This window comes from Pseudomonas sp. UBA3153 (genome assembly GCF_002364635.1).
Lineage (GTDB): Bacteria > Pseudomonadota > Gammaproteobacteria > Pseudomonadales > Pseudomonadaceae > Pseudomonas_O > Pseudomonas_O kuykendallii.
Map to the genome: position 1 here is coordinate 1 of NZ_DEYR01000030.1, position 56,959 is coordinate 56,959.

General features: G+C 64.7%; 48 protein-coding genes and 1 pseudogene. 19 read left to right on the forward strand and 30 right to left on the reverse strand.

Annotation, left to right across the window (positions count from 1 at the left end; translation table 11 throughout):
• Positions 1–203 (reverse strand): annotated as a pseudogene (locus tag B2X67_RS06170) (aldehyde dehydrogenase); the annotation flags it as partial.
• A gap of 254 nt (positions 204–457) precedes the next feature.
• Between B2X67_RS06170 and B2X67_RS06175 the strand changes: the two are divergent.
• The gene (locus B2X67_RS06175; protein WP_286784953.1) at positions 458–2,347 is read left to right on the forward strand and encodes a sigma-54-dependent Fis family transcriptional regulator; all 1,890 of its coding nucleotides are present in this window, start codon (positions 458–460) and stop codon (positions 2,345–2,347) included.
• Between the two features lie 2 nt (positions 2,348–2,349).
• Here B2X67_RS06175 and B2X67_RS06180 read toward each other — a convergent pair whose 3' ends face one another.
• The gene (locus tag B2X67_RS06180; RefSeq protein WP_286784954.1) at positions 2,350–3,453 is read right to left on the reverse strand and encodes an AI-2E family transporter; all 1,104 of its coding nucleotides are present in this window, start codon (positions 3,451–3,453) and stop codon (positions 2,350–2,352) included.
• Positions 3,454–3,620: 167 nt separating this feature from the next.
• Between B2X67_RS06180 and B2X67_RS06185 the strand changes: the two genes are divergently transcribed.
• A complete protein-coding gene (locus tag B2X67_RS06185) occupies positions 3,621–4,409 on the forward strand; it encodes a TSUP family transporter (protein WP_286785019.1) in 789 nt (262 codons plus the stop codon).
• Here B2X67_RS06185 and nudC read toward each other — a convergent pair.
• The 7 genes from nudC to B2X67_RS06220 form a co-directional block, all read right to left on the reverse strand.
• Positions 4,377–5,207: an NAD(+) diphosphatase gene (nudC, locus tag B2X67_RS06190; RefSeq protein ID WP_286784955.1), complete on the reverse strand. Its 831-nt coding sequence runs from the start codon at positions 5,205–5,207 to the stop codon at positions 4,377–4,379. The two genes, B2X67_RS06185 and nudC, sit on opposite strands and share 33 nt — an antisense overlap.
• On the reverse strand, positions 5,207–6,877 hold the full coding sequence (locus tag B2X67_RS06195; RefSeq protein WP_286784956.1) for a ferrous iron transporter B: 1,671 nt from the start codon (positions 6,875–6,877) through the stop codon (positions 5,207–5,209). Before B2X67_RS06195 ends, nudC begins: the two co-directional genes overlap by 1 nt.
• A gap of 37 nt (positions 6,878–6,914) precedes the next feature.
• On the reverse strand, positions 6,915–7,727 hold the full coding sequence (locus B2X67_RS06200) for a crotonase/enoyl-CoA hydratase family protein (protein WP_286784957.1): 813 nt from the start codon (positions 7,725–7,727) through the stop codon (positions 6,915–6,917).
• Positions 7,728–7,861: 134 nt separating this feature from the next.
• The gene (locus B2X67_RS06205) at positions 7,862–10,117 is read right to left on the reverse strand and encodes an arginine/lysine/ornithine decarboxylase (protein WP_286784958.1); all 2,256 of its coding nucleotides are present in this window, start codon (positions 10,115–10,117) and stop codon (positions 7,862–7,864) included.
• 130 nt (positions 10,118–10,247) lie between these two features.
• Entirely contained in the window at positions 10,248–11,003 is a 756-nt protein-coding gene (dnaQ, locus tag B2X67_RS06210) for a DNA polymerase III subunit epsilon (protein ID WP_286784959.1), read from the reverse strand.
• A gap of 11 nt (positions 11,004–11,014) precedes the next feature.
• Positions 11,015–11,467: a ribonuclease HI gene (gene rnhA / locus B2X67_RS06215; protein ID WP_090230967.1), complete on the reverse strand. Its 453-nt coding sequence runs from the start codon at positions 11,465–11,467 to the stop codon at positions 11,015–11,017.
• A 1-nt stretch (position 11,468) separates the two neighbouring features.
• Entirely contained in the window at positions 11,469–12,227 is a 759-nt protein-coding gene (locus B2X67_RS06220; RefSeq protein ID WP_286784960.1) for a class I SAM-dependent methyltransferase, read from the reverse strand.
• Positions 12,228–12,297: 70 nt separating this feature from the next.
• Here B2X67_RS06220 and gloB point away from each other — a divergent pair, with 70 nt between their 5' ends.
• The 8 genes from gloB to fabI all read left to right on the forward strand — a co-directional run bounded on the left by gloB (position 12,298) and on the right by fabI (position 23,073).
• A complete protein-coding gene (gene gloB, locus B2X67_RS06225; RefSeq protein ID WP_286784961.1) occupies positions 12,298–13,074 on the forward strand; it encodes a hydroxyacylglutathione hydrolase in 777 nt (258 codons plus the stop codon).
• Positions 13,075–13,173: 99 nt separating this feature from the next.
• On the forward strand, positions 13,174–14,742 hold the full coding sequence (locus tag B2X67_RS06230; RefSeq protein WP_286784962.1) for a lytic transglycosylase domain-containing protein: 1,569 nt from the start codon (positions 13,174–13,176) through the stop codon (positions 14,740–14,742).
• 104 nt (positions 14,743–14,846) lie between these two features.
• Positions 14,847–16,676: an extracellular solute-binding protein gene (locus B2X67_RS06235; RefSeq protein WP_286784963.1), complete on the forward strand. Its 1,830-nt coding sequence runs from the start codon at positions 14,847–14,849 to the stop codon at positions 16,674–16,676.
• A complete protein-coding gene (locus tag B2X67_RS06240; RefSeq protein WP_273231524.1) occupies positions 16,673–18,523 on the forward strand; it encodes an extracellular solute-binding protein in 1,851 nt (616 codons plus the stop codon). The genes B2X67_RS06235 and B2X67_RS06240 overlap by 4 nt, the downstream gene beginning before the upstream one ends.
• Positions 18,524–19,609 (forward strand): microcin C ABC transporter permease YejB, encoded by a 1,086-nt coding sequence (locus B2X67_RS06245; protein ID WP_286784964.1) that lies wholly within the window; start codon positions 18,524–18,526, stop codon positions 19,607–19,609.
• A 1-nt stretch (position 19,610) separates the two neighbouring features.
• Positions 19,611–20,630 (forward strand): ABC transporter permease, encoded by a 1,020-nt coding sequence (locus tag B2X67_RS06250; RefSeq protein ID WP_286784965.1) that lies wholly within the window; start codon positions 19,611–19,613, stop codon positions 20,628–20,630.
• A gap of 6 nt (positions 20,631–20,636) precedes the next feature.
• Positions 20,637–22,274, forward strand: a complete 1,638-nt coding sequence (locus tag B2X67_RS06255) for an ABC transporter ATP-binding protein (protein ID WP_286784966.1) — start codon at positions 20,637–20,639, stop codon at positions 22,272–22,274.
• Positions 22,275–22,278: 4 nt separating this feature from the next.
• Complete coding sequence (gene fabI, locus B2X67_RS06260) at positions 22,279–23,073, forward strand: enoyl-ACP reductase FabI (RefSeq protein WP_273231531.1); 795 nt, start codon at positions 22,279–22,281, stop codon at positions 23,071–23,073.
• A gap of 181 nt (positions 23,074–23,254) precedes the next feature.
• On the opposite strand, the gene B2X67_RS06265 is transcribed toward fabI, so the two are convergent.
• The 8 genes from B2X67_RS06265 to ppsA all read right to left on the reverse strand — a co-directional run bounded on the left by B2X67_RS06265 (position 23,255) and on the right by ppsA (position 31,241).
• A complete protein-coding gene (locus B2X67_RS06265; protein ID WP_286784967.1) occupies positions 23,255–24,229 on the reverse strand; it encodes an OmpA family protein in 975 nt (324 codons plus the stop codon).
• A 108-nt stretch (positions 24,230–24,337) separates the two neighbouring features.
• Complete coding sequence (gene sigX, locus B2X67_RS06270) at positions 24,338–24,928, reverse strand: RNA polymerase sigma factor SigX (protein WP_273231533.1); 591 nt, start codon at positions 24,926–24,928, stop codon at positions 24,338–24,340.
• Between the two features lie 91 nt (positions 24,929–25,019).
• Positions 25,020–25,844 carry a mechanosensitive ion channel family protein gene (locus B2X67_RS06275; RefSeq protein WP_090230978.1) on the reverse strand — a complete coding sequence of 275 codons (825 nt, stop codon included), beginning with the start codon at positions 25,842–25,844 and terminating at the stop codon, positions 25,020–25,022.
• A 2-nt stretch (positions 25,845–25,846) separates the two neighbouring features.
• The gene (locus B2X67_RS06280; RefSeq protein ID WP_286784968.1) at positions 25,847–26,089 is read right to left on the reverse strand and encodes a CrfX protein; all 243 of its coding nucleotides are present in this window, start codon (positions 26,087–26,089) and stop codon (positions 25,847–25,849) included.
• A gap of 53 nt (positions 26,090–26,142) precedes the next feature.
• Positions 26,143–27,141, reverse strand: a complete 999-nt coding sequence (locus B2X67_RS06285; RefSeq protein ID WP_286785020.1) for a zinc transporter ZntB — start codon at positions 27,139–27,141, stop codon at positions 26,143–26,145.
• A 27-nt stretch (positions 27,142–27,168) separates the two neighbouring features.
• Positions 27,169–27,657 carry a ribonuclease E activity regulator RraA gene (gene rraA, locus B2X67_RS06290; protein WP_090230980.1) on the reverse strand — a complete coding sequence of 163 codons (489 nt, stop codon included), beginning with the start codon at positions 27,655–27,657 and terminating at the stop codon, positions 27,169–27,171.
• A 132-nt stretch (positions 27,658–27,789) separates the two neighbouring features.
• Positions 27,790–28,800: an alpha/beta fold hydrolase gene (locus B2X67_RS06295; RefSeq protein ID WP_273231534.1), complete on the reverse strand. Its 1,011-nt coding sequence runs from the start codon at positions 28,798–28,800 to the stop codon at positions 27,790–27,792.
• Positions 28,801–28,868: 68 nt separating this feature from the next.
• On the reverse strand, positions 28,869–31,241 hold the full coding sequence (gene ppsA, locus B2X67_RS06300) for a phosphoenolpyruvate synthase (RefSeq protein ID WP_286784969.1): 2,373 nt from the start codon (positions 31,239–31,241) through the stop codon (positions 28,869–28,871).
• A 163-nt stretch (positions 31,242–31,404) separates the two neighbouring features.
• On the opposite strand from ppsA, the gene ppsR reads away from it, so the two are divergent.
• Entirely contained in the window at positions 31,405–32,223 is an 819-nt protein-coding gene (gene ppsR / locus B2X67_RS06305) for a posphoenolpyruvate synthetase regulatory kinase/phosphorylase PpsR (RefSeq protein WP_090230983.1), read from the forward strand.
• A gap of 29 nt (positions 32,224–32,252) precedes the next feature.
• Entirely contained in the window at positions 32,253–32,891 is a 639-nt protein-coding gene (locus B2X67_RS06310; protein WP_286784970.1) for a LysE family translocator, read from the forward strand.
• Between the two features lie 35 nt (positions 32,892–32,926).
• Here the strand turns inward: B2X67_RS06310 and prpF are convergent, their stop codons facing one another.
• The 5 genes from prpF to B2X67_RS06335 all read right to left on the reverse strand — a co-directional run bounded on the left by prpF (position 32,927) and on the right by B2X67_RS06335 (position 39,691).
• A complete protein-coding gene (prpF, locus tag B2X67_RS06315; RefSeq protein WP_286784971.1) occupies positions 32,927–34,114 on the reverse strand; it encodes a 2-methylaconitate cis-trans isomerase PrpF in 1,188 nt (395 codons plus the stop codon).
• A gap of 103 nt (positions 34,115–34,217) precedes the next feature.
• Positions 34,218–36,830, reverse strand: a complete 2,613-nt coding sequence (gene acnD, locus B2X67_RS06320; RefSeq protein ID WP_273231661.1) for a Fe/S-dependent 2-methylisocitrate dehydratase AcnD — start codon at positions 36,828–36,830, stop codon at positions 34,218–34,220.
• 5 nt (positions 36,831–36,835) lie between these two features.
• Positions 36,836–37,999, reverse strand: a complete 1,164-nt coding sequence (gene prpC / locus B2X67_RS06325; RefSeq protein ID WP_273231541.1) for a bifunctional 2-methylcitrate synthase/citrate synthase — start codon at positions 37,997–37,999, stop codon at positions 36,836–36,838.
• 79 nt (positions 38,000–38,078) lie between these two features.
• Positions 38,079–38,963 (reverse strand): methylisocitrate lyase, encoded by an 885-nt coding sequence (gene prpB / locus B2X67_RS06330; protein WP_273231542.1) that lies wholly within the window; start codon positions 38,961–38,963, stop codon positions 38,079–38,081.
• A complete protein-coding gene (locus B2X67_RS06335) occupies positions 38,960–39,691 on the reverse strand; it encodes a GntR family transcriptional regulator (RefSeq protein ID WP_273231543.1) in 732 nt (243 codons plus the stop codon). Before B2X67_RS06335 ends, prpB begins: the two co-directional genes overlap by 4 nt.
• 292 nt (positions 39,692–39,983) lie before the next feature.
• Here B2X67_RS06335 and B2X67_RS06340 point away from each other — a divergent pair, with 292 nt between their 5' ends.
• From B2X67_RS06340 to B2X67_RS06350, 3 genes are read left to right on the forward strand one after another with little or no spacing between them, the layout of a single operon-like run.
• Complete coding sequence (locus B2X67_RS06340; RefSeq protein ID WP_090231088.1) at positions 39,984–40,520, forward strand: ATP-dependent zinc protease; 537 nt, start codon at positions 39,984–39,986, stop codon at positions 40,518–40,520.
• Between the two features lie 5 nt (positions 40,521–40,525).
• Complete coding sequence (locus B2X67_RS06345) at positions 40,526–42,055, forward strand: inactive transglutaminase family protein (RefSeq protein ID WP_273231545.1); 1,530 nt, start codon at positions 40,526–40,528, stop codon at positions 42,053–42,055.
• Between the two features lie 6 nt (positions 42,056–42,061).
• The gene (locus B2X67_RS06350; RefSeq protein WP_286785021.1) at positions 42,062–43,042 is read left to right on the forward strand and encodes an alpha-L-glutamate ligase-like protein; all 981 of its coding nucleotides are present in this window, start codon (positions 42,062–42,064) and stop codon (positions 43,040–43,042) included.
• Between the two features lie 30 nt (positions 43,043–43,072).
• Here the strand turns inward: B2X67_RS06350 and B2X67_RS06355 are convergent, their stop codons facing one another.
• Both B2X67_RS06355 and B2X67_RS06360 read right to left on the reverse strand, forming a co-directional pair.
• A complete protein-coding gene (locus tag B2X67_RS06355) occupies positions 43,073–45,793 on the reverse strand; it encodes a helix-turn-helix transcriptional regulator (protein WP_376747762.1) in 2,721 nt (906 codons plus the stop codon).
• Positions 45,790–48,489, reverse strand: a complete 2,700-nt coding sequence (locus tag B2X67_RS06360; protein WP_286784972.1) for a LuxR C-terminal-related transcriptional regulator — start codon at positions 48,487–48,489, stop codon at positions 45,790–45,792. Before B2X67_RS06360 ends, B2X67_RS06355 begins: the two co-directional genes overlap by 4 nt.
• Before the next feature lie 208 nt (positions 48,490–48,697).
• Between B2X67_RS06360 and pabB the strand changes: the two genes are divergently transcribed.
• Complete coding sequence (gene pabB / locus B2X67_RS06365; RefSeq protein ID WP_286784973.1) at positions 48,698–50,041, forward strand: aminodeoxychorismate synthase component I; 1,344 nt, start codon at positions 48,698–48,700, stop codon at positions 50,039–50,041.
• Positions 50,042–50,068: 27 nt separating this feature from the next.
• On the opposite strand, the gene thrH is transcribed toward pabB, so the two are convergent.
• Positions 50,069–50,686 carry a bifunctional phosphoserine phosphatase/homoserine phosphotransferase ThrH gene (gene thrH, locus B2X67_RS06370; RefSeq protein WP_273231548.1) on the reverse strand — a complete coding sequence of 206 codons (618 nt, stop codon included), beginning with the start codon at positions 50,684–50,686 and terminating at the stop codon, positions 50,069–50,071.
• Between the two features lie 150 nt (positions 50,687–50,836).
• Here thrH and B2X67_RS06375 point away from each other — a divergent pair, with 150 nt between their 5' ends.
• Positions 50,837–51,457 carry a phosphoadenosine phosphosulfate reductase family protein gene (locus tag B2X67_RS06375; protein ID WP_282343043.1) on the forward strand — a complete coding sequence of 207 codons (621 nt, stop codon included), beginning with the start codon at positions 50,837–50,839 and terminating at the stop codon, positions 51,455–51,457.
• Positions 51,458–51,514: 57 nt separating this feature from the next.
• Here B2X67_RS06375 and cysB read toward each other — a convergent pair whose 3' ends face one another.
• The 4 genes from cysB to B2X67_RS06395 form a co-directional block, all read right to left on the reverse strand.
• Positions 51,515–52,489, reverse strand: coding sequence for an HTH-type transcriptional regulator CysB (gene cysB / locus B2X67_RS06380; RefSeq protein ID WP_090230995.1), 975 nt, complete (start codon positions 52,487–52,489; stop codon positions 51,515–51,517).
• Positions 52,490–52,608: 119 nt separating this feature from the next.
• Positions 52,609–53,109 carry a universal stress protein gene (locus B2X67_RS06385; RefSeq protein WP_286784974.1) on the reverse strand — a complete coding sequence of 167 codons (501 nt, stop codon included), beginning with the start codon at positions 53,107–53,109 and terminating at the stop codon, positions 52,609–52,611.
• Positions 53,110–53,223: 114 nt separating this feature from the next.
• Positions 53,224–54,177 (reverse strand): putative 2-dehydropantoate 2-reductase, encoded by a 954-nt coding sequence (locus tag B2X67_RS06390; protein ID WP_286784975.1) that lies wholly within the window; start codon positions 54,175–54,177, stop codon positions 53,224–53,226.
• Positions 54,177–54,560, reverse strand: a complete 384-nt coding sequence (locus tag B2X67_RS06395) for a thioredoxin family protein (protein WP_286784976.1) — start codon at positions 54,558–54,560, stop codon at positions 54,177–54,179. The genes B2X67_RS06390 and B2X67_RS06395 overlap by 1 nt, the downstream gene beginning before the upstream one ends.
• Here B2X67_RS06395 and B2X67_RS06400 point away from each other — a divergent pair.
• A complete protein-coding gene (locus B2X67_RS06400) occupies positions 54,559–54,984 on the forward strand; it encodes a PilZ domain-containing protein (protein WP_273231556.1) in 426 nt (141 codons plus the stop codon). The genes B2X67_RS06395 and B2X67_RS06400 overlap by 2 nt on opposite strands.
• A 155-nt stretch (positions 54,985–55,139) precedes the next feature.
• The gene (locus B2X67_RS06405; protein ID WP_273231558.1) at positions 55,140–56,216 is read left to right on the forward strand and encodes a 3-deoxy-7-phosphoheptulonate synthase; all 1,077 of its coding nucleotides are present in this window, start codon (positions 55,140–55,142) and stop codon (positions 56,214–56,216) included.
• Between the two features lie 58 nt (positions 56,217–56,274).
• On the opposite strand, the gene B2X67_RS06410 is transcribed toward B2X67_RS06405, so the two are convergent.
• Positions 56,275–56,556 carry a GNAT family N-acetyltransferase gene (locus tag B2X67_RS06410; protein ID WP_090231001.1) on the reverse strand — a complete coding sequence of 94 codons (282 nt, stop codon included), beginning with the start codon at positions 56,554–56,556 and terminating at the stop codon, positions 56,275–56,277.
• Positions 56,557–56,959 lie beyond the last annotated feature (403 nt).

Sequence of the window (56,959 nt, forward strand, 5' to 3'; positions counted from 1 at the left end):
GCGGCGTGCGCGGCGTCCAGCCCCTTGTCGATGTCGGCGGCCGAGGAACGAGGGAACTCGCCGATCACCGAGCCGTTCACCGGCGAGGTGTTGGTGAAGTACTGGCCCTCCACCGGCGGCACGAACTCGCCACCGATGTAGTTGCCGTAGCGCGGTTTGAGGGTAACGACGGCGCCAGGGGTGTTGGGGACTGCGTAACGCATGGGTGTTCTCCTGATCTTGTTGTTGTCATGGGCGGAACCCGCAAGAACATGAGCAAGAGCGAGGCCAGAAGAGGCAAGGCCCCGGCTGGCGCGGCCTGCAGCCTAACGCATTGGAGCCTGGGCACCCTCGATGTACCAGATACGAGACACCCCCAGTGACACCTCGTACCGCCGATGACCTGTATGCCTGGAGCGACATTTTGTCCTATGCTGGGCCGGCACCCGCTGCGGCACCGCTTCGGAGAACAACAAGAATGAACACGATCCATCAGCACGCGCAGCAGGTCCTGCGCTTTGGTGAAGGCCTGCCACCCATCCAGGGGCCAGCCAGCGACCCGGCCATCGCGCGTTCCTGGCGGCGCTGCCTGGAGCAGCACCACCTCGATCCTTCCCGCCTGCACGCGCCTTACGTGATGGAACGTCCGCGGCTGAACGAATGCCGCGAACGTCTGCAGCGGATCATTGCCATCGCCCGCTGGCAGATGAACAGCCTGCATCAGCAACTGGGCGGCAGCGACCACGCGATCCTTCTGACCGACACCCAGGGCGTGGTCATAGATAGCCTGGCCCGGGACGCCGAGCGCGACGACTTCCAACGCGCAGGCCTATGGCTGGGCGCGGTGTGGGACGAGGCGACCGAAGGCACCAACGGTGTCGGCACCTGCCTGGTGGAGCGCCAGCCGCTGACGATCCGTCGCGAAGCACACTTCCACGGACGCCATACCGGTCTCACCTGCTCCGCTAGCCTGATCCTCGACCCATATGGCGAGCCGCTTGCGGTGCTCAACGTTTCCACCTGCCGCGACGAGCCGACCAGGCGCAACAACTATCAGACCATGGCGCTGACCAGCCTGTCCGCCAAGCTGATCGAAGGCGCCTACTTCGTGCAGACCTGCAACGGCCGACGCCTGCTGCGCCTGCATGCGCGGCCCGAGTATCTGGGCATGCTCAGTGAGGGCCTGCTGGCCTTCGACGAACGTGGCCACATCGAGGCGCTCAACGAAGCGGCGCTGAGCCTGTTGGGCGAAACGCGGGAAGCGCTGCTCGGCCGTCCCCTGGAACATCTCTTCGAGCTGTCCGTCGAGCGCCTGCTTGACCCATTACCCGGCGACGCCGGTGGCTGCCTGGCGTTGCGCACGCGCGATGGACGTTTGCTGCATGGCCAGCTCGCCCGCCCCGCACCGACGACGAGGCCGTCCAGAGGAAGCAGCCAGGCTCCATCAGGCGCGGCTGCCCCCTGCCTGGCCGATCCGCGCCTGCGTGAAGCCTTCGGACGTGCCAGCCGCGTGCTGGAGCGCGACGTACCGGTGCTGCTGCACGGTGAAACCGGCACCGGCAAGGATGCCTTCGCCGCCGCGTTGCATCGCAACGGTTCGCGCGCCGGCAAGCCGTTCGTGGCAATTAATTGCGCGGCGATTCCGGAAAGCCTGATCGAGAGCGAGCTGTTCGGCTACCGCGGCGGCAGCTTCACCGGTGCGCACAAGGACGGCATGACCGGCAAGCTCCTGCAGGCCAACGGGGGCATCCTCTTTCTCGACGAAATCGGCGACATGCCGCTGGCCATGCAGACCCGCCTGCTGCGCGTGCTCGAGTCCCGCCAGGTCCAGCCGCTCGGCGCATCGCAGGCATTGCCGCTGGACGTGAGGCTGGTCAGTGCGAGCCACCGCGATTTGCCGGCGATGATCGCCGAGGGGAAGTTTCGCGAAGACCTCTACTACCGGCTCGCCGGCCTGCAGATCAGCTTGCCACCGCTGCGTGAGCGCAGCGACAAGGCCGAACTGATCGAACAGTTGCTGAGCGAAGAAACCGCCGGCGAACCACTACAGCTGGCTCCGGACGCCCTCCAGGCGCTGCTCGTACAGCCCTGGCCGGGCAATGTGCGCCAATTGCGCACCCTGCTGCGTGCGCTGGTGGCGCTATCCGAGAACGGACGCATCGAACTGGAGGATCTGCGCGCGGTGCAACCGGAAATGTCCGTCGCACCGCTGCCCAGCACCGCCCCGCTGGCCGAAGCCGAGCGTGAAGTACTGCTCGCCACCCTCGACGGAGAGCACTGGCACATGACTCGCAGCGCCCAGGCCCTGGGCATCAGCCGTAACACGCTGTATCGCAAACTGCTACGCCACGGCATCGCCCGGAACTGACACTAGCCGGGTCGCTCCGTGGGTGGCACTACGGGCATTTCGGCGCTCAGCGGCGACGGCGCGCTGGCTGGCCCGGTGAACAGCCCCCATGCCGACATGAACAGCGCCGCGATCAGCGGGCCTACGACGAAACCGTTGAGCCCGAACAGCGACAGTCCGCCCAGCGTCGACACCAGCACCACGTAGTCCGGCATCTTGGTGTCCTTGCCGACCAGGATCGGGCGCAGGATGTTGTCCACCAGGCCGATGACGAAGATGCCGTAGAGGGTCAGCAGCACGCCCTGGGTCACCTGATCGTTGAGCAGGTAATAGATCGCCACCGGTGTCCAGATGATGCCCGCCCCTACCGCCGGCAACAGCGATAGGAACGCCATCAGCACGCCCCACAGCAGCGGGCTGGGAATGTCGAGGAACCAGAAGATCAATCCGCCCAGCGCACCCTGGGTGGCCGCCACGACGATATTGCCCTTCACCGTCGCACGCGCCACCCGGGTGAATTTGCTGAACAGCTTGCGCTTCTGGTTCTGGCTCAGCGGAATCGCCTGGCGGATGCGGGCAACCAGCTCCGGGCCATCGCGCAGGAAGAAGTACAGCAGGTAGAGCATCACGAAGAAGCCCACGACGAACTCGAATGTGCCCTGGCCGAAACTGAAGGCCTTGGTCGCGAGGAACTGGCTGCCGGCGAGTGCCCCGCTGGAAAGACGATCACGCAGGCTGCCGAGGTCGTTGAGGCCGAAGCGGTCCAGCTGGTTCTGAACGAAATGCGGCAGCATCGCGCGGAATTGTTCCACATAGGCACCGACGTTCAGGTCGCCGCTTTCGATCCGCTGGTAGAGCGTGGCGCCCTCCTGCACCAGCAGCGCGGTGATGATGATCACCGGCAGCACCGCCACCAGCAGGCTCACCAGCAACGTGGTCAGCGTCGTCAGGTTGCGTCGCCCGCCGAAGCGCTTGAGCAGGCGCCGCTGCAACGGGCCGAAGAGGATGGCGAGAATCACCGCCCAGAACACGGCGCCGTAGAACGGCAGCAGGATCCAGGCGAATGCCAGCGAAACCACCAAAAGCAGCGCCAGGAAGACCTTCTGTTCCAGGTTCGGTTTGTTCATGAGTTTCCCTAGTAAACGACATTCGACTCCTGCGTTAGTCAACGCCGGCGGAAGCAAAGTGCCGGCGTGGGAGCCGGACGCGGGCGATACGCCGCGGCCGATTCCTTCTCCTGTCGAATAGCGGCATCATGCGCGCCTGTTTTCGCCACTCGGCCGACCTCGACGCCATGCCATTTCCCTTCGAACTCGCCGTAGATCCCGGCACCCTGGTCATCCTTGCCCTGGTCGCCTTCCTCGCCGGATTCATCGATGCGATCGCCGGCGGCGGTGGGCTGCTGACGATGCCGGCGCTGCTCACCGTCGGCCTGCCGCCCCATTTGGTCCTGGGCACCAACAAGCTGTGCGCCACCTTCGGTTCGGGAATGGCCGGTTTCACCTTCTACCGGCGCAAGCTATTCGATCCGGGGGAATGGCGAATTGCGCTGCTTGCAACGGCAATCGGCGCGCTGATCGGCGCGATCGTCGCCCATTGGGTGCCGGCACGCTGGCTCAATCAACTGCTTCCGCTGATCGTGTTCGGCTGCGGGCTGTACCTGTTGTTCGGCAAGGTGCCGGAGGGTGCCCTTGAGGGCAGCGCAGCGCCCATCGCCAAGGGACGGCAATGGCCGCAAGGCCTTGGGCTGGGGTTCTACGATGGCGTGGCCGGCCCGGGGACCGGGGCATTCTGGACGGTCAGCAGCCTGCTGATGTACCCGCTCGACCTGCTGCGTGCCAGCGGCGTGGCGCGCAGCATGAACTTCGTGAGCAACGCCACGGCGCTCGCGGTGTTCATCTGTTCCGGTCAGGTGGCCTGGGCGCTCGGGCTCGGCATGGGCCTGGCGTTGATGCTCGGCGCGTTCATCGGGGCGCGCACCGCTATCAAGGGCGGCGCCCGATTCATCCGCCCGGTGTTCATCCTTGTGGTGCTGGCGTTGACGGCGCGGCTAGTCTGGCAGCACTGGATCGGCGCCGCCTGAGCGGCGAGCCGCATAGAGATCGATCAGATACCGCGCGATGGACTTCGCGTTGGGCAGCGGTGGCAGGTCGTTCAGGTTGAACCACTGCGCATCCTCGATCTCGCCAGGTTGCGGGACGATGTCGCCACCGGCGTACTCGGCATGAAAGCCGAGCATCAGCGAATGCGGGAACGGCCAGCTCTGGCTGCCGAGGTACTGCAGGTTACGTACCTCCACCGCAACTTCCTCGCGCACTTCGCGCACCACGCACTGCTCCACCGTCTCGCCCGGCTCGACGAAACCTGCCAGCGTGCTGTAGACACCACTGACGAAGCGTGGCGAGCGTGCCAGCAGGACCTCATCCCCTCGGGTGACCAGCACGATCATGCTGGGCGAAATCCGTGGGTACTGGTGCAACCCGCACTCCACGCAATGCATCGCGCGCTCGCCGGCGTGCCGCTGCATCCGCGCACCACACCGACCGCAGAAACGGTGCTGGCTGGCCCAGGTGCCGATCTGGCTGGCGTAGGCAAGCATCTGGAACTGCTCGGCATCGCTTTGCATCATGAGCTGGCGCAAGCCCTGCCAGTGCGCGCCAGGCAGCTCGAACGGCTGGTCCGCCTGCAGCAGGAACACGGGTTGCCCGTCGAACTGACCGATCCCGTGCTCATCGAACCTGGCCAGCTCCTGGCGCTTCAGCCATTCACGGGGGAACAGCACGCCGTTGGCGTCCGAGAGAAAGCCATCGGGCGATGCGGCCAGCGCCCATCCACCGGGGACTCCGGCATCCACCAACCCGGCACACCAGCGGCTACCCATCAGGCAGCCACCGGCATGCCGAGGGCGCGAACGCTATCGGCGGCGAGGTCGAGCACCCCTGAATGCTCATCGGGCAGCAGCGTGCCCGCTTCCAGGTAGTACTCGAGACTGGCGAGGGCATCCGCGAGGGTTTCCAGCATCTGTTCCGACGGTCGCGCGGGTGCTTCGAGCATCTGCCGCTGGATGTAGTCGGCGCAGGCGCCGATCATCGCCGCCGCTCGCGGCTGATCGAGGAACCACAATCCACCGCGGGCGGTTTGCAGCGTTCCAGGGACGTTGAGCAGATGCATCTTGTCTCCTTCGGATTCCAGGTAGGCGGTGATCGCCCGCTTGGCCAGCGCGAGGCACACCTGCGCTTCGTCGATCACCAGGATGCGCGCTTCCGCGAGCTGGTGAATGGCGAAGGACTGCGCGTCGGCCCCGGGAACGGCTCGTGGCCGGGCTTCGCGCCGCTCGCCGCGGTCGAGACTGGCAACCATGCCTTCCACGTACAACACCGCATCGGCCAGACCATGCAGCGCATTGGCCGGAACGGGATTCTGGTCGACCCAGGAAGAAACCTCGGCCAGTTGCGTCTGCAGCGCGTTGCCCGCGGAGGTCAGGCCAACCATCGCCAGGGTCTTGGACAACTTGCCGAGCAGCGCGTGCAGGTTGCCCAGGCTCTCTTCGTCGGCGGCGCCCCGCTCGATGAGGTCGAGCAGGTCCTTGACGCTGGCGAGCTCCTCGCCGATCGCCGAAGACAGCGATCGCATCACCGCCTGGCCGGGGCCGGTGAGGCGCTGGTATTCCTCTTCGAGAAGGTGGTCGGTGAACGGCAGCGCGGTGAGGCTGAAGATCTCGCGCAGCGGTTCGGCCAGCGGACCATGGGTGTCGGCCAGCGCGACCAGGTAGAGCATCTCCTTGAGCAACAGGCGCGGCGCCTCGTAATCGGGCGCGGCGAGCAACTGGCGCAGTTCGCGATCGATGCGGGCGAACAGCTGTTTGCGGGATTTGCGCGGCAACAGCTGGCCGTCAATCTGGGCTTCGATCGCGGCCGCAGCGATCCAGCAAAGTCGCGAACGCGGATCGTCGCCGAGCAGCCCGTCGAGTCGCGTCAGCGCGCGCAGCATCAGGCGCAGGCTGGAGGCCGAACTCTGCTCGCGGATGAAACCAAGCAACCCGACCTGATACATCTGCCGCAGCCGGCGACCCTCGGCCGCCAGGTCGACCGTTTCGCCGGTTGTCCCATCGCGCAGCGGACGCGGCTGGTCGAGGCGGACACTGAAAAAGAAACTCTCCGGCAGCGGCGGCTGGTTGCCGGCCTTGCGCAGATCGTTGATCGCCGGCAGCAGGACTTCCGGCATTTCCTCGCGGTGCGCATCCAGGTTCTCCAGGTAGCGGCGCAGCACGAAGAGTGCGGTGCTGAGCGCAGCCAACTGGATGTCGCGCACCTCGCTGGCGCCCGCGGGAATGTCGGTCGCCTGCTGCTGAATCTCCTGGGCGAGCATTTCAGCGCCGGTGAGCTCGATCAGCTTGAGCGTCCCGCGAACCTGCTGCAGGCTTTCGATCGCCTGTTGCAGCAGGCTGACGTTCTCGCGCTCGGTGATGAACTGCTCGAGGCTCTGCTCGGCCTCCTCCATGGTGGCGAACAGCTCGTCGCGCACCAAGCCGAGGGATGTGGCTCCAGCCATGCCTATCGCGCCTCCGGCGCTCTGTCCGAAACCGAATTCAATCGGCGAAGTCCGCTTTCTGCTTGGTCATCTGCGCGGCCATGGCCACGCGTAGATCGGCCGACTGCAACATGGCGGCATTCCAGGTCGCGATGTACTCCAGGCCGTCGTCGACCCGGTGATCGCGCATGTAGCGGATCATTTCCTTGGTGCCGCGAATGGCCACCGGGGATTTCGCGGCGATCTCGCGGGCGATGGCGAAAACCCCGTCGAGCAACGCCTGCTGGTCGCCGTAGGTCCGGTTGACCAGGCCCAACTGGCGCGCTTCCTCGCCATCGATGCTGCGCCCGGTAAAGGCGAGTTCGCGCATCATGCCGTCGCCGATGATCCGCGGCAGGCGCTGCAGGGTGCCGACATCGGCGGCCATCCCCATGTCGATCTCCTTGATGGAGAACTGCGCATCGGTGGTCGAGTAGCGCATGTCGCAAGCGCTGATCAGGTCGATGGCGCCTCCCAGGCAGTAACCCTGGATCGCCGCGAGCACCGGCTTGCTGCACTGGTCCACGGCGTTGAAGGAGGCTTGCAGCTGCAGGATCTTGCGCCGCAGCACCTGCGCGTTGCGGCCGACGTCCTTGCCCAGCTCGCTGCCGACCGACGCCAGCATCGCCAGGTCGATGCCCGATGAGAAGTGCTTGCCGGCACCGGATACGACCACCACGCGGACGTCGTCGGTCTCGTCGATCCAGCGGAAGATGTCGATGATTTCCGTCCAGAAATCGGCGTTCATCGCGTTAACTTTTTCCGCGCGGTTGATCGTCACGTGGGCGATCTTGTCCTGGGTTTCGACGCGGAAGGCTTTGTAGTCGGACACGGCTGTCATCCTCGACAACGGACAGTTGGGCGCGGCGAGGCGCGCGGCGGCGTAGCCGGCCAACTATAACAACAAGCGCCTCGCAAAAGTCGATCCCGCCGCGCCTGCCAGGTCGGCACCGCCGGCCCGATACGTCATTCCTTGATGCAGTCGACGGTGTAGACCCGCCCCGCCTCGCCATCCTCGTGCTGCAAACCGTGCACATCCGAATCGAAGCCGGGGAAGCTGCGGTCGAAGGTGCCGGCGAACTCGAGGTAGTCGATGATCGCGCGGGTCGCGGGGGTGAAGCGCTCGCCCGGCATGATCAGCGGAATGCCCGGCGGATACGGCACCAGCATCACCGCGGCGATACGGCCTTCGAGCCGATCGATCGGCACCACTTCGACGTCGCCGCGCACCAGCTTGTCGTAGGCATCCGCGGGCTTGATCGCCAGTTCCGGCAGCACCGTGTACATGCGCTTCTGCGCCTTGGCGGTACGGTTTTCCCGGTAGCAGCCATGCAACTCGTCGCAGAGATCGCGCAGGCCCAGCCCGGCGTAGCGCGTGCCGCCCTGGCGCGCGACCGAAGGCAAGGCTTCGCTGAGCGGCACGTTGGCATCGTAATGGCGCTTGAACTCCAGCAGCTCGGTGACCAGCGTGCTCCACTTGCCCTTGGTGATGCCCATCGAGAACAGCACCAGCATCGAATAGAGGCCGGTCTTCTCCACCACCAGTCCGCGCTCCCAGAGGAACTTGCTGACCACCGCGGCCGGAATCCCGCGCTCATCCAGGCGCCCGCCGGCGGTGAGGCCCGGCGTGGTCAGGGTGACCTTGATCGGATCGAGCAGTACGTAATCCTCGGCAACCTCGCCGAAGCCATGCCAGTCGGCGTCCGGCGCCAGCAGCCAGTCGGCCGTGGTGGCGCTGTCGGCGCCCTCCGCCAGGGGCGGCTGCCAGATGCTGAACCACCAATCGTCTTCGCCCAGGCTTTGCTGCAGATTGGCCAGGGCGCGGCGAAAGCTCAGCGCTTCGTCGAAGGTTTCCTGGATCAGCGAACGCCCGGCCGGCCCTTCCATCATCGCCGAGGCCACGTCCAGCGAGGCGATGATGCTGTACTGGGGCGAGGTGGAGATGTGCATCATGAAGGCTTCGTTGAAGCGGTCGCGGTCCAGCTGGCGCACGCCGCCGTCCTGCACATGGATCATCGACGCTTGGCTGAAAGCCGCCAGCAGCTTGTGCGTGGAATGTGTGGTGAACACCAGCGGCGCCTGTTCATGGCGCCGCGTGCCCATGCCATAGCGGCAGGCGTAGAACTCGTGGAACGCGGCGTAGGCGTACCAGGCTTCGTCGAAATGCAGCACTTCGACGCTGTCGCCGAGGGTCTGCTTGATCAGTTCGGCGTTGTAGCAGAGGCCGTCGTAGGTGGAGTTGGTGACCACCGCGAGCTTGACCTTCGGCGGCCGGCCGCGAGTGAGCGGGTTGGCGTCGATCTTCGCCTGGATCGACTCGCGGCTGAATTCGGACAGCGGGATCGGCCCGATGATGCCCAGCTCGTTGCGCTCCGGCACCAGGTAAAGCGGCACCGCGCCGGTCATGATGATGGAGTGCAGGATCGACTTGTGGCAGTTGCGGTCGACCAGCACCAGGTCGTCACGGCCGACCATGCTGTGCCAGACGATCTTGTTCGCCGTCGAGGTACCGTTGATCACGAAGAAGGTGTGGTCGGCGCCGAAATTGCGCGCGGCGCGGGCCTCGGCCTCGGCCAGCGGGCCGGTGTGGTCGAGCAGCGAGCCGAGCTCGGGCACCGACACGGACAGGTCCGAACGCAACGTGTTCTCGCCGAAGAACTGGTGGAACGCCTGGCCCACGGGGCTCTTGCGATAGGCCACGCCACCGCCATGGCCGGGCGTGTGCCAGGAGTAGTTGGACTGCGCGGTGTGCTCGACCAACGCCTTGAAGAACGGCGGCAGCAACCCCGAGAGGTAGTTGCGCGCGGCCCGCGCGACCTGCCGGGCGAGAAACGGCACGGTGTCCTCGAACAGGTAGAGCAGCCCGCGCAGGTGATTCAGGTCCGCCATTGCCTCGGCGGGCGCGTTCTCGATGGTGACCTGCTCGCCGAGGGCGAAGATCGGCAGTTGCGAGGCGCGCACGCGGGCCAGGCGGATCAGTTCGATGACGTCCTGCAGCAGGCGCTGGTTCTCCCCGGCACCCTCGGCGGCGACCAGGATGCAGGCCAGGCCGTGGTGGGTCGACGCGACGATGCGCCCTTCGGCCGAGCTGGCGGTGGAAAGGATGCTGAACCCGTCCTGCGCCAGTTCCTGGGCAATACCGCGCACGCGTTCACCGGCGACCGTGTCGGCCTTGATGTCGCGATGCACGATGAGCACGGGGAATTTCAGATCTTTGTACATGTCACCGCCCTGAGGTCGGCAGGTCCGCCCTGCCCGTCGCCTCAGGGTAGAGGCTCGCCCCGGCGGGAGGAACCCCCGGCCGCGACCGCTGTACGAAAAGGTCGCGCGGCGATAACTCGCCGCGGCCGTTTCAGGCTTCGCTCAGCGCCTCGGCCGGCGCCTGCTCCAGCTGCGTCCAGAGCGCCGGGGCGCCGGCGGACTTCTCGATGACCGCGAGCCGCGCCGCATGGGCGGCGAGTTCGGCCTCGCTGGCACGAATCACCCGGGTGAGCGCGCGATCGGCACCCAGACGTCGGATCGGCATGGGATGGGCGCGGCCACCGGTTTCGCTTTCGCTGCCGTCACCGGCGAGGGACAGGTTGGTCTGCCCGCCGGTCATGGTCAGGTAGACGTCGGCGAGAATCTCGGCATCGAGCAAGGCGCCGTGCAGGTCGCGACCGGAGTTGTCCACGCCATAGCGCTTGCACAGGGCATCGAGGTTGTTGCGCTGGCCGGGATGCCGTTCCCGCGCCATGGCCAGGGTGTCGAGCACCGAGCAGTGTTCGCTGATGTCGGCGCGCTCACGCTGCCCGAGCAGGGCGAATTCGTTGTTGATGAAGCCGATGTCGAACGCCGCGTTGTGGATGATCAACTGCGCGTCTTTGATGAACTCGAAGAAGTCGTCGGCGACATCCTTGAAGCGCGGTTTGTCGGCGAGGAAATCCAGGGTGATGCCGTGGACCGCGATGGCGCCTTCGTCGATCTCGCGATCGGGGTGGAGATACACGTGGAAATGCCGCCCGGTCAGGCGGCGTCCGATCACTTCGACGCAACCGATCTCGATGATGCGGTGGCCGTCGGTGACCGGCATGCCGGTGGTTTCGGTATCGAGTACAACTGAACGCATGGCGCTTCCTGTCAGACGGAGGTTCTGTGTTTCGCCGAGACGACGCCGCGGTTGGCCAGCATGTCGGCATGCTCGTTGCCGGGATGGCCGTTGTGGCCGCGCACCCACTGCCAACTCACGTTGTGCCGGGCGACCTGCTCGTCCAGCTGCTGCCACAGATCGGCGTTCTTCACCGGCTGCTTGGCGGCGGTCTTCCAGCCGCGTTTCTTCCAGTTCGGCAACCATTCCTGGATGCCGCGCATGACGTATTCGGAGTCGGTCACCAGCAACACGTCGCACGGACGCTTGAGCTCGGCCAGGCCGCGGATCGCCGCGGTGAGTTCCATGCGATTGTTGGTGGTATCGGGCTCGCCGCCCCAGAGCTCGCGCTCGACGCCCTTGTACACCAGCAACGCGCCCCAGCCGCCGGGGCCGGGATTGCCCTTGCAGGCGCCATCGGTATAGATCGTGGTCTGTTCAGTCATTTCATTGCTCGGAATCGCGCCGGCTGACCTTCGCCACCGGCATCGGCAGCAGCTTGCCCATGGGTTCGCGGCGGGTCTGCGGCAGGGGGCGCAAACCGACGACCAGCTTGCGCGCCACCAATAGATAGAAGCCGGGGCCCGGCATGTGCCCGCGGTCGCCCCAGCGTTCCAGACGAACCAGGCGGTTCTGCCAGGCGCTGGAAGCGAGCGGCGGACGATAGCACCCGAAGCGGCGTTTCTCCAGCGCGAATCCGAGCAGGTTCATCCAGTCGCCGACCCGTGTCGGGGCGATGCAGCGGGCCTGGCGAAAGGCGTCCTGGGCGAACAGGTGACGCATCCCCCAGCTGCTCCACGGGTTGATTCCGACGATCAGCAGGTGGCCGCCGGGGCGCACGCTGCGCGCGGCTTCGCGCAGCAGGCCGTGGGGCGAAAGCGAGAAGTCCAGACCGTGCTGCAGCACCACGATGTCGGCCGCGTGCTCGCCCAGCGGCCAGGCCTGCTCCTCGCAGACGATCTCCACGCCGGGAAACGGTGCACCCAGGCTGACGCTGCGCTGGATCTGCTTCGCCGCCGGCAGCGGTCCGGCCTGCGGACCGTAATGCACCAGGTAACCGCCGAAGTAGCGCGCCAGTTCCTCCTCCAGCACCCGGCGCTCTTCCACCAGCAGTTGCTGCCCGAACGGGCCCTCGAACCACTCGCGGGCGGCGCCAATCAGCGCCTGCCACTGCGGATCGGCCTGGGCGATGGTGTTTTCGGTCATGCGATTCTCCTGCAAGGAGGCCTGGGCCTGCTTAAGATGCAACTTTGTAATCCGCATAGCGAGCCAAGCCATGTTGCGTATCGATGCCCTGCCCGCCTTCGCCGACAACTATATATGGCTGTTGCAGGACGACCAAAGCCGCCGCTGCGCGGTGGTCGATCCGGGCGACGCCGCCCCCGTGCAAGCCTGGCTGGATGCTCACGCCGGCTGGACCCTGGAAGCGATTCTGACCACTCATCACCACGCCGACCATGTCGGCGGGGTCGCCGCCCTCAAGGCGAAGACCGGCGCGCGGGTCTTCGGCCCGTCGCAGGAGAGCATTCCGGCCCTCGATCAGGCGCTGGGCGACGGCCAGCGTATCCAAGTGCTTGGCTTGGACTTCGAGGTGATCGACGTCCCCGGTCATACCCTCGGCCACATCGCCTACTTCCATGATGATGCCCTGCCCTGGCTGTTCTGCGGCGACACCCTGTTCGCCGCCGGTTGCGGTCGACTGTTCGAGGGAACGCCCCGGCAGATGTTCGATTCGCTGAACAGGCTCGCCGCGCTGCCGGACGCCACCCAGGTCTACTGCGCCCACGAGTACACCCTGAGCAACCTGCGTTTCGCCGCAGCCGTGGAACCGGAGAACCCGCAGATCGCCGCTCGCGTGGCGCAGGTCACGCAATGGCGCGCGGAGGGACGCATCAGTCTGCCGTCGCAGATCGGTCTGGAGCGGCAGACCAATCCTTTTCTGCGTTGCGGCGAGGCCAGCGTCGAAAAGACGCTGGACCAGCGCTGCGGCCCTCAAGCACGCACTTCGTGTGAATCCTTCGCCGCACTGCGCAGTTGGAAAAACAGTTTCTGAGGTCTGGAATGCGGACGGAGGGGTTGGTGAAAACTTGACCACCCGGAGGGCGGTTCCTAGAATCGCCCGACCTTTTCGCCTGGACAAGCACCCCGCCCGATGCCGCCAACCGACCGCAAGACCTCAGCCCCGGACACCTTGGCGCGCCTTTCGAGACTGTCCCCGCTGGTCTTCGCTCTGATTCTCGGCGGTTGCCAGAACCTCGCACAGCAGACTCCTGAACAGCTTGGGCGGAGCACCGACACCGCCGTCGGAATGCCTCAGCAGCGCACCGAGTGGTTGAACCAAACGCCGGCGCCTCAGCCGCCGCAGGACATCTGGGAGCGGATGCGTAGCGGTTATGCGCTGCAGGGCGAGATCGGCCTGAACCCGCGCATCGAACGCCAGCGCCTGTGGTTCGTCAGCAATCCCTCATTCTTGGAAAGCAGCTGCGAGCGCGGCAGCCTCTACATCCACTACGTCGTCGAACGCCTGGAAGAGCGCAACATGCCGCTCGAACTGGCGCTGTTGCCGATGATCGAGAGCGCCTACAACCCGCTGGCGCTGTCGCGTTCCAACGCCGTGGGCATCTGGCAGTTCATCCCCGCCACCGGTCGCTACTACAACCTGCGCCAAACCAGCTGGTACGACGGCCGCCGCGACATCACCGCCTCGACCAACGCCGCACTGGATTACCTGAGCAAGCTGCAGGACATGTTCAACGGCGACTGGCTGCTTGCCCTCGCCGCCTACAACGCGGGCGAAGGCACCGTCAGCCGGGCCATCGAGCGCAACCAGAAACTCGGCCTGCCGACCGACTACTGGAACCTGCCGCTGCCCAAGGAAACCCAGGAGTACGTGCCCAAGCTGCTGGCGCTGTCGCAGATCGTCCTGGCACCGGAAGCCTACGGGATGGACCTCAGCCCGATTGCCAACGAGCCCTATTTCGAGACGGTCGAGATCAAGCAGAACATGGACCTGTCGCGGGTCGCCGCCATGGCCGACCTGGACGCGGACGAGCTGATGCTGCTCAACCCGGCGTTCAAGCGCGGCATCACCCGCGACGGTCCGAAGCAGCTGCTGGTGCCGACCGAGAAAGCCGAGCTGCTGGCCGCCAACCTGTCGATGATGAAGGCCCAGGAACCGGTGGACTGGCAGGATTACAAGGTTCGTCCGGGCGACAGCCTGCACAGCATCGCCAACCGCTACCGGCTGACGGTGGCGACGATCAAGGACATCAACCGGCTGAGCAGCAATCACCTGAGCGTCGGCCAGGTGCTGAGCATTCCCGCGGAGCCCGGCCAGACCGGCGACGTACCGCTGTTCGGCAACGTCGCGGCCAGCGCGCCTGCTGCCAGCGCGCGCAGCTACCAGGTCAAGGACGGTGACAACCTCTGGCAGATCGCTCGCGACAACAAGGTCGAGGTGAAGGACCTGCAACGCTGGAACAAGCTCGCCGGCAAGGACCTCAAGGTGGGCCAGACGCTCGCCCTGCAAGGCGGCGGCTTGCAACTGGCGTCCGCCGGCGGCCCGGTGAAGGCAACCTATTACAAGGTGAAGAAAGGCGACTCGCTGCACCAGATCGCCAAGCGCTTCAATGTCGGAGTCGACAGCCTGAAGCGCTGGAACCCGCAAAGTGGCCAGTCGCTCAAACCCGGCCAGACGCTGACCCTGCGCCTCTCGAACTGATTGGCGAGCGCCGGGTCTCCGCGCCTTCCGGCCGAGGGAGGCAAGCTGCTACTGTACCGATCCCCATTCCACGTGCCGTCGTCCTGGATCGGATTTCCCGCCTGATGCGTTTTCTTCTCTCTCTGCTCTTCGGCCTCATGACCTGCACGCCGGCCTTCGCCGCGATCAGCGTCAGCCACGGCTATGCGCAGTTCGGAACGCTCAAGTATCCGGCCGACTTCAGCCACTTCGACTGGGTGAATCCGCACGCGCACAAGGGCGGCACCTTGCGGGTGATGGCATCCGGCACCTTCGACACCCTCAATCCCTACACCCTCAAGGGCAGCCCGCCGTCGAGCACCGCGGACTTTCTCGATTACGGGGTCAGCGAGCTGAACGAAACGCTACTTGCCGGCACGGGCGACTATGACCCGTCAGGCGACGAGCCGGCGTCCAGCTACGGACTGATCGCCTCTAGCGTGGAGTACAACGAGGACCGCAGCTGGGTGGTGTTCAACCTGCGCCCGGAGGCGCGCTTCCACGACGGGGTGCCGATAACCGCCTACGATGTGGCGTTTTCCTACCGCTTGCTGCGCAAGAAGGGCCATCCGCAGTACCGCACCAGCCTGCAGGAAGTGGAGCGCGTCGACATTCTCGGACGCCAGCGCATCCGTTTCGTCTTCAAGCGCGCGGGCAACCCGCTGCTGATCCTGCGCCTGGGCGAGTTGCCGGTGCTGCCGCAGCACTACTGGAAGGACCGAGACTTCACCGCCACCACCTACGAAGCGCCGCTGGGCAGCGGGCCATATCGCATCACCCGGGTTTCTCCGGGGCGCCGGCTGGTGTTCGAGCGGGTCGCCAACTGGTGGGGCGAGAACCTACCGGTGAACCGCGGCAAGTACAGCTTCGATCGCGTCGAGGTGGAGTTCTACCGCGACAGCCATATCGCCTTCGAGGCGTTCAAGGCCGGTGAATTCGATATCTACATCGAGCATCAGGCGAAGAACTGGGCCAACGGTTATCGCTTTCCGGCCGTGGAACAGGGCGCGGTGGTGCGCGCGGAAATCCCGCACAAGATCCCGACCCAGACCCAGGCGCTGTTCATGAACAGTCGCCGTGCGCCGTTCGCCGACATCGCCGTGCGCGAGGCCGTGGGCCTGATGTTCGACTTCGAGTGGGCCAATCGCACCCAGTTCAACGACGCCTACCGGCGCGCGGAGAGCTACTACCCCAACAGCGCCTTCTCGGCCACCGGCGTGCCCACCGACGCCGAGCTCCAGCTGCTGGAGCGTTACCGCGCGCAGTTGCCGGAGAAGCTCTTCGAGGAGCCGTTCGATGTTCCGCACACCGACGGGCGTGGCATCCCGCGGGAAACCCTGCGCCGTGCGCTCGGTCTATTGGCCGGAGCCGGTTACCGGCTATCCGGGCAACGCCTGCTGGATGCCGACGGCAGGCCCCTTCGATTCGAGATCCTGCTGGTCAATCCCAATCTGGAGCGCATTCTGCAGCCGTACGCCGAAAACCTCGCCCGCATCGGTATCGACGTCAGTCTGCGCACGGTGGACCGCGCGCAGTACAAGCAGCGCCTGGACCAGTACGACTACGACATGATCCTGCTGACCCTGCCACAGACCCTCAGCCTCGGCCTGGAGCAGTGGCAGTACTTCCACTCCAGCCAGGTGGCGCTCAAGGGTGGCCGCAATTACGCCGGCGTCGCCAATACGGTGGTCGACGGGCTGCTCGAGAGCCTGCTCGCCGCCGGCACCGAATCCCAGCAGCAGGCCGCCGCCCGCGCCCTTGACCGGGTCCTGCTCTGGCAGCACTACAGCATTCCGAACTGGTACATCGATTATCATCGCATCGCGTACCGCAATCGCTTCGCCTTCGTCACCACGCCGCCCTACACCCTCGGGTTGCGCGCCTGGTGGCTGAAGCCCACGGAGAATTCCCGATGAGCAATACCCTGAGCGCGCTTCGCCGATTCGGCTGCGGAGCGCTGCTGCTGGCGCTGGCCGGCACCGTCTGCGCCGGCCCCCAGCACGCGATCACGCTGTACGACGAAGCGCCGAAGTACCCGGCGAACTTCAAGCACTTCGCCTGGGTGAACCCAGACGCGCCCAAGGGCGGCATCCTCCGCCTCTCCGGATTGAACGGTTTCGACAGCCTCAACCCGTTCATTCCCAAGGGCAACTCGGCGGATCAGCTCGGTCTGATCTACGACACGCTCACCTACCACTCCCCGGACGAGCCCTTCACCGAGTACGGGTTGCTGGCGGAGAAGATCGAAAAGGCGCCGGACAACAGCTTCGTGCGCTTCTACCTGAACCCCAAGGCACGCTTCAACGACGGCACGCCGGTCACCGCCGAGGACGTCGAGTTCACCTTCCAGACGCTGGTGGACAAGGGCGACCCGATGTATCGCCACTATTACGCGGACGTCGACAAGGTGGTCGTCGAGGACAAGCAGCGCGTGCGTTTCGACTTCAAGCACCCCGGCAACCGCGAGCTGCCCCTGATCCTCGGCCAGCTTCAGGTGCTGCCGAAGCACTGGTGGGCGACCCGCGATTTCGCCAAGAGCAGCCTGGAACCGCCACTGGGCAGCGGCCCGTACCGCATCGCCAAGGTCGATCCGGGGCGTTCGATCCGTTACGAGCGGGTCAAGGACTGGTGGGGCAAGGACCTGCCGGTGAACCGCGGCTACTACAACTTCGACGCGATCAACGTCGACTATTACCGCGACTCCTCGGTGGCGCTGGAGGCCTTCAAGGCCGGCCAGTTCGATTTCAACCTGGAGTACTCGGCGAAGGACTGGGCCACGGGCTACGACAGCCCGGCCCTGCGCGCAGGCAAGATCGTCCAGGAAAACCTGGTCAACCATAACCCGGCGGGCATGCAGTCGTTCGCCTTCAACATCCGCCGGCCGGTGTTCCAGGACCGCCGCGTGCGCGAGGCGATCGCCCAGCTGTTCGACTTCGAGTGGACCAACAAGCAGTTGTTCTTCGGCTCCTACAAGCGCACCCGGAGCTACTTCGAGAACTCGGAGATGGCCGCCACGGCGCTGCCGGACGCCGACGAACTGAAAATCCTCGAGCCCCTGCGCGGCAAGATTCCCGACGAGGTGTTCACCCAGGTCTTCGCCCCCCCGGTCAGCGACGGCAGCGGAATCATTCGCGACCAGAAGCGCCGTGCCTACCAGTTGCTCACCGAGGCCGGCTTCAAGATCGAGAACGACAAGATGGTCGGCCCGGACGGCAAGCCGCTGGCGTTCGAGTTCCTCACCGCGCAGGCGAACCTGGAGCGGATCATCCTGCCGTTCAAGCGCAACCTCGCCGAACTGGGCATCGACCTGCAGATCCGCCGGGTCGACGTCTCGCAGTACATCAACCGGCTGCGTTCGCGTGACTTCGACATGGTCCCGGCCACCTGGGGCCAGTCCAATTCGCCGGGCAACGAGCAGATGGAGTTCTGGCATTCGCGCAGCGCCGACAGCCCCGGCAGCCGCAACTTCATCGGCCTGCGCGACCCGGCCATCGACACGCTGGTGGAGGGGCTGATCCGCGCCGACTCGCGCAAGAGCCTGATCCTCCACTGCCGTGCGCTGGACCGCGTGCTGCAATGGGGCAATTACGTGGTGCCGAACTACTACGTCGACACCTGGCGGGTGGCCTACTGGACGCGCCTCGCACATCCGGAAACCACCTCGCTGTACGACTTCGGCATGATGACCTGGTGGCAGAAGCCGGGCGAAAATGCGGTCACGCCCGAAACCGACGGCGTACCGGCCGAGCAGGAAGCGCACTAGATGCTCGCCTACATAGTTCGCCGCCTGCTGCTGATCCTGCCGACGCTGTTCGGCATCCTGCTGATCAACTTCATCATCGTCCAGGCCGCGCCCGGCGGGCCCGTCGAGCAGATGATCGCCAAGCTCGAAGGCTTCGACGCGGCTGCCGGCGGCGCCACCGGGAGGATTTCCGGCGGCGGAGCGGAGGTTTCCGGCGGGCACTCGAACTACCGCGGCGGCCAGGGGCTCGACCCCGAACTGGTCGCCGAGATCGAGAAGATGTACGGCTTCGACAAGTCGGCGCCGGAGCGCTTCTGGATCATGCTGAAGAACTACGCGCAGCTGGATTTTGGCGAGAGCTTCTTCCGTAACGCCAAGGTCATTGACCTGATCGTCGAGAAGATGCCGGTGTCGATCTCGCTCGGGCTGTGGAGCACGCTGATCATGTACCTGGTGTCGATCCCGCTGGGCATCGCCAAGGCCACCCGCCATGGCAGCGCGTTCGACGTCTGGACCAGCTCGGCGATCATCGTCGGCTATGCGATTCCGGCGTTCCTTTTCGCCATCCTGCTTATCGTGGTGTTCGCCGGGGGCAGCTACTACGACTGGTTCCCGCTGCGCGGGCTGACCTCCAACAACTTCGACGAGTTGAGCTGGGGCGGCAAGATCCTCGACTATTTCTGGCACCTGGCGCTTCCGGTGTCGGCGCTGGTGATCGGCAACTTCGCCACCCTCACCCTGCTGACCAAGAACAGCTTCCTCGACGAGATCAACAAGCAGTACGTGGTCACCGCCCGGGCCAAGGGGCTTTCGCGCACCGGCGTGCTCTACGGCCATGTGTTCCGCAACGCCATGCTGCTGATCATCGCCGGCTTCCCGTCGGCGTTCATCGGCATGTTCTTCACCGGCTCGCTGATGATCGAGGTGATCTTTTCCCTCGACGGCCTCGGCCTGCTGAGCTTCGAGTCCGCGCTCAACCGCGACTATCCGGTGGTCTTCGGCAGCCTGTTCATCTTCACCCTGCTGGGCCTGCTGGTGAAGCTGATCGGCGACATCACCTACACCCTCGTCGATCCGCGCATCGACTTCGAAAGCCGGGAGAAATGAGATGACGTTTTCTCCTCTCAACCGTCGCCGCATCGAGCGTTTCAAGGCCAACAAGCGTGGCTGGTGGTCACTCTGGCTGTTCCTCATCCTCTTCGGCCTGAGCCTGGGCGCCGAGCTGATCGCCAACGACAAACCGCTGGTGGTGCGCTACGACGGCGAGTGGTATTTCCCGGTGGCCAAGCGTTACCCGGAAACCGCGTTCGGCGGCGAATTCCCGCTGGAGGCCAACTACAAGAGCCGCTACATCCGTGAACTGATCAAGGAAAAGGACGGCTGGATGATCTGGCCGCCGATCCCCTTCGACTATGCCGCGATCAACTACGACCTCGCCGTGCCCGCTCCGGCACCGCCCTCCGCGGCCAACTGGCTGGGCACCGACGACCAGGGCCGCGACGTGCTGGCGCGGATCATCTACGGCTTCCGCATCTCGGTGCTGTTCGCCCTGACCCTGACCATCCTCAGCTCGATCATCGGCGTGTTCGCCGGTGCGCTGCAGGGCTTCTACGGCGGCTGGGTCGATCTGCTCGGGCAGCGCTTCCTGGAGGTCTGGTCCGGGCTACCGGTGCTCTATCTGCTGATCATCCTCGCCAGCTTCGTTCAGCCGAACTTCTGGTGGCTGCTGGGCATCATGCTGCTGTTTTCCTGGATGAGCCTGGTGGACGTGGTGCGCGCCGAGTTCCTTCGCGGGCGCAACCTCGAGTACGTCCGCGCGGCGCGGGCGCTGGGGATGCAGAACGGCGCGATCATGTTCCGTCACATCCTGCCCAACGCCATGGTTTCCACCATGACCTTCATGCCCTTCATCCTCACCGGCGCCATCGGCACCCTCACCGCCCTGGATTTCCTCGGCTTCGGTCTGCCGGCCGGCTCGCCGTCACTGGGCGAACTGGTGGCGCAGGGCAAATCCAACCTGCAGGCACCCTGGCTAGGTATCTGCGCATTCGCCGTGCTGGCGCTGATGCTGAGCTTGCTGGTGTTCATCGGCGAGGCCGCGCGCGATGCATTCGATCCGAGGAAATAGCGCTTCATGAGCGAGATATCGTCACCCCAGAACCTCGTCGAAGTGCGCGACCTGGCCGTCGAGTTCGTCGCCGGCAACCAGTGCCAGCGCGTGGTCGAGGACGTCAGCTTCGACATCCGCAAGGGCGAGACCCTGGCGCTGGTCGGCGAAAGCGGCTCCGGCAAGTCGGTCACCGCGCACTCGATCCTGCGCCTGCTGCCCTACCCGCTCGCCCAACACCCCGCTGGCTCGATCCTCTATGACGGCCAGGACCTGCTGGCCCAGAGCGAACAACGTCTGCGGCACATCCGCGGCAACCGCATCGCGATGATCTTCCAGGAGCCGATGACCTCGCTGAATCCGCTGCACAGCATCGAGAAGCAGGTCAACGAGGTGCTCACCCTGCACAAGGGCCTGCGCGGCAAGGCGGCGACAAAGCGCACGCTGGAGCTGCTCGAGCTGGTCGGCATCGTCGATCCGCACAAGCGCCTGAAAGCCTATCCGCACGAGTTGTCCGGCGGGCAACGGCAGCGCGTGATGATCGCCATGGCCCTGGCCAACGAGCCGGAACTGCTGATCGCCGACGAGCCGACCACCGCGCTGGACGTCACCGTGCAGCTGAAGATCCTCACCCTGCTCAAGGAATTGCAGGCGCGCCTGGGCATGGCGTTGCTGCTGATCAGCCACGATCTGAACCTGGTTCGGCAAATAGCGCATCGCGTATGTGTCATGCAGTGCGGACGCATCGTCGAACAGGGGTCGTGTGAAAAACTGTTCCAGACGCCCGAGCATCCGTATACGCGTGAACTGCTCTGCGCCGAGCCCCGTGGGGAGGCAGCCGCCAATCCGCCAGGGCCGCCGCTGCTGGAAGTGCAAGACCTGCGCGTGTGGTTCCCGATCAAGAAAGGGCTGCTGCAGCGCACCGTCGATCACATCAAGGCAGTGGACGGAGTCGATTTCAGTCTGCCGAAAGGCCAGACACTAGGGATCGTCGGCGAAAGCGGTTCGGGCAAGTCGACGCTGGGTCTGGCGATCCTGCGTCTGATCGCGAGCCAGGGTTCGATTCGTTTCCAGGGCCAGCCGTTGGATCAGCTGACCCAGCAGCAGGTTCGCCCGCTGCGGCGGCAGATGCAGGTGGTCTTCCAGGACCCGTTCGGCAGTCTCAGCCCCCGCATGTCGGTGGCGCAGATCGTCGGCGAAGGCTTGCGGATTCACGCCATGGGCAACGAGGCTGAACAGGAACAGGCAATCATCGACGCGCTCAAGGAGGTAGGTCTGGACCCGGAAACCCGGCACCGCTACCCCCACGAGTTTTCCGGCGGGCAACGGCAGCGAATCGCCATTGCCCGCGCGTTGGTGCTGAAGCCGGCGCTGATCCTGCTCGACGAGCCCACTTCGGCGCTCGATCGGACGGTTCAACGTCAGGTAGTGGAGTTGCTTCGATCGCTACAGGCCAAGTACAACCTGACCTACCTGTTCATCAGCCACGATCTGGCGGTGGTCAAGGCGCTGAGTCATCAGTTGATGGTGCTCAAGCAGGGTCAGGTGGTGGAACGCGGCCCGGCGGATGCAGTCTTCGCCGCCCCGCAGCACCCTTACACACGGCAGTTGCTGGAGGCCGCCTTTCTGGCCCCGCAACCGTCGCCAAACCAAGAAAGAGGATAAGCACATGGGTTTTCTCGCCGGTAAGCGCGTACTGATTGTTGGTGTCGCCAGCAAGCTCTCGATCGCCTCGGGTATCGCCGCCGCCATGCACCGCGAAGGCGCCGAACTCGCCTTCACGTATCAGAATGAAAAGCTCAAGGGCCGCGTCGAGGAGTTCGCTGCCGGCTGGGGCTCCAACCCTGAGCTGTGCTTCCCCTGCGACGTCGCCAACGACGAGGAAATCGCCTCGGTCTTCGAAGCGCTGGGCAAGAAATGGGACGGCCTGGACATCATCGTCCACTCGGTAGGTTTTGCCCCGGGCGACCAGCTCGACGGCGACTTCACCGAAGTCACCACCCGTGAAGGCTTCAAGATCGCCCACGATATCAGCGCCTACAGCTTCGTCGCCCTGGCCAAGGCCGGTCGCGAACTGATGAAGGGCCGCAACGGCAGCCTGCTGACGCTCTCCTACCTGGGCGCCGAGCGCACCATGCCGAACTACAACGTGATGGGCATGGCCAAGGCGAGCCTGGAAGCCGGCGTCCGCTACCTGGCCGGCAGCCTCGGCCCGGAAGGCACGCGCGTCAACGCCATCTCCGCCGGTCCGATCCGTACGCTCGCGGCAAGCGGCATCAAGAGCTTCCGCAAGATGCTCGCGGCCAACGAGAAACAGACCCCGCTGCGCCGCAACGTCACCATCGACGAAGTGGGCAACGCCGGCGCGTTCCTCTGCTCCGACCTGGCCTCGGGCATCAGCGGTGAAATCCTCTACGTCGACGGTGGTTTCAACACCACCGCGATGGGCAACATCGAAGAGTGATGGCCTGACCGATCGCGGCTGATCGATCCTGAGCAAACGCCCCGAACGCCGGGGCGTCTTGCTTTGCTCGCAGCGAAACCAACCGGTTTCCCGATCGACAGACGCAAAAAAGCCCGCTTCTTTCGAGGCGGGCTTTTTTCTCCTGCCGAACCGCCGGAGCGGTTCGACAGAATCCCGAGGCTTACTTGGCCTGGGCTTCCACTTCGGCTTCTACGCGACGGTTGACGGCACGGCCGGCTTCGGTCGCGTTGTCAGCTACCGGGCGCGACTCGCCGTAACCGACGGAGTCAACACGGTTGCCGGCTACGCCGTACTGGTTGACCAGCACGTTTTTGACGGCAGCAGCACGACGTTCCGAGAGCTTCTGGTTGTAGGCGTCGGTGCCGACGGAGTCGGTGTGGCCTTCAACGGTCGTGGTGGTCTGCGGGTACTGGTTCATGAAGTCAGCCAGGTTCTTGATGTCGCCGTAGCTGTCTTGCTTCACGGTGGCCTTGTCGAAGTCGAATTTCACGTCGAGCTCGACGCGAACCACTTCAGGAGCCGGTTCCGGCTCTTGGGCGACCGGAGTAGGGGCTGGAGCCGGAGCCGGCTCGACCGCTGCGACTTCGCGAGCACCGCCACCGAAGTTCATGCCGACGCCTACGCCAGCCATCCACTCGGTTTCTCCGCGGTCGATGTTGTACATGCCATCGACGCTGGCTTTAGCGAAGAAGTTTTCGGTGAAGTAGTACTTCACGCCGGTACCGACGTTGGCGAAGGTGCTGTGGTCACGACCGCCGCGAGTCGCCTGACCGATGCTCTGGTGAGCCAGGCCGGCGGAAACGTACGGACGCAGGCCTACACCCGGAGTACCGAAGTTGTAGATGGCATCGAGGGAAGCCAGGTTGCCCTTGATGTTCTTGCTGCCAGTGTCGCTATCGCCACGAATATCGTGGTACTCGCCGTAGGACAGAGCCAGCTCGACGTCGTCGGTCAGGTAGTAGCCGACCGAACCGCCAAACAGTTTGGCGTTCGAAGCGTCTTTAGAGCTGTCGGTGAAGTACTTCTTACCGAAAGCTTCCACCTCGACAGCGCCTTGGCCCTGGGCCAGCGCGTGAACAGAAGTCGCGGCTATCAGAGAGCCAATGACAACGCCTAAGGTGTTCTTGAGTTTCATCCGTTTAAATCCCCATCAAGTGTGATGAATAAGCCAGCAGGCCGATGCTCGCTAACTTGGCAATAGTTTACCAGAGCGGGCCTGACCATATGAGAGCTTATTGCCCCACTAAGTTTCGGAAATGCCCGAAAATTTTTCACGAAGCCGATCCAGCGCCCTTTTGTAGCGCATTTTTGTCGCGCTCAGGCCCATATGCATGATGTCGGCAATTTCCTGAAACTCGAGTTCCGCGACGAAGCGCAACACCAGGATTTCTCGGTCAATCGGGTTGACATGAATCAGCCAGCGGTCAAGCCCTCCGCGCTCTTCAACCTTCGGAGCCCTCTCCTCCGAGGCCTCTTCGAGCGGGTCGAGACTAAGGGCGTCGAGCAGGCGCCGCTTACGACGCTCCTTGCGATACTGGGTGATGCATTCGTTATACGTAATGCTATAAAGCCATGTCTTGAACTTCGACTTGCCTTCGAAGTTCTTCAGGCCGTAGAGCACTTTGAGCATCACTTCCTGACATACATCGTCGGCATCCCGATCGTTACCCAGATAGCGCGCGCAGACATTGAACAAGGTGCGCTGATAACGACGCATCAGCTCCTCATAAGCACGGGTGACATGGAACAGTTCGGCATGCGCGCGCTGTACCAATTCCTCATCGGTTAGCTCGCGGGGGTCGTAGCGCTGGGGAGCAGATTGGGTTTTGTTCAAAACAAGTCGGGCCGACAGTCAGATCGATAGCAGCCTCCGCGGTCCCCTGGGGACCGTCCGGCGGCGGCATACATTAGCAGGGATTGCGCCCTTAGCGGCTACTGACCCGCTGCTCGAGGAGAATCCGGTTGGCCACGGAAACCAGTTCGCCATTGGCGTCCAGCAAGGTGGTTTTCACGGTGCCTATCTCTTCGATCTGACCTTCGATATCGCCGATGCGCACGTCCTGACCGACTTCATACAGTTCGCGCACGTAGATGCCGGCGATGATCTGGCTGGCGATGTCGCGACTGCCGAGCCCCAGCGCCAACGCCACGGCCAGACCGACCGAGATCAGCACGATGGCGATCACGTTGTTCAACAGGTCGGTCTTGATTTCCAGTTGGCCGATCGCCACCGAGATGCTGATGATGATGACCATCGCCTGCGCCACCCGGCCCAGCCCATTGGCGTAGTCGAGACCGACACCCTCGGCCGCGCCACGCACCAGGCTGCTGGCCAGTTGCGCCAGCAGTACGCCGGACAGCAGCACCAGCGCCGCACCAAAGACCTTGGGCAGGTAAAGGGCGAACACGTCCAGCGTTGCCGATACCCGCTCGAGCCCCAGCGATTCCGCCGCCGAAACCAGGAACACCAGCAAAACGAACCAGTAGACGATCTTGCCGATCAGCGTCGATACCGGCACCTGGATACCCGCGCGGCCGAGCAGCTTGGTGAGGCCGGTCCCGGCCATCAGGCGGTCCAGGCCGATCTTCGCCAGCAGCTTCGACAACAGGGTATCGAGCAGCTTGGCGACGATGAAGCCAAGCAGCACGACCACCAGCGCACCGAACAGCCGCGGGATGAACGCCGCGACCGAGCCCCACATGGTGCTCATGGCGTTAACGAGGCTCTGTGTCCAAGGGTCGAATTCCATCTTCAATCAGCCTTATCGGTGCGGTCGGGTGAGGAACGGCGGCTACGCGGCGAGACGTTCGCCGCGCCGCTGTTGAGGGCGATCATCAGCGCCTCGAACCAGTGGCCCGCCAGGCTGAACAGATCGCCGACGCCAACCTGGCGGTTGGCGGTCTTCAATACGCGGTCCAGGCAGGCATCGTCATCGCGTGAGGACGACGAGGCCTTGAGCATATCGCGCAGGGATTCTTCGAAAGGGTCGTGCATACGTACCTCGGATGATCTCTCGGCTAGACGCGACGTTGCGCTACCGAGTCACATCACAGCCAGCGCAGGCGACGAAATATCCACCACTGCGACACGCCAAGAACGGCCATCAGCGCGCAGGCGCCGACGAAACCGTAGCGGCTGTCCGCGCCGGGAATGCCGCCGACGTTGATACCGAGCAGCCCGGTGAGGAAAGTCATCGGCAGGAAGAAGCAGGTGATGATCGCCAGCAGGTACATGGTGCGGTTCATCCGCTCGCTCATGCGACGCTGTTCGGATTCGATGATCAGATGGCCGCGCTCGCGGATCAGCTCCAGTTCCTCGAGATAACGCACCAGGCGGTTGCTCAGCTCGTTCCAGTGGTCGCCATCGTCATTGGCGAACCAGGGCAGATGGTTGCGCGCGAGCTGGGTGAAGATCTCCCGCTGCGGCGACAGGAAGCGGCGCAGGCTCGCGGCGCGGCGGCGCAGCAGCAGGACACGCCCCTGCTCCGTGTAGCTTTCCCCTGCCGCGGTCGACTCCTCCATCGCATCGGCTTCTTCGGACAACGACTCGATCAGTTGATCGACCTTTTCGGTCAGGGCGTCGGCCAGGTGCAGGATGACCTCGGACGGCCCCTTCGGCCCTCTTCCCTCAGCCCATTGCTGCAACAGTTCATCGGTGGAGCGCAGCGAGCGCAGGCGCAAGGAAATCACCCGACGGGAGTCGGCGAAGATGCGCAGGGAAACCATGTCCTCCGGTTCGGCTCCGGGGTTCAGGTTGACCCCGCGCAGGAACACCAGCAGCTCGTCGCCCGGTAGCGGCAGCAGCCGCGGCCGGGTGTTCTCTTCGAGCAGGAGGTCACAGGCGAAATCGCTCAGGCCACTGTCATTGCGCAGCCACGCCTGCGACTGCGGATGGTGGCGATGCCAGTGCAGCCAGACACTTTCTTCGTCGCCAAGCTGGAGGGCCTCCAACTGCGCATAGTCGATCGGGCGGGCGCGCCCCTTGCCGTCCAGGATCAGCGCGTGGATCAATCCGTACTGCGTCGTTTCGTCTTCGTTTGCCGCCAGCTCCGGTACTGCATCGACCACCAGGTCTTACTCCGTCATGGGCAACGCTTTGGAGGAAACGATGATGCCGTTGTTGTCCGCGTAAACGAACTCGCCCGGGCGGAAGGTGACGCCGCCAAAGGTGACCACGACGTTGAGATCGCCGATGCCCCGCTTGTCGGTCTTCATCGGATGGCTGGCCAGCGCCTGGATGCCGAGGTAGGTCTCGGCGAGTACATCGACATCGCGGACGCAGCCATAGATCACCAGGCCTTCCCAGCCGTTCTTGGCCGCCTTCTCGGCGAGCATGTCGCCCAGCAGCGCACGCCGCAGCGAGCCGCCACCGTCGACCACCAGCACCTTGCCGACGCCTGGCAGATCGACCTGCTCCTTGACCAGCGAGTTGTCTTCGAAGCACTTGATCGTGACGATCTCGCCACCGAAGGAATTGCGGCCGCCGAAATTGGCGAACATGGGTTCGACCACATGGACCAGATCGGGATAGGCATCGCACAGATCGGGAGTGACATATTGCATGGTGAACCTCCTTGGGATTGTTGACCGGAGTGCGCTGGTCGGGCCATCGCCTGACCCCAGCCTTTTCCGTCGACGAGACGGGCGAACTTCGCGGTCGTGACCGGGAAGCGCCGTTGCGTCATATTTTAACGGTTAACTGCTGGACACGGAACGCTGCGACAGCGGTGTATCCACTGTAGACGGCTGGCGCGCCGGCAACGCCCGGTGCTGCAGCCAGTGCGTGACCAGCGGGTAGACCTCCTCCTGCGCCGCCTTGCTCACCAGCATCTGCACATGGCCGAAGGCCGTGCTGAAACCGGTCTGTGGCCCAAGGCACAGGTAGACGCGGTTTTCCGAGCCAAAACGCTCCAGCAGCGCCTGGCAGGCCGACGGCGGATCCTGGCGATCGCCCTCGGCCGTTACCATCAGCGTCGGCATGCGCGCCTCGGCGAGGCCGGCCAGCCAGTCGCGCCCCTTCTCGCCAAAGCGGCCGAACAGGCCATGCCAGCGCAGACTCTCGATCAGCAGCCCGGCGGGTTCGTCTTCAGGACCGCGCATCGAGCGAGCGCCGGATACGCCGCCGAAATGCCTGAGCAGCGAACGGGCGACCCACTCCACCGGCGGGATTTTCAGTGCCCAGTGCGACTGGCTGACCTGGCTGCCGAACAGCGCCAGGGTCGCGGCTCGCCCATCGTCCAGATAGCCGCCACCGACCGCCGCCGCCAGGCTGATGCCCCCCAGCGAATGGCCCAGCCAGTGAGGCACGCGACCGGTTTGCTCGATGACGAAGTCGGCGATCGCCGGCAGGTCGTAACGGGCGTAATCCGCCACGCGGTTGCGCGCGTAGGTCAGATTGCGCGGCGAAAGCCCATGCCCGCGCATTTCGGCGATCCACACATCGAATCCGGCGCGCGCCAGATAGGCCCCCAGGCCGATGCCCTTGGGCGAAAACCAGAAGCGCCGGTTGGAGAAGCTGCCGTGCAGCAGGATCACCGGCAGGCCACGCGCTGTGCCGGCGCGCAGCAGGCCAAGCCGGGTCAGTGCCAGTTCCACGCTCTGGTCGGGACTGTTGTTGGGTTTCAGGCGATAGACATCTTCGGTCAGGTCGCCCCGCAGGTCCGCGCTGATCAGCGCTACGGGGAACAGTTCGCTACTGCTTTGCATGGTGCTTTTACTTCGTGCACAAAAAAGGGCGGGGTGTGCACCCGCCCTCTTCGTATCGTTACGAAACCTTAGGCCTGCTGGCCCTCGGCAAGGAAGAACCAGGTGTCGAGCACCGAGTCCGGGTTCAGCGAGACGCTCTCGATGCCTTGTTCCATCAGCCATTTCGCCAGGTCCGGGTGGTCCGAAGGACCCTGGCCGCAGATGCCGATGTACTTGCCGGCCTTGTTGCAGGCAGCGATGGCGCTGGCGAGCAGCTTCTTGACCGCCGGATTACGTTCATCGAACAGGTGCGCGATGATCCCGGAGTCGCGGTCCAGCCCCAGGGTCAGCTGGGTCATGTCGTTGGAACCGATGGAGAAACCGTCGAAGAACTCGAGGAACTCGTCGGCCATCAGCGCGTTGGACGGCAGCTCGCACATCATGATGACCTTGAGCCCGTTCTCGCCACGCTTGAGGCCGTAATGGGCCAGCAGGTCGATCACCTGCGACGCCTCGCCCAAAGTGCGCACGAACGGCACCATCAGCTCGACGTTGGTCAGACCCATGACTTCACGGACCTTCTTCATCGCCCGGCATTCGAGCTCGAAGCAATCGCGGAACGACTCGCTGATGTAGCGCGAAGCACCACGGAAGCCCAGCATCGGGTTCTCTTCTTCCGGTTCGTAGAGCTTGCCGCCGATGAGGTTGGCGTACTCGTTGGACTTGAAGTCGGACAGGCGAACAATGACTTTCTTCGGCCAGAACGCGGCAGCCAGGGTGCTGACGCCCTCGACCAGCTTCTCGACGTAGAAATTCACCGGATCGTCGTAACCAGCAATGCGCTTCTCGACGCTTTCCTTGATGTCCGCCGGCAGGCTGGCGAAGTTCAGCAGCGCCTTGGGATGCACGCCGATCATCCGGTTGATGATGAACTCCAGCCGGGCCAGGCCCACACCGGCGTTCGGCAATTGAGCGAAGTCGAAGGCGCGGTCCGGGTTGCCGACGTTCATCATGATCTTGAACGGCAGATCTGGCATGGCGTCCACGGAGTTCTTCTTGATATCGAAGCCCAGTTCACCCTCGAAGATGAAGCCGGTGTCGCCCTCGGCACAGGACACGGTGACGCGCTGGCCGTCGGTCAGCAGGTGGGTGGCGTTGCCGCAACCGACCACCGCCGGAATACCCAGCTCGCGGGCGATGATCGCCGCGTGGCAGGTGCGACCGCCGCGGTTGGTGACGATGGCGCTGGCGCGCTTCATCACCGGTTCCCAATCCGGATCGGTCATGTCGGAGACCAGCACGTCGCCCGGCTGGACCTTGTCCATTTCCGACACGTCCTTGATCACCTTGACCGGGCCGGCGCCGATGCGCTGGCCAATGGCGCGACCTTCGACCAGCACCTTGCCTTTTTCCTTCAGCAGGTAGCGCTCCATCACGGTGGCGCTGGCGCGGCTCTTAACGGTTTCCGGACGGGCCTGGACGATGTACAGCTGCTGGTCGTCGCCATCCTTCGCCCACTCGATGTCCATCGGGCGGCCGTAGTGTTTCTCGATGATCAGCGCCTGGCGGGCCAGGTTGCTGACTTCCTCGTCGGAGAGGCAGAAGCGCGCGCGATCGGCGCGATCGACGTCGACGGTCTTGACCGACTTGCCGGCCTTGGCTTCGTCGCCGTAGATCATCTTGATCGCCTTGCTGCCCAGGTTGCGGCGCAGGATGGCGGGACGACCGGCTTCGAGGGTCTGCTTGTGGACGTAGAATTCGTCGGGATTGACCGCGCCCTGGACGACGGTCTCGCCGAGGCCATAGGCGCCGGTGATGAATACCACGTCGCGGAAGCCGGATTCGGTGTCGAGGGTGAACATCACGCCCGCGGTGCCGGTTTCAGAACGAACCATGCGCTGCACGCCGGCCGAGAGCGCGACCAGCTTGTGGTCGAAGCCCTGGTGGATGCGGTAGGCAATGGCGCGGTCGTTGAACAGCGAGGCGAAGACTTCTTTCGCTGCGCGGATCACGTTCTCGACGCCGCGGATGTTCAGGAAGGTTTCCTGCTGGCCGGCGAACGAGGCGTCCGGCAGGTCTTCTGCAGTAGCCGAGGAGCGCACGGCAACCGCCATGTTCTCGTTGCCACCGGCCATTTCGGCGAAGGCGGTGCGGATATCGGCGTTGAGCTGCTCGGGAAACTCGGCTTCCATGACCCACTGACGGATCTGCGCGCCGGCCTTGGCCAGTTCGTTGACATCGTCGACATCCAGTGAGTCGAGGATGGCGTGGATACGATCGTTGAGCCCGCTGAGATCGAGGAAGTCGCGATAGGCCTGGGCCGTGGTGGCGAAACCGCCAGGCACCGATACACCGGCACCGGCGAGGTTGCTGATCATTTCGCCCAGGGAGGCGTTTTTGCCCCCTACCCGCTCGACATCGTGATTGCCGAGCTTATCGAGGGAAATTACGTACTCGACCAAGGTGATCTCTCCACTGAAAGTTGAAAAGCTCCTGCGGGGCGGATTCCGCGGCTCCAGCCTTGTGGCCCACCCCATGGAAATAAGTGACAATGCCCTTCGGCAGGCCCCTGAAACCGGGCGCCATGATAGCCAAGAATCGTTCCTACCTTAAGGCCTGAGCGCAATGAAACGAACCGCTTTCTTCATTTCCGATGGCACCGGCATCACTGCCGAAACGCTCGGCCAGAGTCTGTTGGCGCAATTCGAGAACATCACCTTTCACAAACTCACCAGACCGTACATCGATAGCGTCGAAAAAGCGCGCGCAATGGTACAGCAAATAAACGATGCGGCAGATCGGGATGGCGCCCGTCCGATCATCTTCGACACCATAGTTAACCAAGAAATCCGTGACATCCTGGCAAAATCCAACGGATTCATGATCGACATCTTTTCCACCTTCCTTGCGCCCCTTGAACACGAGCTGATCGCCAGCTCCTCGTACTCGGTAGGCAAATCCCATTCCATCGCCCACAGCGCCAACTACATGGAGCGCATCGAGGCGGTGAACTTCGCCCTGGACAACGACGACGGCGCGCGAACCCACTATTACGACAAGGCCGATCTGATCCTCGTCGGCGTGTCGCGCTGCGGCAAAACCCCCACCTGCCTTTATATGGCCATGCAGTTCGGCATCCGCGCCGCCAACTATCCGCTGACCGAGGAAGACATGGAGCGTCTGCAACTGCCGCCGGCGCTCAAGCAGTTCAAGCACAAGCTATTCGGCCTGACCATCGACCCCGACCGGCTCACCGCGATCCGCCATGAGCGCAAACCGAACAGCCGCTACGCCAGCTTCGCCCAGTGCGAGTTCGAAGTGCGCGAAGTCGAGGCGCTGTTTCGTCGGGAAAACATCGCCTTCATCAACTCCACTCATTTCTCGGTGGAAGAGATTTCGGCAAAGATCCTCGTGGAAAAAGGCGTCGAACGCCGCCTGAAGTAACGCCCAACGCACATCCCGGACCTGCCCACATGACCCTGATGGACGCCGTACTCTTCGCCCCCGTTGCACTGCTCATTTCGGTGATGCCAGGGCCCAACAACTTCTGCGCGCTGAACAACGGCATTCGACGTGGCGTAGGCGCTGCCGTGCTGGCGACCAGTGGCCGGGTGCTGGCGTTCGCGATCTTCCTGACGATTTCCGCGATCGGCCTGGGCGCGATGCTGCTGGCGTCGGAAACCGCCTTCACCACCATCAAGTGGATCGGCGCCGCCTACCTCCTCTATCTCGGTATCGTCGCCTGGCGCAGCCGTGATTTCAGCGGGCTGGACATGCTCGAGGGTACTCAATCCTCAAGCCAGCAGCGGAGCGTCTGGCGGCTGATGCTGCAGGAGTTTCTCATCGGCATCAGCAACCCCAAGGCGATCCTGCTGTTCGCAGCCATCTTCCCGCAGTTCATCAAGCCGGATCAGCCGGCCACCGAGCAGTTCCTCTACCTGGGCACCACCTACCTGCTGGCTGAATACTGCGCCTCGGTGGTCTACGCGCTGTTCGGGCTGCAAATCCGCCGTTTGGTGAAGACCAGCAAGGGCGTGATTCGCTTGAACAAGACCACCGGTGCCTTTTATATGGGCGCTGGCGGCCTGCTGTTGGGCACCAGCCGCCTGTGAGGTCGGGCGGCCAATAGCGGACGCCCGAACATCACTCAGAACGCGTCGCCCGGCACCCGCACCCAGCCTTCCATGAGTACCCGCGCACTGCGGCTCATGATGGCCTTCTTCACCACCCATTCGCCGTCGATTCGCGTCGCCTCCGCCCCTACGCGCAATACGCCCGAGGGATGCCCGAAGCGCACCGCGGTGCGCTCGCCCCCGCCGGCGGCCAGGTTCACCAGCGTGCCGGGGATTGCTGCCGCGGTGCCGATGGCCACCGCGGCGGTGCCCATCATGGCGTGGTGCAGCTTGCCCATCGACAACGCGCGCACCAGCAGGTCGACATCGCCGGCCTGCACGGCCTTGCCACTGGATGCTGCGTAACTCTTGGGTTTGGCGACGAACGCGACCTTCGGCGTGTGCTGGCGCGTCGCCGCCTCTGCAGCCGTCCTGATCAGCCCCATGCGCAACGCCCCGGCGACACGAATCGCTTCGAAACGCGCCAGCGCCGTGGGATCGCCGTTGATGTCCTCGCGCAGTTCGGTGCCTTGATAACCGATGTCATCGGCGTTGACGAACACCGTGGGGATACCGGCGCTGATCATCGTCGCCTTGAAGGTTCCCACGCCGGGGACTTCGAGGTCGTCCACCAGATTGCCGGTGGGGAACATCGAACCGCCCTCCTCGCCGTCATCCGACGGATCGAGGAACTCCAGCACGATCTCCGCGGCCGGAAAGGTCACCCCGTCCAGCTCGAAGTCGCCGGTCTCCTGCACCTGTCCGGCGCTGACCGGCACGTGGGCGACGATGGTTTTCTGGATGTTGGCCTGCCAGATCCGCACCACGCAGACCCCGTTGTCCGGCACGCGCGCCGGGTCGATCAGGCCGGCATGCAGGGCGAAGGCGCCCGCGGCGGTAGAGAGGTTGCCGCAGTTGCCGCTCCAGTCGACGAAGGCTTTGTCGATGGAAACCTGGCCGTAGAGGTAGTCGACGTCATGGTCCGGTTGGCTGCTTTTCGACAGGATCACGCACTTGCTGGTGCTGGACGTGGCACCGCCCATGCCGTCGATCTGTGCGGAGTACGGGTCGGGGCTGCCAATGACGCGCATGAATAGCCGGTCGCGGGCTTCGCCCGGCACCTGTGCGCTGCCGGGCAGGTCTTGCAGACGGAAGAACACGCCCTTGCTGGTACCGCCACGCATGTAGGTGGCGGGAATCTTGATTTGCGCTGCGTGAGACATGGCCTGTTTCCTGAACAATTCGGAGGTCCCGTAGGGTGCGCCGTGCGCACCAGCACAGACCTCGCTGCCTGTGGCGCGCACAGCGCACCCTACGGGATCGCGTTTAGGCGGTTGCGGTCGCTTCCAGGAAGTCCTGGGCGAAACGCTGCAGCACGCCACCGGCTTCGTAGATTGACACTTCCTCGGCGGTATCCAGGCGACAGGTCACGGGCACGTCCAGGCGTTCGCCGTTCTTGCGCGTGATCACCAGCGTCAGGGTTGCACGCGGGGTGCGCTCGCCGAGCACGTCGTACAGCTCGGTGCCGTCCAGGCCCAGGGTCAGGCGATTGGTGCCGGGTTTGAATTCCAGCGGCAGTACGCCCATGCCCACCAGGTTGGTGCGGTGGATTCGCTCGAACCCTTCGGCGGCGATCGCTTCCACACCCGCAAGGCGCACGCCCTTGGCGGCCCAGTCCCGCGAGGAGCCCTGGCCGTAGTCCGCGCCGGCCACGATGATCAGCGGCTGCTTGCGCGCCATGTAGGTCTCGATCGCTTCCCACATGCGGGTGACCTTGCCTTCGGGCTCGATACGGGTCAGCGAACCCTTCTTCACCTGGCCGTCAACCACGGCCATCTCGTTGACCAGTTGCGGGTTAGCGAAGGTGGCGCGCTGGGCGGTCAGGTGGTCGCCGCGGTGGGTCGCGTAGGAGTTGAAGTCCTCCTCCGGCAGGCCCATTTTCGCCAGGTACTCGCCGGCCGCACTGTCGGGCATGATCGCGTTGGAAGGCGATAGGTGATCGGTGGTGATGTTGTCCGGCAGCAACGCCAGCGGGCGCATGCCCTTGAGCGTGCGTTCGCCGGCCAGCGCGCCTTCCCAGTAAGGCGGACGGCGAATATAGGTGGACTGCGGGCGCCAGTCGTAGAGCGGGCTTTCCGCTTCGGCGAAGGTGCCCAGGTCGAACATCGGGATGTAGACCTGGCGGAACTGCTCGGGCTTCACCGAGGCAGCGACGATGGCGTCGATTTCCTCATCGCTGGGCCACAGATCCTTCAGCGTTACCGGGTTGCCGGCGTGGTCATGGCCCAACACGTCCTGCTCGATATCGAAGCGCACGGTTCCCGCGATGGCGTAGGCGACCACCAGCGGCGGCGAGGCCAGGAATGCTTGCTTGGCGTACGGGTGAATACGGCCGTCGAAGTTGCGGTTGCCCGACAGCACGGCGGTGGCATACAGGTCGCGGTCGATGATTTCCTGCTGGATCACCGGGTCCAGCGCGCCAGACATACCGTTGCAGGTGGTGCAGGCATAGGCAACGATGCCGAACCCCAACTGCTCCAGCTCGCTGAGCAGGCCGGCTTCTTCCAGGTACAGCTTGGCCACCTTCGAACCCGGCGCGAACGAGGTCTTCACCCAGGGTTTGCGCAGCAAGCCGAGGGCATTGGCCTTCTTCGCCAACAAGCCGGCAGCCACCACGTTGCGCGGGTTGGAGGTGTTGGTGCAACTGGTGATGGCGGCAATGATCACCGCGCCATCGGGCAGCAGGCCTTCGCTCTCTTCCACTTTGGCGGCGGCCAACAAGGTTTCGCCGGCAATGCCGCGCTCTTGCAGCGCCGAGGTCGGCAGGCGTTTGTGCGGGTTGCTCGGACCGGCCATGTTGCGCACCACGGTGGACAGGTCGAAGCGCAGCACCCGCTCGTACTCGGCGGTCACCAGGGCATCCGCCCACAGGCCGGTGAGCTTGGCGTACTGCTCCACCAGCGCCACCTGCTGCGGTTCGCGCCCGGTGAGCTTGAGGTAGTCGATGGTCTGCTGGTCGATGTAGAACATCGAGGCCGTGGCGCCGTATTCCGGGCACATGTTGGAGATGGTCGCGCGGTCGCCGATGGACAGGCTATTGGCACCTTCGCCGAAGAACTCCACGTAGGCGCCGACCACCCGCTCCTTGCGCAGGAACTCGGTGATCGCCAGCACGATATCGGTCGCGGTGATGCCGGGCTGGCGCTTGCCGGTGAGCTCCACGCCGACGATGTCGGGCAGGCGCATCATCGAGGCACGACCAAGCATCACGGTTTCCGCCTCCAACCCGCCAACGCCGACGGCGATCACGCCCAGGGCATCCACGTGCGGCGTATGGCTGTCGGTGCCGACGCAGGTGTCCGGGTAGGCCACGCCGTCGCGAGCCTGGATCACCGGGCTCATTTTCTCCAGGTTGATCTGGTGCATGATGCCGTTGCCGGCGGGGATCACGTCGACGTTCTTGAACGCGGTCTTGGTCCACTCGATGAAGTGGAAACGGTCCTCGTTGCGACGCTCTTCCACGGCGCGGTTCTTCTCGAACGCATCGGGGTCGAAACCGGCGTATTCCACGGCCAACGAGTGGTCGACGATCAACTGGGTGGGCACCACCGGGTTGACCTTAGCCGGGTCGCCGCCCTTGTCGGCAATCGCGTCACGCAGGCCGGCTAGGTCCACCAGCGCGGTCTGGCCGAGGATGTCGTGGCACACCACGCGCGCCGGGTACCAGGGGAAGTCCAGATCGCGCTTGCGCTCGATCAGCTGCTTCAGCGCATCGGTGAGCAGCGCCGGGTCGCAGCGCCGGACGAGTTGTTCGGCCAGCACGCGCGAGGTGTAGGGCAGCTTGTCGTAGGCACCGGGTGTGATGGCCTCGACCGCCTCGCGGGTGTCGAAGTAGTCCAGCGCAGAACCCGGCAGGTTTTTGCGGTACTTCGTGTTCATGCTGATCATGGGCGATCCTTGAGCGGCACGAACTTAAGGTCTTCGGGACCGGTGTAGTTGGCGCTCGGGCGGATGATCTTGCCGTCGATGCGCTGCTCGATCACATGGGACGACCAGCCCGAGGTGCGGGCGATGACGAACAGCGGCGTGAACATGGCGGTGGGCACGCCCATCATGTGGTAGCTCACGGCGCTGAACCAATCGAGGTTGGGGAACATTTTCTTGATGTCCCACATGATGGTTTCTAGGCGCTCGGCGATGTCGAACATCTTGCTGTTCCTCTGTTCGACGGAGAGCTCGCGCGCGACCTCCTTGATCACCTTGTTGCGTGGATCGGACACGGTGTAGACCGGATGGCCGAAGCCGATTACCACTTCCTTCTGCTCTACGCGCGCACGGATATCGGCCTCGGCTTCGTCCGGATTGTCGTAGCGCTTCTGGATCTCGAAGGCCACCTCGTTGGCGCCGCCGTGTTTCGGGCCGCGCAATGCGCCGATGGCGCCGGCGATGCAGGAATAGATGTCCGAACCGGTCCCGGCGATCACCCGCGAGGTGAAGGTGGAGGCGTTGAATTCGTGCTCGGCGTAAAGGTTGAGCGACGTGTGCATGGCACGCACCCACGACTCGCGCGGTTTTTCGCCGTGCAGCAGGTGGAGGAAATGCCCGCCGATGGAGTCATCGTCGGTTTCCACGTCGATGCGTTTGCCGTTGTGGCTGAAGTGGTACCAGTACAGCAGCGCCGACCCCAGGGAGGCCATCAGCTTGTCGGCGATATCGCGAGCGCCGGGATGGTTGTGGTCGTCCTTCTCCGGCGATACGCAGCCCAACACCGAGACGGCGGTACGCATCACATCCATCGGGTGCGCCGAGGGCGGCAGCTGTTCCAGCGAGGCTTTGAGCGCTGCCGGAAGGCCACGCAGCGCCTTGAGCTTGGCCTTGTAGCTGGCCAGCTCGGCCACGTTGGGCAGCTTGCCGTGCACCAGCAGGTGGGCGATTTCCTCGAATTCGCAGCGGTTGGCGAAGTCGAGTACGTCGTAGCCGCGGTAGTGCAGGTCGTTGCCGGTACGGCCGACGGTGCACAGGGCGGTGTTGCCGGCGGCGGTGCCACTCAGGGCCACCGATTTCTTGGGTTTGAAGCCCGGCGTGGTCGTCTCTTGGGTTGCGCTCATCGCGGGTTGTTCCTCATCTGATCCGGTTGATGTTCTTGTTGTTCATCGGTGCCGCCTGCTCGATACGCGGCCCGATCGGTCACTTCTTGGCGGCGAACAGCGCATCGAGCTTCTGCTCGAAGGCGTGGTAATCGATGCGCTCGTACAGCTCCATGCGCGTCTGCATGGTGTCGACCACGTTCTTCTGGGTGCCGTCGCGGCGGATCGCCGTGTAGACGTTTTCCGCCGCCTTGTTCATCGCGCGGAAGGCCGACAGCGGGTAGAGCACCAGGGAAACATCGGCGCCGGCCAGCTCCTGCGTGGTGTACAGCGGGGTCGAACCGAATTCGGTGATGTTGGCGAGGATCGGCGCACGGACCTTCTCGGCGAACAGCTTGTACATGTCCAGCTCGGTGATCGCCTCGGGAAAGACCATGTCGGCCCCCGCCTCCACGCACGCCGCGGCACGCTCCAGCGCGGACTCCAGGCCCTCGACCGCCAGCGCATCGGTACGCGCCATGATCACGAAGCTGTCGTCGGTGCGTGCATCCACCGCGGCCTTGATGCGGTCGACCATTTCCTGCTGGGAAACGATTTCCTTGTTCGGCCGGTGACCGCAGCGCTTGGCACCCACCTGATCCTCGATGTGGATCGCGGCGGCGCCGAACTTGATCATCGACTTGACCGTGCGGGCCACGTTGAACGCCGAGGAGCCGAAGCCGGTGTCGACATCCACCAGCAGCGGCAGGTCGCAGACATCGGTGATCCGGCGCACGTCGGTGAGCACGTCGTCGAGACCGGTGATGCCGAGGTCGGGAACCCCCAGCGAGCCCGCCGCCACGCCGCCACCGGACAGGTAGATCGCCTTGAAGCCGGCGCGCTTGGCCAGCAGTGCGTGGTTGGCGTTGATTGCCCCGACCACCTGCAACGGGTGCTCGCTGGCTACGGCGTCACGGAAACGTTGCCCGGCAGATACATGACTCATGGCTGACCTCTTGTTGTCGTTGTTTCCTGGGTGCCCGGATGGGCGCTGGGATAATGGCGCTCGACGTTGCGCTTGGACGCGGCGATGTGACGGCGCATCAGCAGTTCGGCGAGCTCTCCGTCACCATCGGCGATGGCGTCGAGAATGCGGTGGTGTTCGGTGAATGCCTGGCGCGGACGATTGGGTATCGCCGAGAACTGGATGCGGTACATGCGTACCAGTTGGTAGAGCTCGCCGCAGAGCATCTGCGTCAGCGTGCGGTTGCCGCTGCCCTGGATGATCCGGTAGTGGAAATCGAAGTCGCCCTCCTGCTGGTAGTAGCCCAGCCCGGCCTGGAACGCCTCGTCGCGCTCGTGCATGTCCAGCACCTGGCGCAGCTCGTCGATCTCTGCCTGGCTCATGCGCTCCGCGGCCAGGCGACAGGCCATGCCTTCGAGAGATTCGCGGATTTCGTAGAGTTCGATCAACTCGGCGTAGCTCAGCGAAACCACGCGAGCACCCACGTGGGGCACGCGCACCAGCAGGCGCTGGCCTTCCAGCCGGTGGATCGCCTCGCGCAACGGGCCGCGGCTGATGCCGTAGACGCGGGCCAGCTCCGGCTCGGAGATCTTGCTGCCAGGAGCGATCTCGCCCTTGACGATGGCCGCCTGGATACGCCGGAAGACGTGCTCGGAAAGGGTTTCCGACTCGTCCGCAACGGTTGGATTGATATCCGCGGCTTCCAGCATATTGTCGACACCAGCAAGGTTTGGTTCGAGAAAAATTACGCTTGAAGACCCTATTCAGTCAAACGCGATCATCGGATTGTTGACAATCTTTCGGAATGACCGAAAGACGCCATGGCCAGAACCACCGCTGTTGCGGCCTATATGCGTCTGTCACCGCAGAAAATCAGCATGCTAGAATGCCCACCGCTTGCGCTGCCCAGGAATGATGCCCGCCATGCCCGCGAGCCCCGAGAACAAAGGCTCCAGCCACCCGCCGGTCATGCCGACCCGCCGCCGCGATCATCCAGGACGTATGAGATTCAAGCCCTTCGCTCCTTCCCTCTTCTGCCTGTTCCTTGCGCCCGACGCGGGTTTCGCCGGTGAGAAGACCGTGTACGGCCTGAACGAGCACGCGCGCCTCGCCGAACTGGATCTGGAAGTGGCGGCGAAGCTGGACACCGGCGCCAAGACCGCCTCGCTCAGCGCCCGGGACATCCAGCGCTTCAAGCGCGACGGCGAATCCTGGGTACGCTTCTACCTCGCCATCGACGACGCCCATGCCCATCCCATCGAGCGACCGCTGGCGCGGATCAGCAAGATCAAGCGCCGCTCGGGCGACTACGATCCTGAACAGGGCAAGACCTACACCGCGCGCCCGGTGATCGAGCTGAGTGTCTGCATGGGCCGCGCCCGGCGCGACATCGAGGTCAATCTCACCGACCGCAGCGCCTTCGAATACCCGCTCCTGATCGGCTCCGAGGCGCTCAAGCGCTTCGATGCGCTGGTCGACCCCAGCCTCAAGTACGCCGCCGGCAAGCCCGGATGTGCCGACTCAATCTCTGCCGAGTAGACCCCATGCGCTCTCTTACCCTGCATCTGAAAGTCCTGATCACCGTGCTGGTGACGCTGGGCGTTCTGATTACGGCTTACCAGATCTTCATCCTCGGCATCCCGGTAACCGAGGACGAAACCGACGATCTGTGGAACATCGATGCCAAGGTCGAGTTCGTCGCCACGCCGCATGAGCCGGTCAAGGTGCAGATGTTCGTTCCGCCGCTGAACCAGAACTACGTCAGCCTCAACGAGAGCTTCATCTCCAACAACTATGGCGTGAGCATCAACCGCACCGGCGACAACCGGAAGGTGACCTGGTCGGCGCGCCGTGCCAAGGGAAACCAAACGCTCTACTACCGCCTGGTGCTGACCAAGCGCTACAGCGGCGAGCAACTCAAGCCCAAGGGGCCGATCTTCCGCGACGAGCAGATTCTCGTGGATGGGCCCGAGAAGATCGCCGCCGAAGCGCTGATGGCGCCGATCCGCCAGCATTCGGCGGACGTCGAAACCTTCGTCGGCGAGACCATCAAGCGGGTCAACAACGTCAACGACGACAACGTCAAGCTGCTATTGGGCGGCGACCAATCCACCGTCAACAAGGCCAAGGTGGTCGACCTGCTGCTGTCCATCGCCCATGTGCCGATGGAGCGCGTGCACACCCTCCGCCTGATCGCCGACCAACCGCAGAACCCGGAACTCTGGCTGCGCAGCTTCAACGGCGACAAGTGGCTGTACTTCAACCCGGAGACCGGCGAACAGGGCCTGCCGGCTGACCGCCTGATGTGGTGGACCGGCGACGAGCCGCTGGTGACGCTGGATGGCGGCAAGAAGATCCAGGTCAACTTCACCCTGAACAACAGCGAGATGAACGCCATCCGCCTGGCCAAGCTGACCGACGAGAACACCGACGTCGACTTTCTCGAATACTCGCTCTACGGCCTGCCGCTGCAGACCCAGCAGACCTACCAGATCATGATCATGATCCCGATCGGCGTGCTGGTGATCCTCATCCTGCGCAACCTGATCGGCCTGCAGACCCTCGGCACCTTCACCCCGGTGCTGATCGCCCTGGCCTTCCGCGAGACGCAGCTGGGCTTCGGCATCGCGCTGTTCACCCTGATCACCGCGCTGGGCCTGTCGCTGCGCTCCTACCTCGAACACCTGAAACTGCAGATGCTGCCGCGGCTGTCGGTGGTGCTGACCTTCGTCGTGGTGCTGATCGCGGTGATCAGCCTGCTCAGCCACAAGCTCGGCCTGGAGCGCGGGCTGTCGGTGGCGCTGTTCCCGATGGTGATCCTGACCATGACCATCGAGCGCCTGTCGATCACCTGGGAAGAGCGCGGCGCCGGCCACGCGATGAAGGTGGCGATCGGCACGCTGTTCGCCGCGACCCTGGCGCACCTGCTGATGATGGTGCCGCAGCTGGTCTACTTCGTGTTCACCTTCCCGGCGATCCTGCTGGTGATGGTCGGCTTCATGCTGGCGATGGGTCGCTACCGCGGCTACCGCCTGACCGAGCTGTTCCGCTTCAAAGCCTTTCTCAAGGATTGAGCCATGATCGGTCTGTGGAAGAGATGGAAGGCCCTGGAAGCGCTCGGCATCATGGGCATCAACCGGCGTAACGCGGACTACGTGCTGAAGTACAACAAGCGCAGCCTGTACCCGATCGTCGACGACAAAATCATCACCAAGCAGCGCGCCATCGAGGCCGGCATCCACGTGCCGGAAATGTACGGGGTGATCACCACCGAGAAGGAAATCGACAAGCTCGACGAGATCATCGGCGAGCGCACCGATTTCGTGATCAAGCCGGCCCAAGGCGCTGGCGGCGACGGCATCCTGGTGATCGCCGACCGTTTCGAGGACCGCTACAAGACGGTATCCGGGAAGATCGTCAGCCACGAGGAAATCGAGCACCAGATTTCCAGCATCCTCACCGGGCTGTACTCCCTCGGCGGCCACCGCGACCGCGCGCTGATCGAATACCGCGTAACCCCGGACCAGATCTTCAAGAGCATCAGCTACGAAGGCGTGCCGGACATCCGCATCATCGTGCTGATGGGCTACCCGGTGATGGCCATGCTGCGCCTGCCGACCCGGCAATCCGGCGGCAAGGCCAACCTGCACCAGGGCGCGATCGGTGTCGGCGTCGACCTCGCGACCGGGATCACCCTCAAGGGCACCTGGCTGAACGCCAAGATCACCAAGCACCCGGACACCACCAACGCGGTGGACGGCGTGCAACTGCCGAACTGGGACGGTTTCATGCGCCTGGCCGCCGGCTGCTACGAGCTGTGCGGCCTGGGCTACATCGGCGTCGACATGGTGCTGGACCAGGACAAGGGCCCGCTGATCCTCGAACTCAACGCCCGCCCCGGCCTGAACATCCAGATCGCCAACGATTGCGGCCTGACCCTGCGCACCCACGCCGTCGAGGCGCACCTCGCGCAACTGGCCGAGCAGGACGTTCAGGAAAGTCCGGAAGAGCGCGTGCGCTTCGCGCAATCGCTGTTCGGCCACGTGCCGAACAAGGACTGAACCCGCTGGCGCCCCGCGGCGCCGGCCCTCTCAGCCTTCGCTGATCAGGCCCAGCGTCTTGCCCTTGAGCACCGCCTGGGTGCGGCTGCGCACGCCCATCTTGGCGAACAGCTTGTGCAGGTGCCATTTGATCGTCGCCTCGGAGAGGTGCACGGCATGGGCGATGTCGCGGTTGGACATGCCGGCGGCGACGAAACGCAGGATTTCCTGCTCGCGGTAGCTGACGTCCTGGTTCTCGTCGATCGTGTCCGGGTCGATGCCGAGGCGCGCGAACTGCCCGCGCAGCAACTCGCCGAGCCCTTCCCAGGCACTCGCACGCAGCGGCTCCTGCACCTTCCAGGCCTCCCACAGCGGCAACAGCCAGAGCGCATCGTCCTGGAAGGCGCGGCGGTAACCCCGGCTCCAGGCGTCTTCCAGGTGAGCCTGGAACAGCGCGAAGGCTTTCTCCAGATAGCCCTTGCGCCAGTACGCCACCGCCAGCAGCAGCGACAGACGCAGCCGACGATCGCGCTGGTGCTCGGCCGCTTCGCCGGCAAGGCTGCTTTCCAGCACGGCCTGGGCCTTCTCCGGGCGCCTTTCGCTGAGCGCCAGGCGCGCCTGTGAAAGGGCCAGCGCGGTGCAGGCGTCGGGATAGCGTTCGGCAGGCAGGCTTTCCATGAGGCGCGCCAGCTGCAGGCAGATGCGCTCGGCCTCGCCAAGCTGGCGCTGCCACAGCAGCAGTTGCACCTTGCAGCCCATGCCCAGCGCCAGCACGCGCTCTTGCCCCGCGCCCTGCAAGCCGGTGAGCCAGGCATCGAGCTGCCCGAGCCCCTGCCGGGTATCGCCGGAGAAGAACCGCGTCCGAGCCATCACCAGTTGCCCGCGACTGAACAGCTCCAGCGGCGTCGCCACATCGCGCCAGGTGTTCGCCGCCGGCAGCTCGCCGAGGATCGACGCATGCCGATCCTGTTCGTACAGGAGATCGGCATAGGCGAGCGCCAGCGGGCCGCCTACCCGGCTGTTGGCTCCGAAGACCCGTTCGACCCGGCCGCGCGCCGCCTCGGCGATCGAACGACCACGTTCCAGCTCGCCGCTTTCCTTGCAGATCAGCGCCTCGATCAGGCTGGTCAGCGCCAGCAGGTATTCGCTGTTCACCTCCTTGAGGTTCTCATGCACCCGGGCGATCGAGCTGGCCGCCTCGCCGTAGTCGCCCAGCAGACCGAAGGCGGCGGCCTGCACGCAGAACAGGCTGGCGCGGAACACCGTCTGGTTCTCCGGCGCCAGTTTCAGCCAGTAGCGCGACACCTTCAGGCAGCTTTCCAGCTTGTCCTGATAGAGCATCACCAGCGCCTTGAGCACCTGCGCGGCCGCGAGCAGTTCGGCCAGGCCGTAGTGCATCGGCCTGCCCTGCCCCTGCATCAGGCGCGTGCTGACCTCCTCGATCAGGGCCTCGGCCTCGGCGTACTTCTGCTCGAAAGCCAGCTGCCAGGCATAGAAGATCTGGAACACCGGATGCTCGCGGATTTCCTCGGCGGGGACCTGCTCGAGCCGCTTCAGCACGCCGTACACGCGGTTGCCAGCGATCAGCCCGGCGCCCTTGCGTTCCAGCAGGTCGGCCGCGTGCGGGTAGTCCCGGGCGCGCAGCGCGTAGCCGATGGCCCGTTCCGATTGCTCGTTGCTCTCGCACCAGCGCGCCGCAGCCTGCAACAGGTTGGTGCTGTCGCCGCGCTTGTCCAGGCGGCCCTGGAGGAATTCGCCGAACAGCGGGTGATAGCGGAACCACTCGCCGCGCTCGTCCAGTGCGATGACGAACAGCTGCTCGCTCTGCAGGCGCAGGAGCATGTCCAGCGCATCGCGGCGCCCGGTCAGGGCGTTGCACAGCTCGGCGCTGAACTCGTCTAACAGCGAGGTCTGCTCGAGGAACGCCAGCAGCGACTGCGGCAGGCCCTCGAGCACGTCTTCCTCCAGGTAGTCCGCCAGCGTCCGCTCGGTCCCGGAGAAATCGGCGATGAAACGCGCCCGATCGGATTGCCGGCGCATTCCCAGTGCCGCTAGATGCAGGGCGGTGATCCAGCCTCCGCAGCGTTTACCCAGTTGCTTGAGCTGCGCGTCGTCCAGCTCGAGCACGCATACCTCGGAGAAATAGCGCGCCATCTCGTCGCGAGAAAAGCGCAGGTCCTCGGCCTTGATCCAGAACACCGACGCCTTGAGCACCGGATCGTCCTCGATGAACAGCGGCCCGAAACGGGTGCTGACCACCAGGTGGACGTGCTCCGGCAGGCGCTCCAGCAGGTAGCGTCCGCCCTTGCCGAGGAACGGATGGCGGAGCCGGTGGAAATCGTCCAGCAGCAGGTAGAGCGGGCGCTCCAGTGTCTTCAGGTCGGCGATCAGCGCCTCCAGCAGGGCCTCTTCCGGCCAGTTGGCCTGATCGTCGAGCAGCCCCATCGCGCGGCTGCCGAAGCCGGGGCAGAACGCACCGATGGCGGCGATCAGATAGCGCAGCAGGCGCTCCGGCGGGCTGTCCGACTCGTCGCAGGAAAGCCAGGCGACGCACTCGCCGGACGCCGCCAGGCGCCCGGCGAACTGGCCCAGCAGCGTGCTCTTGCCGTAGCCCGCCGGCCCACTGACGATCAGCAGGCGCCGCTCGCGGGCGGCGAACAGACGCTCGACCAGCGCGCTGCGTGCCAGCTGCGCCTGCTGCCCGCGGTCCATCGGCGCCAGCTTGGTGCGCAGCAGCGGAAATCCGGATACCTGAGCCAGTGGGCCATTCATGCGTCGAGCAACTCCAGTTCGCGGGCGCGGCGGATCGCGTGGGTGCGGTTACGCACCTTGAGCTTGTCGTATATGTTGTGCAGGTGCCATTTCACCGTGCCCAGCGCCAGCGCCAGGCGAACGCCGATCTCCTCGTTGGACATGCCGGTGGCGGCCAGCCGGATGACCTCCATCTCGCGATCGGTGAGGTCATCGCCAGGCGACTCGATCGTTTCGCGCGCCGGGCTGCCCGGCCAGACCGTCAGCAGGCCGCGAATGAAACCCTGCAGCGCCGGTTGGCGCTCGGTGACTTCGAGCTGCTGGAGCATCTGCCGGACGGCTTCGCCCTCCTCGATGAACAGACTGCGCAGCCCTTCGCGCTCGGCATCGATGAGGCATTGCACGAGCGTGCTCAACGCCCGCTCCTGATAGCCCAGCCGCTGGTGGCTGAGCGCCGCGAGCATCTCCAGGCGCAGGCGCTGCACCCCATGCCAGCCGGGTTGCAGCAGCTCACGCAACTGGGCGATCTCGTGCAACGCCTCGCTGTATTGCCCGCGCGCTTGTTGCAGGCGCACGCGGCTAACGCCCAGACTCCAGCGCACCGGATTGAACGGCTGCGCGGCGTAATGCGCGGCATGACGTTCCCAGTCGAGGCTTTTCAGGCGCTGCTCGGCGCGGCGGATGCGGTCCGCTGCCGGTTGCTGCAGGATCAGCGCGATCTCGTCCGCCACCGCCTGTGCCTGGAAGCGCCAGGACTGGTTGCGCACCGCGAGTCCCTGCAGCAGCACCAGGCTTTCCAGCGCCTCGCGGGTCTGGTTGCGGGCGCGCTGGAGGCGCGAGAGGAACAGCAGGCCCTGGGCATAGAGGTCGATCGGGTTGATCACATCGACCTGGCGCAGCGCGCGTCCGAGGCGCTCCTCGAGTCCGTCGTAACGCGCCTGCTGGTAGGCGATCAGTGACTCGGTGATGGCGGGCAGCGCCAGCGCGCGGGACCTGTCGCCGAACCACGGCATCAGCCGCCCGCGCAGGCGCTCGGAAAGCAGCTGCGCCTGCCGCGTGCAGCCCTGCTCCAAGGCCAGCAGCACCTCGACGTTGCTCAGTTGCATCGCCAGGTAGCGGCCCTCGAGAAAGTGATTGCGTTGCTGCGCCAGCGCGAGCAGGTGCCGCGCCGCTTCGGGACGGGCGAGCATCACCTGCGCCAGCGCGCCGACGAGTAGCAGTGCCACCTCGAGGAACGCCGCATGCTGACCCAGCCGAGCTTCGACCTTGCCGGCCAGTTCCACGCACAGCGCGAGTTCGTCCTTCTGCAGCGCGATCAGCGCCTTCACCGCCATGGCAGCCAGGTAACCCTGTTGCAGCGGCGCGCCTTCGCCCGCGTCCCAGCGTTGCAGGAGTTCGTCGAGCAGGCGCTTGGCCTCGGGCAACGACTGGCCGGCCGCCTTCTCCCAGACAGTCGCCAACACCAGCACCGGGTAGCGCTCGGCAATGGCGTCGGGAATCTGCTGGCGCCAGCGGTAGATCTGGCTGAGCTGACCCCGGTTGATCAGCTCCAGCCCGCAGCCATCCACCAGCGCGGCAAGCATTTCCTGGTCTTCGGCTAGGCAGGCGTGCTCGATCGCCAGGTTCTGCATGTGATGGTTGGTGAACCACAGGCTGGCGTTGAAATGCAGGTACTTGAGGCGTTCCGGGTCGCGCTGGCGCAGGCGCGCGCGGAGGAAGTCCGCGAACAGGTGGTGGAAGCGGTACCAGTGCCGGGCGCGATCCAGCGGTTCGAGGAACAGCTGGCGCTGCTCCAGTTCCTCCAGCAATGCCTGCCCGTCGTCGCAGCCGGTGAGTGCCCCGGCCAGTTCGCCGCTCAGTTGGTTGGCCACCGCCAGCGCCAGCAGTTGCTCCTGCAGCGGCTCCGGCAGTTGCTCGAATACGGTGCTCAACAGGTAGTCGCCGACCGCCAGTTCGCTGACGTTGCGGGGCATCGGTGCGTCATCGGAACGGTTGTGCAGCCACAGGCTGGCGAGGTGTACACCGGCCAGCCAACCCTCGGTCTGCGCATGCAGCGCCGCGACGGTGGCGGTATCCACGCTGAGCCCGGCGCCGCGCAGGTATTCGCCGGTTTCCTCCAGGCTGAGGCGCAACTCGTCGCTGCCGATCTCCAGCAACAACCCTTTGGCGCGCAGGCTGGCCAGGCGCAGCGCGGGCAGAGAGCGGCTGCCGAGGGCGAGGACGAATCCGGTCGGCCCCAGCAACACCATGCGATTGAGCGCGGCCAGCAGGTCGGGGTCCTGGATGAGATGCACGTCGTCGATCACCAGCAGCAGCGGCTGCCGCTGCTCGGACAGGTCCGCCAGCAGGCTTTCCACCACCGCGGCCACCGGCACCTGCATGGTGTTGCGCAGATAGCTCAGCGCATCCGCGCCGATGCCCGGAAAGGCGCTGCGCAATGCGGCGATCAGCTCAGTCAGGAAATGCAGTGGATCATCGTCGCCTTCGCCCAGGGAACACCAGGCGCTGGCGTAGCCCTCGGCGCTGCGCGACGCCGCAAGTTCGGCCAGTGCGGTGGTCTTGCCGAAGCCCGCGGGGGCGCAGAACAGCACCAGCCGCGCGGAGGGTGCGCCGAGAAGGGCCTGGAGATGGGGCCGGGGAAGGCTCGCGGACGGTTGCGGCGGCAACAGCTTCGAGCGCGACAGACTGCTTGAGGCTGGATCTAGAACTGCGTCCACGGCCTGGGTCCTCGTCCTTATGGTTGTTAGTCGGAGTCATACTCCTCGGACTCCGACATTCTAGGGGCTGTCGAGGCCTCACCGCGAGCCGCATCGCCGCGAATCAGGCCTCAACCGACCCCAGCAGCCGCCGAAGAAGCCCCTGGCGGCTAGGATCATGCGTACGGCGGCACTACAATCGCCTCCCGTGCCCGTCTGACCCCTCCTCATGTCGACCTGTTCCCTCCACTCCCTCGGTTACCGCGCCGACCCGTCCGCCTTCTTCGCCTCGATCTGCGACGCGCCGGGAGCCGTGCTGCTCGACGCCGGGCGCCCGGACGCCGAGCGCGGACGCTTCGACATCCTCAGTGCCTGGCCGCTGGCGGAATTCACGCCTGCCGCCGATGAGCCGGCCGAAGCCTTTCTCCAGCGCCTGCGCCAGGCCCTTGCCGAACTGGCCCCGGCCGAGCTGCCGGCGGACGTCGAATTGCCCTTCGCCGGCGGGCTGATCGGCTACCTCGGCTACGATTTCGGGCGCGGCCTGGAACGCCTGCCGAGCCAGGCGCAGGACGATCTGCACCTGCCCACGGCGGCCCTCGGCCTGTACGCCTGGGCGCTGATCAGCGATCACCAACACGGCACCAGCCAATTGCTGTTCCACCCGGCACTGGCCGAGTCCGAACGCCAGCGGCTGTGCCGCCTGTTCGAGCAGCCCACGACGTCCGAGCCTGAGCCGTTCTCGCTGCGCGCCGCGTTTCGCGCCGATATCGACGCCGAGCAGTACCGTTCCGCGATTGCCCGCATCCAGGCCTACATAGCGGCCGGAGACTGCTACCAGGTGAACTTCGCCCAGCGCTTTCGCGCGCCGTGCCAGGGCGAACCCTGGCTGGCCTACCGCGCGTTGCGCCGCGCCTGCCCCACCCCGTTCGCCGCCTACCAGGCGCTGGCGGGGGGCGGCGCGATCCTCAGCCTCTCGCCCGAACGCTTCCTGCAACTCAGCCAGGGCCAGGTGGAAACCCGGCCGATCAAGGGCACCCGGCCGCGCGGCGCGACGGCCGCCGAAGACGAGCGACAGGCCCGCGAGCTGCTGGCGAGCGACAAGGACCGCGCGGAAAACCTGATGATCGTCGACCTGCTGCGCAACGATCTCGGCCGCAGTTGCCGCATCGGCTCGGTGAAGGTGCCCGAGCTGTTCGTGCTGGAAAGCTATCCGAACGTGCACCACCTGGTCAGCGCGGTACGCGGCGAGCTGGCCGAAGGCCGCGATGCGCTCGACCTGCTCGCGGGCTGCTTCCCCGGGGGCTCGATCACCGGCGCACCGAAGATCCGCGCGATGCAGATCATCGACGAGCTGGAGCCGACACGCCGCTCGATCTACTGCGGCTCGCTGCTCTATCTGGACGTGCGCGGGGAGATGGACAGCTCGATTGCCATCCGCAGCCTGCTGGTCAAGGATGGTCAGGTCAGTTGCTGGGGCGGCGGCGGCATCGTCGCCGACTCGGACTGGCAGGCGGAATACGAGGAATCCAAGACCAAGGTGCGCGTGCTGCTGCGCACCCTGGAAGCCCTGTAGCGGTCGCCCGCCACAGGCAGGCGGGAATTACAGCGTCAGGCTGCGATTGGAGGCCTTGAGGAACTCCTGCTTAAGGGCCTCGAAGGTATGCACGGCGGGGAACTGCGGGAACTCGCGGATGACGTTCTCTGGCGCATGGAACAGGATGCCGGCATGTGCTTCGTCGAGCATCGCGGTGTCGTTGTAGGAGTCGCCAGCCGCGATCACGCGGTAGTAGAGACTCTTGAACGCGATCACCGACTGGCGTTTGGGGTCCTTCTGGCGCAATTCGTAGCCGACCACGCGGTCGCTCTCGTCCACCACCAGCTTGTGGCAGAGCAACGCCGGGAAGCCGAGCTGGCGCATCAGCGGCTGGGAGAACTGGTAGAAGGTGTCGGAGAGAATCACCACCTGGAAACGCTCGCGCAGCCAGTCGATGAACTCGCGCGCGCCTTCGAGCGGCTGCAGCGTGGCGATCACCTTCTGGATGTCGGAGAGTTTCAGGCCGTGCTCGTCGAGGATGCGCAGGCGCTGCTTCATCAGCACGTCGTAGTCGGGAATGTCCCGGGTGGTGGCCTTGAGCGCGTCGATACCGGTTTGTTCGGCGAACGCGATCCAGATTTCCGGTACCAGAACCCCTTCCAGGTCGAGACAAGCGATTTCCACAGGAGTCTCCAAAGACTGCTTATCGAAGGGGCGGCACTTTAGCAGCCAGCCCAGGCGAAGGCTATCGAACCGCGGAGCGGTGGTTGGCGCCCGGCGGCGCTGGTACCATCGCCCTCCTTCGCGAACCGCGCCCAATCACAGGAGCCTGCCATGAGCCTCGATCTGGACACCCTCAATGCCGAACTCGGCCACGACGCCGAGAAGCTCGTGGAATGGGCGCTGGGCCTTGGCAAGACGGCCATCTGCACGACCAATTTCCGGCCTTTCGAGGCGGTGATTCTGCACATGGTCAGCCGCGTCGACCCGAACATCCCGGTGATCTGGATGGATAGCGGCTACAACACCGACGCCACCTACCGGTGCGCCGACGAAATCTGCCGCAAGCTGAACCTCAACCTGAGCATCTACCTGCCGAAACGCTCGCGCGCGCACCGCGAAGCCGTCGAAGGCGCCACGCCGGCGCTGGACGATCCGCGTCACGCGGCGTTCACCGAGGAGGTCAAGCTGGAGCCCTTCGCCCGCGCCTTGCGCGAAACCGCGCCGCAGGTGTGGTTCACCGCCCTGCGCGCCACCGACACCGCCGTGCGCGCGGCGATGCAGCCGATCAGCCTGAACCCGGACGGCCTGATCAAGGTCGCGCCGTTGCTGCACTGGACGTCGAAGGATCTCTACCAGTACCTAACCCGCTACGACCTGCCCAACGAGTTCGACTACTTCGACCCGACCAAGGGCGAAGACAACCGCGAGTGCGGGCTGCACCTGAGCCACTGATCCCTGGCGCCATGAAAAAAGCCTCCCAGCGGGAGGCTTTTTTCATGGCGCGGACACTCAGTAGACCGGCAGCTCGACGTTCTTGAACAGCTCGTCCATCTCGGCCTTGTTGTGGCACTGCACCGCCTTGGCCAGCACGTCGCGGGTGAGGTGCGGGGCGAACTTCTCGATGAAGTCGCACATGAAGCCACGCAGGAAGGTGCCGCGACGGAAGCCGATCTTGGTCACGCTGGACTCGAACAGGTGGCTGGCGTCCAGCGCGACCAGGTCGTCATCGAGTTTCTCGTCGACCGCCATGTGGGCAACGATGCCGACGCCAAGGCCCAGGCGCACGTAGGTCTTGATCACGTCGGCGTCCACCGCGGTGAACACCACTTTGGGCGTCAGCCCGCGGTGGCTGAAGGCTTCGTCGAGCTTGGAACGGCCGGTGAAGCCGAACACGTAGGTCACCAGCGGCTGCTCGGCGAGCCCCTCGAGGGTCAGCTTGGGCAGTTTGGTCAGCGGATGGCCCTTGGGCACGATCACGCAGCGGTTCCAGCGGTAGCACGGCATCATCACCAGGTCGCCGAACAGTTCGAGGCCCTCGGTGGCAATGGCGAAATCGGCCGAGCCGTCGGCGGCCATTTCGGCGATCTGCAGCGGCGTGCCCTGCTGCATGTGCAGGGTGACGTCCGGGTACTGTTTGATGAAGCTGCTGATCACCGGAGGCAACGCATAACGCGCTTGGGTGTGGGTGGTGGCGATGGACAGCGTGCCCTTCTTCTCGTTGGAGAATTCCTGGGCGATCTGCTTGATGCTCTCGCACTTGCGCAGGATCTCGCCCGCGGTGGTGATGATCCGCTCGCCCGCCGGTGTCACGCGCGTCAGATGCTTGCCGCTGCGAGCGAAGACTTCAACGCCCAGTTCGTCCTCCAGAAGGCGGATCTGTTTGCTGATCCCCGGCTGGGAGGTGTACAGGCTCTGCGCCGTGGCCGACACGTTCAGGTCGTGATGGGCGACTTCCCAGATATAGCGCAGTTGCTGAAGCTTCATGGCTGTCCCTCAGGTGGTTCTTCCGCTGCCCGTCGGCAGGTTTTTATAACCATATTATTAGTTGAGGGTGTAAAGCTAGACGATTTTTATAGGCACGCTCACATTTAGTGCGCGCTATTTCAAAAATCCGCCCGCGCCCGCGTCTGCAACATCGGCACCAGGTAGACCGGCACCTCGGCCAGTTGCATCACACAGGTGGCGGTGCGCCCGAGGGAAGTACCGTTGCAGCTGTCCTGGCTGTGTGCACCGAGCACTACTGCATCCACCGCCAGTTCACGGGCCTGTTCGAGGATGACCTGGGGCGGGTCGCCGCGGATCACCCGCACCGTGCGGATCAGGTCCAGGTTTCCGTAGGCTTCGCCCATTTCGTCGCGGAAGCCTTCCAGTACGCGCTGCTGGATGTTCGACATGACCACGTCCAGGCCATCGGTGCGCAGGCGTTCGAGCGTGTCCTTGTCCAGGTAGGTCTGCAGCACCGACTCGGCGAACAGTCCCATGGGCTCCACCGCGTGCACCACGTAGAGCTCGGCCTTGTAGGCCTGGGCCAGGGAAACCGCATGCTGTAACACGTAAGGCGCGTATAGACCGAGGTCCGTGGCGTAGAGAATGGTCCGGATCATATGCCCTCCGACTGCGAGCGAATTGGGCCTCGCCACAGCTTAGCAGCGGATATGAAAATGGCATGCCTCGGTCGACCGTCGACAATCCGAAGCCATTCTGCTCGCAGAAAGGCGCTAGACGCGCCCCGCACTCAGAAAGCTCAGCGCCTGATACAGCGCGCGCGTACAGGGCATGTCCTGCCCCTTGGCCTCCGCTGCGGCGAGCGGCGCTACATAGATGGCCGGCAGCTCCAGCGGGCGGCGGGACAGATGATCGTGGTACATGCTCGGCAGGTAATCGCTCATCCGTTCGGTCATGACCAGCAGCTTGTCGGCAAGACCGGGCGGCATCGCATGGCCGCAGGCCTCGGCGCCCTGCACCACCTCCAGCATGATCGAGCGAATCAGCGCGCGGCTGTCCGGGTGCCCCATGAGTGCCTCGGTTCCGGCATCGAGCAGCACCGAGAGCCCGTTGTAGGGCACGTTCCACACCAGCTTCTGCCAGCGCGCCTGGTCGAGGTTGGCCATCGCGCTGGATTCGAGCCCCGCCTGGCGGAACATTTCGCAGCCGCTTTCGAGGATCGCCTGTTGCTCTGCCGCGTCGATCGCCGGCCCCGAGTGATAGCCGAGGTTGACCCCGCCCAGGGCCTGGTGCACCACTTCCCCCGGCGCACGACGGTGGGCGCAGATGTAGCAGAGCCCGCCGATCAGGTGCAGCCCTTCGGGCAACAGCGGGCGCAACGCCTCCTCGACCCCCAGGCCGTTCTGCAACATCACCACCTTGGCATCCGGCGCAGCCGCCTGAGCGATCAGTGGCGCGAGATCGGCGTTGCTGGTGGTCTTGGCACCGACCAGCAACCAGTCGCAGGGCGGGATCTGCGCGGCCTCCCGGTAGGCCTGCACAGGGTTGAGCAGCAGTTCGCCGTGCACCGCGCTATCCACCCGCAGGCCGCGCTCGCTCACCGCAGCGAACTCGCTGCGCAGCAGGAAATGCACGTCGTAGCCCGCGCGCGCGAGCATCAGGCCGTAGAAGCCGCCGATGGCGCCCGTGCCGATGATGCCGATGCGTGGACGATGGATTTCGCTCATCAGGGAAGCTCCTCTGCGGGACCGGCCAACGCCGCGTCCAGGGCTGAAACAAGGGAAGCGCGTTCAAGTCGCGCCTGCAATGCGCCAAAGAACTGGCCGTCGCGGATCACGAACAGCGCCGGCAAGTGGAAAACACCATAGCGTTCCACCAGCCCGCCATTTTCGCCAGCGTCCACCCAGCACAGGCGTTCGATGGGCAACGCCATGCCGGGCAACTCGCGACGCGCCCAGCGGCAACTGGCACAACCGATGCTTGTGAATACCAGCAGCGAAACGCCGGACAGTTCGAGCAGGCGGTGATCCGCGTCGAAGTCTGTCAACTCGAGCTGGGCTCTTATACTGTCTTCAGCAGCCATCGTCGTGTCATTCCAGGAGTCGTCCATGCGCCGGTTCTTACGTCATCCCAGCGACATGCCCATCGAGTTGAAGCTGCGAGACCAGCAGCGCCTGCCGCGACAGCGGCTGAACAATATCAGCCTTGGCGGGGTGGCGTGCAATTGCACGGAGCGCCTGCAGAACGGCACGCCGATCGAACTGCGCATCCCCCTGTTCGGCGACGACGCCACCTGCAACGGCGTGATCGCCTGGTGCGAAAAGGAAGCCAGCGGCTACCTGGTGGGCATCACCTTCATCGACGAGGACACCCTGTTCAAGGCGCGGATGGTGCAGCAGGTCTGCCAGATCGAGCGCTATCGGCGCGAGCGCGAGGAACAGCTCGGTACCCAACTGGGCATCGAGGACGTCGCCCAGGAATGGATGAGCGCCCATGCCGAGGAGTTCTCCCGCGACAGCTTCGACCACCACTGACGCCGGTCCGCGCAGGCGCATCGCCCATTGTCTCGCTCCCGCCTAAGCGGTAAGGTTCCGTTCCCCCCGCGCTCGACCCTCGGTGATCCGCCTCGCAGGGGAACGCGAGCGGCTCGAAAGCCGCGCTCCGACGACCCGACCTGATGAAAAGCACGATGGCTGATTTACCGATCGACGATCTTAACGTTGCCTCCAACGAAACCCTGATCACTCCTGATCAACTCAAGCGCGAAATCCCTCTCAGCGAAGCGGCTCAACGTACCGTGGCGCACGGCCGGCAGGTCATCCGCGATATCCTCGACGGTCGCGACCATCGTCTGTTCGTGGTGGTCGGGCCCTGCTCGATCCACGACATCAAGGCCGCCCACGAGTACGCCGAACGGCTGAAGGCGCTTGCCGCGAAGGTATCGGACAGCCTGTATCTGGTCATGCGCGTGTACTTCGAGAAACCGCGCACCACGGTCGGCTGGAAAGGCCTGATCAACGATCCTTACCTGGACGACTCCTTCAAGATCCAGGACGGCCTGCACATCGGTCGCAAGCTGCTGCTGGACCTGGCGGAGATGGGCCTGCCCACCGCCACCGAAGCCCTCGACCCGATCTCGCCGCAGTACCTGCAGGACCTGATCAGCTGGTCGGCCATCGGCGCCCGCACCACGGAATCACAGACCCACCGGGAAATGGCTTCCGGCCTGTCCTCGGCAGTCGGCTTCAAGAACGGCACCGACGGCGGCCTGACCGTGGCGATCAACGCGCTGCAATCGGTTTCCAGCCCGCACCGTTTCCTCGGCATCAACCAGCAGGGCGGCGTCTCCATCGTCACCACCAAGGGCAATGCCTACGGCCACGTGGTGCTGCGCGGCGGCAACGGCAAGCCGAACTACGACTCGGTGAGCGTGGCGATCTGCGAACAGGAACTGACCAAGGCGAAGATCCGCCCGAACGTGATGGTCGACTGCAGCCACGCCAACTCCAACAAGGACCCGGCGCTGCAGCCGCTGGTGATGGACAACGTCGCCAACCAGATCGTAGAGGGCAACAGCTCCATCGTCGGCCTGATGGTGGAAAGTCACCTGGGCTGGGGCAACCAGTCGATCCCGAAGAACCTGTGCGACCTGAAGTACGGGGTGTCGATCACCGATGCGTGCATCGACTGGGACACCACCGAGAAAACCCTGCTGGGGATGCACGCGAAGCTCAAGGACGTGCTGCCCAAACGCCAGCGCGGCTGAGCGGTCGGGAAATGAAAAACGCCGGGCATTGCCCGGCGTTTTCGTGTCTGGACCCGCTTCACTCCTTGGCTTTGAGCTTCTCCTGACGCTCCATGTAGCGCTCGACGTAGGAGCAGGAAGCGATCACCGAATAGCCGATGCGCTCGGCGTAGGCCAGCGCGTGCTCGGTCAATGCCAGGGCGATACCGCGTCCACGCAGGGCGTTGGGGACGAAGGTGCGGTAGATGTCCAGCGTCTGTTTACCCAGGTCCATGTATGCCAGGTAGGCTCGATTACCATCCACGATGATCTCGAACTGATGAGCCGTCTGGTCATGCCGGATGGATAATGCCTCGCTCATTGCTTACTCCTCGGCGGACCTCGTGGGCGGGTCCGAATCTTATTGATCTTATTCTGGCGGAGACTGTGACCGGTCGTTGCCACTTCGACAAGCGTTGATGCCTCGGCGTTCTGGCTTTGTAACACTCCGATGCCGGCCAAGTGAATAGTCGATATGCCCGACGGTGCACTCGACAGTACGCGGGAGGATCACGGCGACCCTCCGCGGAGTTGTACCGGGGCGTTTTCAGGACAGGAGAGATCGCTCGGCCAGTCTGACGTGCTGGAGAATCCCTGGCTATTGCCTATTAGGCGAATGGAAAGTGTCATCGCCGCATAGTGTCCGCGGACTGGGCGGATATCTGGGAAGAACACCAGCTGGTTGTTTTTTATACAAAAAAAGGCGCCAAGAGCATTCTCTGCGC

Excerpts from the sequence above, each read along its gene's own strand:
- B2X67_RS06175 (WP_286784953.1), top strand. The coding sequence starts at position 458 with ATGAACACGATCCATCAGCACGCGCAGCAGGTCCTGCGCTTTGGTGAA.
- B2X67_RS06180 (WP_286784954.1), bottom strand. The coding sequence starts at position 3,453 with ATGAACAAACCGAACCTGGAACAGAAGGTCTTCCTGGCGCTGCTTTTG.
- B2X67_RS06185 (WP_286785019.1), top strand. The coding sequence starts at position 3,621 with ATGCCATTTCCCTTCGAACTCGCCGTAGATCCCGGCACCCTGGTCATC.
- nudC (WP_286784955.1), bottom strand. The coding sequence starts at position 5,207 with ATGGGTAGCCGCTGGTGTGCCGGGTTGGTGGATGCCGGAGTCCCCGGT.
- B2X67_RS06195 (WP_286784956.1), bottom strand. The coding sequence starts at position 6,877 with ATGGCTGGAGCCACATCCCTCGGCTTGGTGCGCGACGAGCTGTTCGCC.
- B2X67_RS06205 (WP_286784958.1), bottom strand. The coding sequence starts at position 10,117 with ATGTACAAAGATCTGAAATTCCCCGTGCTCATCGTGCATCGCGACATC.
- dnaQ (WP_286784959.1), bottom strand. The coding sequence starts at position 11,003 with ATGCGTTCAGTTGTACTCGATACCGAAACCACCGGCATGCCGGTCACC.
- rnhA (WP_090230967.1), bottom strand. The coding sequence starts at position 11,467 with ATGACTGAACAGACCACGATCTATACCGATGGCGCCTGCAAGGGCAAT.
- B2X67_RS06220 (WP_286784960.1), bottom strand. The coding sequence starts at position 12,227 with ATGACCGAAAACACCATCGCCCAGGCCGATCCGCAGTGGCAGGCGCTG.
- gloB (WP_286784961.1), top strand. The coding sequence starts at position 12,298 with ATGTTGCGTATCGATGCCCTGCCCGCCTTCGCCGACAACTATATATGG.
- B2X67_RS06230 (WP_286784962.1), top strand. The coding sequence starts at position 13,174 with ATGCCGCCAACCGACCGCAAGACCTCAGCCCCGGACACCTTGGCGCGC.
- B2X67_RS06235 (WP_286784963.1), top strand. The coding sequence starts at position 14,847 with ATGCGTTTTCTTCTCTCTCTGCTCTTCGGCCTCATGACCTGCACGCCG.
- B2X67_RS06240 (WP_273231524.1), top strand. The coding sequence starts at position 16,673 with ATGAGCAATACCCTGAGCGCGCTTCGCCGATTCGGCTGCGGAGCGCTG.
- B2X67_RS06245 (WP_286784964.1), top strand. The coding sequence starts at position 18,524 with ATGCTCGCCTACATAGTTCGCCGCCTGCTGCTGATCCTGCCGACGCTG.
- B2X67_RS06250 (WP_286784965.1), top strand. The coding sequence starts at position 19,611 with ATGACGTTTTCTCCTCTCAACCGTCGCCGCATCGAGCGTTTCAAGGCC.
- B2X67_RS06255 (WP_286784966.1), top strand. The coding sequence starts at position 20,637 with ATGAGCGAGATATCGTCACCCCAGAACCTCGTCGAAGTGCGCGACCTG.
- fabI (WP_273231531.1), top strand. The coding sequence starts at position 22,279 with ATGGGTTTTCTCGCCGGTAAGCGCGTACTGATTGTTGGTGTCGCCAGC.
- B2X67_RS06265 (WP_286784967.1), bottom strand. The coding sequence starts at position 24,229 with ATGAAACTCAAGAACACCTTAGGCGTTGTCATTGGCTCTCTGATAGCC.
- B2X67_RS06275 (WP_090230978.1), bottom strand. The coding sequence starts at position 25,844 with ATGGAATTCGACCCTTGGACACAGAGCCTCGTTAACGCCATGAGCACC.
- B2X67_RS06280 (WP_286784968.1), bottom strand. The coding sequence starts at position 26,089 with ATGCACGACCCTTTCGAAGAATCCCTGCGCGATATGCTCAAGGCCTCG.
- rraA (WP_090230980.1), bottom strand. The coding sequence starts at position 27,657 with ATGCAATATGTCACTCCCGATCTGTGCGATGCCTATCCCGATCTGGTC.
- B2X67_RS06295 (WP_273231534.1), bottom strand. The coding sequence starts at position 28,800 with ATGCAAAGCAGTAGCGAACTGTTCCCCGTAGCGCTGATCAGCGCGGAC.
- ppsR (WP_090230983.1), top strand. The coding sequence starts at position 31,405 with ATGAAACGAACCGCTTTCTTCATTTCCGATGGCACCGGCATCACTGCC.
- B2X67_RS06310 (WP_286784970.1), top strand. The coding sequence starts at position 32,253 with ATGACCCTGATGGACGCCGTACTCTTCGCCCCCGTTGCACTGCTCATT.
- prpF (WP_286784971.1), bottom strand. The coding sequence starts at position 34,114 with ATGTCTCACGCAGCGCAAATCAAGATTCCCGCCACCTACATGCGTGGC.
- acnD (WP_273231661.1), bottom strand. The coding sequence starts at position 36,830 with ATGAACACGAAGTACCGCAAAAACCTGCCGGGTTCTGCGCTGGACTAC.
- prpC (WP_273231541.1), bottom strand. The coding sequence starts at position 37,999 with ATGAGCGCAACCCAAGAGACGACCACGCCGGGCTTCAAACCCAAGAAA.
- prpB (WP_273231542.1), bottom strand. The coding sequence starts at position 38,963 with ATGAGTCATGTATCTGCCGGGCAACGTTTCCGTGACGCCGTAGCCAGC.
- B2X67_RS06335 (WP_273231543.1), bottom strand. The coding sequence starts at position 39,691 with ATGCTGGAAGCCGCGGATATCAATCCAACCGTTGCGGACGAGTCGGAA.
- B2X67_RS06340 (WP_090231088.1), top strand. The coding sequence starts at position 39,984 with ATGAGATTCAAGCCCTTCGCTCCTTCCCTCTTCTGCCTGTTCCTTGCG.
- B2X67_RS06345 (WP_273231545.1), top strand. The coding sequence starts at position 40,526 with ATGCGCTCTCTTACCCTGCATCTGAAAGTCCTGATCACCGTGCTGGTG.
- B2X67_RS06355 (WP_376747762.1), bottom strand. The coding sequence starts at position 45,793 with ATGAATGGCCCACTGGCTCAGGTATCCGGATTTCCGCTGCTGCGCACC.
- pabB (WP_286784973.1), top strand. The coding sequence starts at position 48,698 with ATGTCGACCTGTTCCCTCCACTCCCTCGGTTACCGCGCCGACCCGTCC.
- B2X67_RS06375 (WP_282343043.1), top strand. The coding sequence starts at position 50,837 with ATGAGCCTCGATCTGGACACCCTCAATGCCGAACTCGGCCACGACGCC.
- cysB (WP_090230995.1), bottom strand. The coding sequence starts at position 52,489 with ATGAAGCTTCAGCAACTGCGCTATATCTGGGAAGTCGCCCATCACGAC.
- B2X67_RS06385 (WP_286784974.1), bottom strand. The coding sequence starts at position 53,109 with ATGATCCGGACCATTCTCTACGCCACGGACCTCGGTCTATACGCGCCT.
- B2X67_RS06390 (WP_286784975.1), bottom strand. The coding sequence starts at position 54,177 with ATGAGCGAAATCCATCGTCCACGCATCGGCATCATCGGCACGGGCGCC.
- B2X67_RS06400 (WP_273231556.1), top strand. The coding sequence starts at position 54,559 with ATGCGCCGGTTCTTACGTCATCCCAGCGACATGCCCATCGAGTTGAAG.
- B2X67_RS06395 (WP_286784976.1), bottom strand. The coding sequence starts at position 54,560 with ATGGACGACTCCTGGAATGACACGACGATGGCTGCTGAAGACAGTATA.
- B2X67_RS06405 (WP_273231558.1), top strand. The coding sequence starts at position 55,140 with ATGGCTGATTTACCGATCGACGATCTTAACGTTGCCTCCAACGAAACC.
- B2X67_RS06410 (WP_090231001.1), bottom strand. The coding sequence starts at position 56,556 with ATGAGCGAGGCATTATCCATCCGGCATGACCAGACGGCTCATCAGTTC.